This is a genomic window from Streptomyces sp. NPDC048288, assembly GCF_043201555.1.
Classification (GTDB): Bacteria; Actinomycetota; Actinomycetes; order Streptomycetales; family Streptomycetaceae; genus Streptomyces.
Map to the genome: position 1 here is coordinate 1 of NZ_JBICZD010000011.1, position 54,562 is coordinate 54,562.

Sequence of the window (54,562 nt, forward strand, 5' to 3'; positions counted from 1 at the left end):
AGGGAGGCCTGGCCCCAGGTCACGAAGGCGTCCTTGGCGGTCTGCACCGCCGCGTCGACCTCGTCGACCGAGGCGAAGGCGACCTTCGTGGTGACCGCGCCGGTGGCCGGGTCGGTGACCGGCCCGAAGTTGCCCGACGTGCCGTCGACGGACTTGCCGCCGATCCAGTGGTTGACGATCTTCGTCATGACCGGTTACTCCTTCACAGATGGCGGCGTCGGGTCGAGACGTGCCGTTCGTAGAGCTCACGTGCCTTGACCGCGGCGGATCGGGTCGCGGTCTCGGCCACGGGTACATCCCACCAGGCCTGCGCCGGAGGCGGGCCCGACACAGTGTCTGCGGTTTCGGTCTCCACGTAGACACATGTGGGAGTGTCGGCGGCCCGGGCCTCGGCGAGTGCCGAGCCCAGGTCGCGGACGGTCTTCGCGCGCAGCACGCGCATGCCGAGGCTGGCCGCGTTGGCGGCCAGGTCGACGGGGAGCGGGGCACCCGTGAAGGTGCCGTCGCCCGCGGGGAGGCGGTAGGCGGTGCCGAACCGCTCGCCGCCCACCGACTCGGACAGGCCGCCGATGGAGGCGTAGCCGTGGTTCTGCACCAGCAGCACCTTGATGGCTATCCCCTCCTGTACGGCGGTGACGATCTCGGTCGGCATCATCAGATACGTGCCGTCACCGACCAGTGCCCACACGTTGCGCTCCGGCGCGGCCAGCTTCACCCCGATGGCGGCGGGGATCTCGTAGCCCATGCACGAGTAGCCGTACTCCACGTGGTACTGGTCGTGCGACCGGGCCCGCCACATCCGGTGCAGGTCGCCGGGGAGGGAGCCGGCCGCGTTGATGACGATGTCCGACTCGTCGGCGAGGGCGTCCAGGGCGCCGAGGACCTGGGGCTGGGTGGGCCGGATGTCGGGCTCGTCGGCCTCGTAGCAGGCGTCGACGCGCTGCTCCCAGCGCTCCTTGTCCTCGGTGTACTCGGTGACGTACGAGTCGGCGACCGTGTGGTCGTGCATCACCAGCGCCTCGGTCAGTTCGGCGAGGCCGCTGCGGGCGTCGGCGATCAGGGGCAGGCCGGCGAGCTTGTGGCCGTCATAGGGCGCGATGTTGAGGTTGAGGAAGCGGACGTCCGGGTTCTCGAAGAGGGTGCCGGAGGCGGTGGTGAAGTCGGTGTAGCGGGTGCCGACGCCGATCACCAGGTCGGCGGTGCGGGCGAGTTCGTCGGCGGTGGCGGTGCCGGTGTGGCCGACGCCGCCGACGTCCTGCGGGTGGTCCCAGCGCAGCGAGCCCTTGCCGGCCTGGGTGGAGGCGACCGGGATGCGGGTGGCCTCGGCGAACTCGGCGAGCCCGGCCTCGGCGCGGCTGTGGTGGACCCCGCCGCCGGCGACGACCACGGGGCGGCGCGCCTCCCTGATCGCCCTGACGGCCGCGGCGAGTTCGACGGGATCGGCACCGGGCCGTCGTACGGTCCACACCCGGTCGGTGAAGAACTCCTCCGGCCAGTCGTACGCCTCGGCCTGCACGTCCTGCGGGAGCGCGAGGGTCACGGCGCCGGTCTCGACGGGGTCGGTGAGGACCCGCATGGCGGCGAGCGCGGAGGGGATCAGCTGCTCGGGGCGGGTGATCCGGTCGAAGAACTTCGACACCGGGCGCAGGGTGTCGTTCACCGACACGTCGGCGGCGTGCGGGAGTTCGAGCTGCTGGAGGACCGGGTCGGCGGGGCGGGTGGCGAAGGCGTCGCCGGGCAGGAGCAGGACCGGGAGGTGGTTGACGGTGGCGAGGGCGGCGCCGGTGACCAGGTTGGTGGCGCCGGGGCCGATGGAGGTGGTGACGGCGTGCGTGGCGAGACGGTTCGATTGACGCGCGTAGCCGACGGCCGCGTGCACCATGGCCTGCTCGTTGCGGCCCTGGTGGTACGGCATGTCGTCCGCGTACTCCAGGAGCGCCTGGCCGAGGCCGGCCACGTTGCCGTGGCCGAAGATGCCCCAGGTGGCGCCGATGAGACGGCGGCGCTCACCGTCCCGCTCGGTGTACTGGGCGGCCAGGAAGCGGACAAGCGCTTGCGCGACGGTCGACCGAATCGTCATCGGTAACCCTCCAGATGGTCCGGGTGGAAGCAGATCCGCCACTCCCGCGTCGCGCCCGGCCCCGCCATGACGTTCAGGTAGTACATGTCGTGCCCGGGCTGCGCGATCGACGGGCCGTGCCATCCGTCGGGAACGAGCACGGCGTCGCCGGAGCGGACCTCGGCGAGGACGTCCGTACCGCCCTCACGGGAGGGGATTACGCGCTGATACCCGATACCGTTCGGTCCGTCGATCTCGAAGTAGTAGATCTCCTCCAGCTCCGACTCCTCGCCGGGCCGGTGCTCGTCGTGCTTGTGCGGCGGGTACGAGGACCAGTTGCCGCCGGGAGTGATCACTTCTACGGCGATGAGCTTGTCGCAGTCGAAGGAGTCCGCGGAGGCGAAGTTGCGCACCCGGCGGGCGCTGGTGCCGCTGCCGCGGTCTTCGACGGGGACCTCCGGCGCGGGGCCGTAGCGGGCGGGGAGTTGTCGCTCGCACTTCGCTCCTGCCAGGGCGAAGCGGCCTCCCGCGCCGGAGGCGATCTGGACCTGGGCGTCCCGGGGCACGTACACGAAGTCCGAGACTCCGCTGAACACGCTCTCCCGGCCCAGGATCTGGAACTCGTTTCCCTCTGTTTGCACCGTACAACCGCCCTGCAGCGGAAGCACGATCCACTCGCTGTCCCCGGTGGTGAACAAATGCGTTCCACCAGGGGTCAGTTCGACGATCCGGAGGCTGCTGTGCGCCCAACCGGCCCGCTTGGGGTCGATGTCGAGCGTGTACTGGGCGTTCGCGGTCGAACCCTTGCTCAGGTGCAGCTCGTTGGTCGTCATCATCGCCTCACAGCAGTCCGACGGCGGTGTCCACGGCGGCGGCCACGTCGCCGTCCGCCGGGTAGAGCAGCGAGCGGCCGACCACCAGGCCGCGCACGGTGGGGAGTCGCAGGGCGCTGCGCCACTTCTCGTAGGCGCCGTCCTGATCGTCCCCGACCTCCCCGCCCAGAAGAACGGCGGGCAGCGTCGACGTCTCCATGACCTGGGCCATGTCGTCGGGGTTGTCCGTCACCGGGACCTTGAGCCAGGTGTAGGCGGAACTCCCGCCCAGGCCCGAGGCGATGGCGATGGACCGGGTGACCGCCTCCGGGGACAGGTCGTTCTTGACCTTGCCCTCCGGGGTGCGGCGGCTGATGAACGGCTCCACGAAGACCGGCAGCCGGCGGGCGGCCATGTCGTCGATCGCGCGGGCCGTGGACTCCAGGGTGGTCAGGGACCCCGGGTCGGCGTAGTCGATACGCAGGAGCAGCTTGCCGGCGTCGAACCCGAGGCGCTGGATGTCCTCGGCGCGGTGGCCGGTGAACCGGTCGTCGAGCTCGAACGAGGCGCCCTGCAGGCCGCCGCGGTTCATCGAGCCCATGACGACCTTGCCGTCGAGGACGCCGAGCAGCAGCAGGTCGTCCAGGATGTCGGCGGTGGCGAGGACGCCGTCGACGCCGGGCCGGGACAGGGCCAGGCACAGCCGCTCCAGCAGCTCCGCCCGGTTGGCCATGGCGAGCTTGTCGCCGCCGACGCCGAGGGCGCCGCGGGCCGGGTGGTCGGCGGCGACGATCATCAGCTTGCCGTCCTCGTTGAGGAGCGGACGGCGGGTTCTTCGGGCGGCCGCCTCGGCGATGGCCTCGGGGTGGTGGGTGCGGGTGTGGACGAGGGCCGAGATGTCCACGGTCGTCTCCTTGGCGGGAGCGGAGGCTCCGCCGTCGTGGTGCGCGCCCGTGACGCGGCCGGCCCTCACAGCACCGCTCCGGCGGCGAGCGCGGCGTCGATCTCGTCCGGGGTCGGCATCGCGGAGGAGCACTCCAGGCGGGAGGCGACGATGGCACCGGCCGCGTTGGCGTGCCGCATGATCTTCTCCAGGTCCCAGCCTTCGAGGAGGCCGTGGCAGAGGGAGCCGCCGAAGGCGTCTCCGGCGCCGAGTCCGTTGAGGACGGTGACGGGCAGCGGCGGGACCTCGGCGGAGTCACCGGCCCGGTTGACGGCGAGGACGCCCTTGGGGCCCTGCTTCACGACCGCGATCTCGACGCCCGCGTCCAGCAGCGCCTGGGCGGCGGCCTGCGGCTCGCGCACGCCGGTGGCGACCTCGACCTCGTCGAGATTGCCGACGGCGACGGTGGCGTGCCTGAGCGCCTCCACGTAGAACGGGCGGGCCGCCTCCGGGTCCTTCCAGAACATCGGCCGCCAGTCCAGGTCGAAGACCGTGGTGCCCGCCTTGGCGCGGTGGGCGAGGGCCGCGAGGGTCGCCGTACGGCTGGGCTCCTCGCTCAGGCCGGTGCCGGTGATCCAGAAGATCCGGGCGTCCCGGACGGCGTCGAGGTCCAGCTCGTGGGCGTCGATCTCCAGGTCCGGGGCCTTGGGCTGCCGGTAGAAGTACAGCGGGAAGTCGTCCGGCGGGAAGATCTCGCAGAACGTCACCGGGGTGTTCAGGCCGGGCACGGAGCTGACCCAGCGGTCGTCGACCCCGAAGCCCCGGAGAGCCTCGTGCAGGTAGGCGCCGAAGGCGTCCTCCCCGGTACGGGTGATGACGGCGGTGCTCCGGCCCAGGCGGGCCGCGGCCACGGCCACGTTCGTCGCCGAACCGCCGAGGAACTTGCCGAAGGACGACACCTGGGCGAGCGGTACCCCCGTCTGGAGCGGATACAGGTCCACTCCGATCCGCCCCATGGTGATCAGGTCGTACGCCATCGGCTTCCCTTCGTCACGGCTCTCCCCCGGTTTGTAGCCCCGCACACCGAGCCCTGTCAATGTTTTGTCCAGACATTCGGACCACCCTTGACAGGGCTTTCTTCCGAGCCGCACGCTGGCGGCCATGACTACGTTGTCACCGCGGTCCCCGCAATCCTCCCTGTCCCGTATCCGGATCGGTTCCGCGCCCGACTCCTGGGGCGTCTGGTTCCCCGACGACCCGGCTCAGGTGCCGTGGCAGCGCTTTCTGGACGAGGTCGCCGACTCCGGCTACGAGTGGATCGAGCTGGGGCCGTACGGCTACCTCCCGACCGACCCCGCGGTGCTCGCCGAGGAGACGGCACGGCGCGGCCTGAAGGTGTCCGCCGGCACGGTCTTCACCGGGCTGCACCACGGCGAGGCGGTGTGGGACAAGACCTGGGCGCACGTCGCCGACAACGCGGTGCTCGCCCAGGCGATGGGCGCCGAGCACCTGGTCGTCATCCCGTCCTTCTGGCGGGACGACAAGACCGGTGAGGTGCTGGAGTCCGCCGAGCTGACCGCCGACCAGTGGCGGAACCTCACCTCGCTGACCGAGCGGCTCGGCCGGGAGGTGCGGGAGCGGTACGGGCTGAAGATCGTCGTGCACCCGCACGCCGACACCCACATCGACAGCGAGGAGAACGTCGTCCGGTTCCTGGACGGGACGGACTCCGACGACGTGTCGCTGTGCCTGGACACCGGGCACTACGCGTACTGCGGCGGGGACAGCGTGAAGCTCATCGAGACCTACGGGGAGCGGATCGGGTACCTGCACCTCAAGCAGGTGGACCCGGCCGTGCTGGCCGACGTCCGGGCGAAGGGGACGCCGTTCGGGCCGGCCGTCGCCCAGGGTGTGATGTGCGAACCCCCCAAGGGTGTGCCGGAGTTGGCTCCCGTGCTGACCGCCGCGCAGAAGCTGGGCGTGGAGCTGTTCGCGATCGTGGAACAGGACATGTACCCGTGCGAGCCGGATGTTCCGGGGCCGGTGGCTCGGCGGACGCGGGCGTTTTTGAGGTCGTGCGGGGCGTAGGGGCGCCTGGTGGGGGGCAGAACCTGTGATTCGCGCGTGCGGGTTGTGTGTGGCTGGTCGCGCAGTTCCCCGCGCCCCTGGGGGGTTCGAGGTGACGCTCGTAGCATGGGGCCGTGGCTTCGGGAAGCCTGCAGGTTCGTCAGGGGCAAGGGGTTGGTGGGAGCTGGGAGTTCGCCACTGCCCTGCCCCACCCCCGGCTGCGGCCGGGGGTGATGAGTTATCGCGGGATACGGCTGGCGCTCGCCGGGCCGCGGCGGCGGCTGGAGACCCCGATCGGTGCGGTCACCCTGCTGCTGGGCTTCGACGCCCCGATACGGATCTCCCGGGCCGGCCGCCCGCCCGCGGACCTCGTCTCCCTCTACAACGGGCTGACGACCACCCCCGCCCTCGGCGAGCACAGCGGGCGGTTCGCGGGGGTCGAGGTGCTGCTGGCGCCCTGGGCCGCGTTCGCACTCTTCGGCACCCCTCAGTACGAGTTGACGAACCGGTCGGTGGATCCGGACGAGTTGCCGCACCTGCTCGGTCGCGGGGTGGGTGAACTCGCCGCCGCGCTGGGCTCGTTGCCCGGATGGGCGGAGCGGTTCGGGCTGCTCGACGACGTGCTGTCGCGCCGGATACGGGCGGGCGGCGTCGCCTCGGAGCGGGTGGCCCGCGCCTGGTCGGCACTGCGGCGCAGCGGGGGCGCGATGCCGGTGCCCCGGCTCGCCGACGAAGTCGGCTGGAGCGTACGGCAGTTGGAGAACCGTTTCCGGGAGCAGATCGGGCTGGGGCCGAAGGCGGCGGGGCGGGTGCTGCGGTTGCAGCGGGCGCGGCGGATGCTGGCGCAGGGGCGGAGCAAGGCCGAGACGGCGGCCCTCTGCGGTTTCTACGACCAGGCCCATCTCAGCGGCGAGTTCAAGGCCATGACCGGCTACGCGCCCGGGGAGTTCATGGCGGCCCGGGCCGCCTCGGCCGCGTCACCGGCGACGGCCGACCGGGTGTCGGGGGCGGCGACGAGTCTCGTGCTGGGAGCGAACGGCCGGAGTGCGGTTTTCTCCAAGACCGGCCGGGGCGGGGTTGTGCAGGCTGATCGCACGGCCGTTTGACGGGGGAAGCAGGCGGGCCGGACCTGGCGCAGCGGGTCCGGCCCGTCCCCGCGCCCCCCCGGTGCCCCTGTGGCCCCGGCGCAACTCATGCCACTGGTGCCCCGGTTTCCCGGTGTCCCCGTTGTTCGCCGTGTCAACGTGCCCCGCCGGTGAACCGGCGTACGCCTTTGCTCCGGCTGTGTCACAAACGCCCCTCTTGTGTCACACATGTCGCGCCTACGCGGGTTCTCGGTCACACCCGGCACACAGCCGCTTGCTCATGGTCACGCTCCGTCGTTCACCGGGCACAGGCTTTGTGATCGCCAGCGCAGCGCCCGGCTCCCCCGACGACCGCCCCCGGTCGCCGCCGCGGCGCGCGCAGGGAGGTGCCTCTCATGACCGACCGAAGGCTCTGGTCCTACAAGGACATCGCGGCACACATCCGGGTCCAGCCCGACACCGTCCGCTCCTACCGCAAGCACGGACTCCTCCCCCCGCCCGACCACGTCGAGGGCGGCAAGCCCTACTGGTACGCCGACACCGTCCGTGCCTGGGTGGCCTCCCGGCCCGGCAACAGGGGCCGCAGAGACGTCTGAGGGGACCGGCTCAGGCCCACGGTTCGATGACGGTCACCCCCGCCCCCGGTGCCGTGCCCATCGCCGCCAGCGCCCGCGGTGCCGCGTCCAGAGTGATCGTCGAGGTCACCAGGAGGTCGGGGCGGAGAGTGCCCGCGCGGACCAGTTCGAGCAGGGCGGGGTAGGCGTGGGCCGCCATGCCGTGGCTGCCGAGGAGTTCGAGTTCCAGGGCGATCGCGCGGGCCATCGGCAGCGGGGTGGTGCCGTCCGGGGACGGCAGCAGGCCCACCTGGACGTGCCGGCCGCGGCGGCGGAGGGAGTTGACCGAGGCCGCGGCGGTGGCCGGTGAGCCGAGGGCGTCCAGGGAGAGGTGGGCGCCGCCGCCGGTGAGGTCGCGGACCGCGGCCGCCGGGTCGGCGGTGTCCGCCGCGTTCACACAGTGGACCGCGCCGAACTTCCGTGCCAGGTCAAGGGCCTGGGGTGACACGTCGACCGCCACCACCCGGGCCCCCGACGCGGCGGCGATCATCACCGCCGACAGTCCCACGCCCCCGCAGCCGTACACCGCGGCCCACTCCCCGGCCGCGGCCCGGCCCTGCTGCACCACCGCCCGGAATGCGGTGGCGAAGCGGCAGCCCAGGGAGGCCGCCGTCGCGTACGCCATGTCGTCCGGGATCGCGACCAGGTTCACGTCGGCGTGGTCCAGGGCCACGTACTGGGCGAAGGAACCCCAGTGGGTGAAGCCGGGCTGCGTCTGGCGTTCGCAGACCTGCTGGTCGCCGGCCGCGCAGGAGGGGCAGCCGCCGCAGGCGCAGACGAAGGGGACGGTGACCCGGTCGCCGGGGCGCCAGGCGGTCACCCCGGGGCCGGCCGCCTCGACCACGCCGGCGAGTTCGTGGCCGGGGACGTGCGGGAGCGTGATGTCCGGGTCGTGGCCCATCCAGCCGTGCCAGTCGCTGCGGCAGAGGCCGGTGGCTTCCACGCGGACGACCACGCCGTGGGGGGCGGGGTCGGGGTCGGGCAGGTCCCGTACCGCGGGGGTGGCGCCGAAGTGGTCGAAGACTGCGGCTCGCATGCGCGTGGCTCCTTTCGGGGGCTGGGCGAAGGCTATGCGCCGCGGGGGCCGTCTTGTAGGGCCGGTTCCGGTGCGTTGTGGCTGGTCGCGCAGTTCCCCGCGCCCCTTTGGGGCGCTTCCAGCCCGGGCGCGTCCGGCTCGCCCTCGCTCAAGCCGAACCGTTCGTGGAAACGGCGCAGCGGAGCCGGGGCCCACCAGGTCGCCTTGCCGGTGAGGCGCATGATCGCGGGTACCAGGAGGCTGCGGACGACCATGGCGTCCATGAGGACGGCGAGGGCGATGCCGAGGCCGAGCATCTTGGTGTTGGTGACGCGGGAGGTGCCGATCGCCACCATCACGACCGCCAGGATGATCGCCGCCGCGGTGATGAGGCCGCCCGTGCGCTGCAGGCCGAGGCGGACCGAGCGCTCGTGGTCGCCGGTCCTGTCGTACTCCTCCTTGATGCGGGAGAGCAGGAACACGCCGTAGTCCATGGAGAGGCCGAAGGCCACGCAGAACATGAGGACCGGGAGGGTGGTCTCTATGGAGCCGGGGCTGGTGAAGTCGAGCAGGCCGGAGAGGTGGCCGTCCTGGAAGACCCAGACCACGGCGCCGAACATGGCCGTGAGGCTGAGGGCGTTCAGCAGGACCGCCTGGAGCGGGATCAGGACGCTGCCGGTGAGGAGGAAGACCAGGAACAGGGTGACGATCGCGATGAAGGCCGCCGCCCAGGGCAGGCGGTCCGCTATCGCGTGCTTGGAGTCGACCAGGACGGCCGCGGTTCCGGTGACCTCGGTGGCGAAGGGCGTCTTCAGGGCGCGCAGGTCGCCCACCAGGCGCTGGGCGTCCTCGTCCACCGACTCGCCCTTCGGCTGCACCGCGAAGTACGCGGAGTCGCCCTTGACCAGGGGGCCGGAGACCGAGGCCACCTCGGGCAGGGCGGCCACCCGCTCCTTGTAGGCCGCGTACTGGGCGCGGGTCGCCCGGCCCTCGGCCAGGACCTCCAGGTCACCGCCGGGGTTGCCCGGGAAGCCCTCCCTGATGTGCTGCTGGACGACATGGGACTCGGCCGTGGACGGCAGCTGGCGGTCGTCCGCCGTGCCGAACTTGACGCCCGCGAAGGGGAGTCCGAGGGTGATCAGGAAGGCCGTGGTGACGACGGCGAAGAGCGGTGCCCGGCGCATCACCAGGGTCGCGGTGCGCGCCCAGGCCGTGCCCTCGGCGCCGGAGGGCCGGGACCGCGTGCCCCGGCGGAACAGCCTGCGCAGGTCGAGCGAGTTGACCCGGTGGCCCAGCAGGACGAGCGCCGCCGGGAGCAGGATCAGCGCGGCCGCCGCGGCGAGCAGGACCACCGCTATGCCCGCGTAGGCGAAGGAGCGGAGGAAGTACTGGGGGAAGACGAGCATCGCCGCCAGCGAGACCGCGACGGTCAGCGCCGAGAACAGGACCGTGCGGCCGGCCGTGCGCAGGGTGGTGCCGACCGCCGTCAACGGGTCGGCGCCGGAGTCGAGTTCCTCGCGGAAGCGGCGGACGATGAAGAGGGCGTAGTCGATGGCGAGGCCCAGGCCGAGGGCCGTGGTCAGGTTCATCGCGAAGACCGAGACGTCCGTGACGGAGGTCAGGGCGCGCAGCACCGCGTTGGTGCCGAGGATGGCGACGATGCCGATGCCCAGCGGGAGCAGGGCGGCGATCGCGCTGCCGAAGACCATCACCAGCAGGATCAGCGTGATGGGCAGGGCGATCAGCTCGGCGCGGGCCAGGTCCTCCTTGATGATGGTCTGCATGTCGTGGCGGACCGCGACCATGCCGCCGACCTTGACCGTCACCGGTCCGTGTGCGCCCCGGTAGTGCGGGGCGATGCGGTCCAGGGTGTCGGCCGCCGCCTTCTCGTCACCGGTGATCCGGGCCGCGATCAGCGCCTCGTGGCCGTCCTCGGCGCGCAGGGACGGTGACCCGGTCTGCCAGTACGAGCCGACGCCGGTGACGCCCTTCTCCCCGGACAGCCGGGCGGCCAGCGACTTCGCCTCGGCGGCCACCGCCGGGGTGTCCACGGAGGCGCCGCGCGCGTCCACCAGGAGCAGCAGGTTCGGCTGGGAGTCCGGGAACTCGCGCTCCAGCGCCTTCGTCGCGTACGTCGACTCGGCGGCCGGGTCCTCCCAGCCGCCGCTGCCCAGCCGGTCGGCGACCCCGCTGCCGGCCAGCACGGCGAGCGCGGTGATCACCAGGGCGAGCAGCAGGGAGAGCCGGGGCCGGGCGGTCACGAACCTGGTCCAGCCGCCCGCTCGGGCCCCGCCCCCGGGCTCCGAGGGCTTGTTGACTTCGGTCATTTCGCGGTGTCCCCTTCACCGTGACCCCTGCTCACCGGGTACGCGTCGGTACGCATCCGCTCCGCACACGGCAGCATGGGTCGGCCATTGCCGTCTAGACTGAAAAACACGAGAGATCGCTCGCGTTTCACCAGAATGCGAGCGACCGCTCGTGTTTGTCAATCGCGCACCGAGAGCTGGGGACAACGCGTGCCCGACAAGCCCGAGAACCCGGAGAGCCCCGAGCAGCCGGAAAGCCCCGCGAAGCCCGGGAACCCGGAGACGCCCGGGACCCCGGGCAAGGAGCAGCCGCGCCGCCGCCAGGCCCGTGGCGAGCGGCGCATCCAGCAACTGCTGGACGCCGCCGCCTCGGTCTTCTGCGCCACGGGCTACACGGCCGCCAGCACCAACGCCATCGCCCGGGAGGCCGGCGTCTCCCCCGGCACGCTCTACCAGTTCTTCCCGAACAAGGAGGCGATCGCGATCGAGATGGGCGACCGTCTCGTGCACGAGATGCGGGAGACCTACGGCGAGGCGCTCGCGCCGGTCGACCCCGCCACCCCGCTCGCGGACGCGATCGGGGCCGCCGTGGACCGCTTCATGACCTTCAACACCGAACACCCCGTGTTCTTCGCGCTGATGCACGGCCCGGACATGCCCGGCGGGATCACCGAGGCGCACGACGCCCTGCACGCGACCCTGGTCGGCCGGATCGAGGACCTGCTCGCCTCGCTCCTCCCGCCCGGCACCGACCAGGCCCACGTCCGGCGCACCGCGCACGTCTGCCTCGGCGTCTACAAGGTGGGGCTGGAACTGGTCCTCGGCCACGAGGGCGCCGAGCGCGAGGCGTACGTCCAGGAGACCAAGGACGTGCTCGTCCGCTACCTGGACCCCCTGGTCGGCGACCGCCTGGGACGGCCCGCGCGCTGACCCCGGCCGCCCCGGCGACTGCCGTCCCCGAACTGCGACATACAACGCATCTGCCTAGAGTGCGGGTAAATCACACCAGTTCGCCGTCGCAGGCGCCGCAGGAGCACCGAGCACCAAGGGGACCCGCCGTGATCCACTCTCCGCAGCCCGGCCGGCCGCAGGCCCGCATCCCCGGTCCGCAGCAGCCGCCACCGCCGTACCCCCGGATCCGCGCGGGCCTGTGGAAGCGCTGCCTCGGCGGCGGGCTCACCCTGTGGGCGCTGACCGCGGTGGTGACGTACGCGACGCGGAACACCACGCTGCTGCCGACGCTGATCCTGCTCGGCGGCTTTCTGGTGCCGGTGGTCTTCGTGCTGTGGGCGTACGAGCGGCACGGCCGCGACCTCGGGGTCAGCGCGATCCTCGGCTGTTTCCTGACCGGCGGCACGCTCGGGGTGCTGGGCGCCTCGGTGATGGAGTTCTACCTGGTCCACCCCTCCTGGGGGATGTTCGTCTCCGTCGGCCTGATCGAGGAGGCGGTGAAGCTCGGCGCGCTGGTGTTCGTGCTGCGCCGGCTGCCCGGGATCCGGGGCCTGCGGGCCGGTCTGGTGCTCGGCGCCGCCGTCGGCTTCGGCTTCGCCGCGCTGGAGAGCGCGGGATACGCGTTCAACGCGGCCGTCTCCACCGAGGGCATCGACCTGCGGGCGCTGATCGAGACCGAGATCCTGCGCGGGGTACTGACCCCCTTCGGGCACGGCCTGTGGACGGCGATCGCGGGTGCCGCGCTGCTCTCCTTCCGCCGCCCGAACGGCCGCTTCCGCCTCACCGCCCCGGTCGTCACCGCCTACCTGGGCGTCTCCCTGCTGCACGCCCTGTGGGACTCCACGCACGGCATCGCGATCTGGCTGGTGGCCCGGCTGGCCGGCACCGGCCTGGACCGGCAGCTGTTCGCCGAGGGGTACATCCCGCGCCCCACTGTGCAGCAGGAGCACCTCTTCACCCTCTTCTCGGTCGGTCTGCTGGTCCTCGTCTCGCTGCTCGGCATCGCCTGGGTGCGTTCGCTGGCGCGCCGCGACCCCTCTTGGAGAAATACCCCCTAGGGGTATACTGTGACAACAGTGGGGATCCCTCGTGGGCCCCATCGGCCCCACACGCCTCGACGAGGAGAACGACATGACCGTCCAGACCGACACCACGGGCTCCGTGACCGCCGTCTACCAGGTGACCGGCATGAGCTGCGGACACTGCGAGGGATCCGTCTCCGCCGAGATCTCCCGGCTCCCCGGCGTCAGCTCGGTGACGGCCGTCGCGGCCAGCGGCGAGGTCACGGTCGTCTCCGGGGCCGCTCTCGACGAGGAGGCGGTCCGCGCCGCCGTCGACGAGGCGGGCTTCGAGCTCGCCGTCCGCGCCTGACAGCCGGAAGGCACGCACAGCACCACGAACGTCACGAGCAGTACGAGCAGTACGTACGACGGAAACGTATCTCTCCGCCGGGCCGCGCCGACCAGCTGATACTGGATCCGTACGGCCCGGTCCGTTGTCTGGAGTCCGGACATGACCAGCACCACCACCGCACAGACACCGATAGCTCCGCCGGCGGCCCCCGACACCGCCGAGGTCGAGCTGCTCATCGGCGGGATGACCTGCGCCTCCTGCGCCGCCCGGGTCGAGAAGAAGCTCAACCGCATGGACGGCGTCACCGCCACCGTGAACTACGCGACCGAGAAGGCCAAGGTCAGCTACCCCCAGGGGGTACAGGTCGCCGATCTGATCGCCACGGTCGAGAAGACCGGCTACACGGCCGAGGAGCCCGCGCCCCCGGCGCCGCAGGAGACTCCCGAGGAAGCTCCCGACGCCGAACTCGCCGCCCTCCGCCAACGCCTCCTGGTCTCCGCGCTGCTCGCCGCCCCGGTCGTGCTGCTCGCCATGGTTCCGGCGCTGCAGTTCGACAACTGGCAGTGGCTGTCGCTGACGCTCGCCGCTCCCGTCGTCGTCTGGGGCGGCCTGCCGTTCCACCGCGCCGCCTGGACCAACGCCCGGCACGGCGCGGCCACCATGGACACCCTGGTCTCGGTCGGCACGCTCGCCGCGTTCGGCTGGTCGCTGTGGGCGCTGTTCCTCGGCGACGCGGGCATGGCCGGGATGCACGACGAGTTCCGGTTCACCGTCTCGCGGATGGACAGCGCGTCCACGATCTATCTGGAGGTGGCCTCCGGGGTCGTCGCGCTGATCCTGCTCGGCCGCTATCTGGAGGCGCGCTCCAAGCGGCGCGCGGGCGCGGCCCTCAGGGCGCTGATGGAGCTGGGCGCCAAGGACGTGGCGGTGCTGCGCGGTGGCCGTGAGGTGCGGGTTCCGGTGGCGTCCCTGGCGGTCGGCGACCGGTTCGTCGTACGGCCCGGGGAGAAGATCGCCACCGACGGGACCGTGGTGGAGGGCGCGTCGGCGGTGGACGCGTCGATGCTGACCGGCGAGTCCGTGCCGGTGGACGTGACGGTCGGCGACGCCGTCACGGGCGCGACCGTCAACGCGGGCGGGCGGCTGGTCGTCGAGGCGACCCGGGTCGGCGCCGACACCCAGCTCGCGCGGATGGCGCGGCTGGTGGAGGACGCGCAGAACGGCAAGGCCGAGGTGCAGCGGCTCGCCGACCGGATCTCCGCCGTCTTCGTGCCCGCCGTCATCCTGATCGCGCTCGCCACCTTCGGGGTCTGGCTGGGCGTCACCGGCGACACGGCCGCCGCGTTCACGGCCGCCGTCGCCGTGCTGATCATCGCCTGCCCGTGCGCGCTGGGCCTGGCCACGCCGACCGCGCTGATGGTCGGCACCGGGCGCGGCGCGCAGCTCGGCATCCTCATCAAGGGTCCCGAGGTGCTGGAGTCCACGCGCCGGGTCGACACCGTCGTACTCGACAAGACCGGGACGGTGACCACCGGGCGGATGAGCCTTCAGGAGGTGTACGTCGCCGAGGGCGCCGACGCGGACGAGGTGCTGCGGCTCGCCGGTGCGCTCGAACACGCCTCCGAGCATCCGGTCGCGCGGGCGATCGCCGCGGGGGCCGTGGAACGGGTGGGGGAACTGCCCGCGGTCGAGCACTTCGAGAACGTCCCCGGCCGGGGCGTACGCGGGCGGGTGGCGGGCCACGAGGTGACCGTGGGACGGCTGCTCGCCGGGACCGGCGCCGAGGTGCCCGAGGTGCCCGAGGAGCTGGCCCGGGCGCGTTCCCGGGCCGAGCGGGAGGGTCGTACGGCCGTCCTGGTCGGGTGGGACGGCGAGGTCCGGGGCGTGCTCGGCGTCGCCGACACGGTCAAGGAGACCAGCGCCGAGGCGGTCCGCGACCTGCGCGCGCTCGGGCTCACGCCGGTGCTGCTGACCGGGGACAACCGGGCGGTGGCCGAGGCGGTCGCCCGGACGGTGGGGATCGACGAGGTCGTCGCCGAGGTGCTGCCCGAGGACAAGGTGGCGGTCGTACGACGGCTGCAGGGCGAGGGGCGGACGGTCGCCATGGTCGGCGACGGCGTCAACGACGCGGCGGCGCTGGCCACGGCCGACCTGGGGCTCGCGATGGGCACGGGGACGGACGCGGCGATCGAGGCCGGCGACCTGACCCTGGTCCGCGGCGACCTGCGGGTGGCGGCGGACGCGATCCGGCTCTCCCGGCGGACCCTCGCCACCATCAAGGGCAACCTCGTGTGGGCCTTCGGCTACAACGTGGCCGCGCTCCCGCTGGCCGCCGCCGGACTGCTGAACCCGATGATCGCGGGGGCCGCGATGGCCTTCTCCTCGGTGTTCGTGGTGACCAACAGCCTGCGGCTGCGCACCTTCCGGTGAAAGTTACCGCCGGTTCGCCGCACTGGATGTCACGGTCCCCCTAGAGTCCAACGCGCACCTCACATAAGCTCTTCACAAGGCTCGTGCATCATCCTTACGCTTGAGCTCCGATCGCTGTATCGGGGCTCTTGCGCATCTAACGGACATATGCAAGAGACGCAGATCACAGTGATGTGAACGTAACCATCGAAGGGGTTCGAAGGTCTAAGTTGGCGATGTCAGAGATGCGTCTTGGGGGGCGCTGACCTGGCATCTGGGGATGTCTTGGGGGACTTCCTCAGAGATGCGTTGCCGGGGCACGTACGACGGGAAGCTTTGAGCGGCCCTCCCGTGCCGTGCGCGTCCCGGCAGATCGCACCGCATCACTGGAGCACGACAAGTAGTACGACGAGTTCTGCTCGTTGTGCTCAAAGCAGCGTTTCAGGCGCTGCCGTACCGAGCGCCCGGCCGGATCCCGTGGGGGGAATCCGCACCGGGACACGGGAAGGCGCCCTGGTCGCCGGCCCGTGGGGGGACCGGCGCTCCAGGGCGCCTTCTGCTATGCCCGGGTGCCTAGCGGCGCGTTCAGCGCTCCTCGACCGGCACGAAGTCGCGCTCGACGACGCCCGTGTAGATCTGGCGCGGACGGCCGATGCGGGAACCCGGCTCCTTGATCATTTCCTGCCACTGGGCGATCCAGCCCGGCAGGCGGCCGAGGGCGAACAGGACCGTGAACATCTCGGTCGGGAAGCCCATGGCGCGGTAGATCAGGCCGGTGTAGAAGTCGACGTTCGGGTAGAGGTTGCGCGAGACGAAGTAGTCGTCGGAGAGCGCGTGCTCCTCCAGCTTCAGCGCGATGTCCAGCAGCTCGTCGGACTTGCCGAGAGCGGAGAGGACGTCGTGCGCGGCCGACTTGATGATCTTGGCGCGCGGGTCGAAGGACTTGTAGACCCGGTGGCCGAAGCCCATCAGGCGGACGCCGTCCTCCTTGTTCTTCACCTTGCGGATGAAGGAGTCGACATCGCCGCCGTTGGCCTGGATGCCCTCCAGCATCTCCAGGACGGACTGGTTGGCGCCGCCGTGCAGCGGGCCCCAGAGCGCGGAGATACCGGCGGAGATCGACGCGAACATGTTCGCCTGCGAGGAGCCGACCAGGCGGACCGTCGACGTCGAACAGTTCTGCTCGTGGTCCGCGTGCAGGATCAGCAGCTTGTCCAGGGCCGAGACGACGACCGGGTCCAGCTCGTAGTCCTGCGCCGGCACCGAGAACGTCATGCGCAGGAAGTTCTCCACGTAGGAGAGGTCGTTGCGCGGGTAGACGAACGGGTGGCCGACCGACTTCTTGTACGCGTACGCGGCGATCGTCGGCAGCTTGGCGAGCAGCCGGATGGTGGAGAGGTCGCGCTGCTTCTCGTCGAACGGGTTGTGGCTGTCCTGGTAGAAGGTGGACAGCGCCGAGACCACCGACGACAGCATGGCCATCGGGTGCGCGTCGCGCGGGAAGCCCCGGTAGAAGTTCTTGACGTCCTCGTGCAGCAGCGTGTGCCGCGTGATCTCGTTCTTGAACGTGGTGAGCTCGTCCACGGTCGGCAGCTCACCGTTGATCAGCAGGTAGGCCACCTCCAGGAAGGTGGAGCGCTCGGCCAGCTGCTCGATGGGGTATCCGCGGTACCGGAGGATGCCCGCCTCGCCGTCGAGGTAGGTGACGGCGGATTTGTAGGCAGCGGTGTTCCCGTAGCCGCTGTCCAAGGTCACAAGGCCGGTCTGCGCCCGGAGCTTCCCGATGTCGAAGCCCTTGTCGCCGACGGTGCTGTCGACCACCGGGTAGGTGTACTCGCCGTCGCCGTACCGCAGTACTACAGAGTTGTCGCTCACGTCTTCCCTCACCGACGTAGTGCCTCATCTTCGAGGTGCCCTGACTGTCTCTACCATCCCCCATTTGGCTCAGGAGAGTGCACTCGGGGTCGACCATTGGGCCTATCGGCGGCACTCAGTGCCGCCAACCTGCTCATCCTGCCCCCTTGTTTCCCCATCTGGAAGAGCCTTGTGACCTTCACGACTCATTTGATCGATCATTTTTTGTGATGCGTGGCGTCGAGAGCCTGAAGTCGAGCGCCGTACAGCGCCGGCCTGCGGACACCGTGCGCACCGCCTGCCCGATCGCCTTCCGCGAACCGACGAGGACGACCAGCTGCTTGGCCCGCGTGACGGCCGTGTAGAGCAGATTCCGCTGGAGCATCATCCACGCTCCGGTGGTGACCGGGATCACCACGGCGGGATATTCACTTCCCTGGGAGCGATGGATGGTCACCGCGTAGGCATGGGCCAGTTCGTCCAGTTCGTCGAAGTCGTACGGCACTTCCTCGTCCTCGTCCGTCAGCACGGTGAGGCGCTGGTCGACCGGGTCGAGCGAGGTGACCACGCCCACGGTGCCGTTGAAGACGCCGTTCTCGCCCTTCTCGTAGTTGTTGCGGATCTGGGTGACCTTGTCGCCGACCCGGAAGACCCGCCCGCCGAACCGCTTCTCGGGCAGGTCGGGGCGGGCGGGGGTGATGGCCTGCTGGAGGAGTCCGTTGAGCGTGCCCGCCCCGGCCGGCCCGCGGTGCATGGGCGCGAGCACCTGCACGTCCCGCCGCGGATCGAGCCCGAACTTGGCCGGAATCCGCCGGGCGGCGACGTCCACCGTCAACTTCCCCGCCTCCTCCGTCTCGTCCTCCACGAAGAGGAAGAAGTCCTTCATGCCGTCGGTGACGGGCTGCTGTCCCGCGTTGATCCGGTGCGCGTTGGTCACCACGCCGGACTGCTGCGCCTGCCGGAAGACCCGGGTGAGCCGGACGGCGGGGACGGGGCTCTCCTCGGCGAGCAGGTCCCGCAGCACCTCACCGGCCCCCACGCTGGGCAACTGGTCGACATCGCCCACGAAGAGCAGGTGCGCGCCGGGCGGCACGGCCTTGACGAGCTTGTTGGCGAGCAACAGGTCCAGCATCGACGCCTCGTCCACCACCACCAGGTCGGCGTCGAGCGGCCGGTCCCGGTCGTAGGCCGCGTCACCGCCGGGCTTCAGTTCCAGCAGCCGGTGCACGGTCGACGCCTCCGCGCCGGTCAGCTCGGCGAGCCGCTTGGCGGCCCGGCCGGTGGGCGCGGCCAGCACCACCTTGGCCCGCTTCGCCCGCGCCAGCTCCACGATCGACCGCACGGTGAACGACTTGCCGCAGCCCGGCCCGCCGGTGAGCACAGCCACCTTCTCGGTCAGCGCGAGCCGGACGGCGGCCTCCTGCTCGGGGGCGAGATCCACGCCCGTACGGTCCTTCAGCCAGGCGAGCGCCTTGTCCCAGGCGACGTCCCGGAACACCGGCATCCGGTCGTCGCCGGTGCGCAGCAGCCGCAACAGCTGGGCGGCGAGGGCGACTTCGGCCCGGTGGAAGGGGACGAGGTAGACGGCGGTGACGGGTTCGGCGTCGGGGGTGGGGCCGGGGAGTTTCTCGCGTACCACCCCCGGGTCCTCGCCGTCCTGCGGCAGTGCGGCCAGCTCCGCGAGGCAGTCGATGACGAGACCGGTGTCGACCTGCAGCAGCTTGACCGCGTCCGCGATGAGCCGCTCCTCCGGGAGGTAGCAGTGCCCCTGGTCGGCGGACTGCGACAGCGCGTACTGCAGCCCCGCCTTCACCCGCTCCGGACTGTCGTGCGGGATCCCGACGGACTGGGCGATCTTGTCGGCGGTCAGGAACCCGATGCCCCACACATCGGCGGCGAGCCGGTAAGGCTGGTTCTTCACCACGGAGATCGACGCGTCGCCGTACTTCTTGTAGATCCGCACCGCGATCGACGTCGACACCTCGACGGTCTGCAGGAAGAGCATGACCTCCTTGATCGCCTTCTGCTCCTCCCAGGCGTCGGCGATCTTCCTCGTCCGCTTCGGCCCGAGCCCCGGCACCTCGACCAGCCGCTTCGGCTCCTCCTCGATGATCCGCAGGGTGTCGGTCCCGAAGTGCTGGGTGATCCGGTCGGCGAACACCGGCCCGATGCCCTTGACCAGCCCCGACCCCAGATAACGCCGCATCCCCTGCACGGTGGCCGGCAGCACGGTCGTGTAGTTCTCGACGGTGAACTGCTTCCCGTACTGCGGATGCGACCCCCACCGCCCCTCCATCCGCAGCGACTCCCCCACCTGCGCGCCGAGCAGCGCCCCGACCACCGTGAGCAGATCACCGGCACCTCTGCCCGTGTCGACCCGGGCCACCGTGTAGCCGTTCTCCTCATTGGCATACGTGATGCGTTCGAGCACGCCTTCGACGGTGGCGAGTCGTCGTTCGCCTGTGGGGGTCCCCGCCTGGTCAGCCATGAACCGACGGTACCGGTGGGGTCTGACAGCGGCGCCCGTTTGACCCTGCCACCGACGGCAGGGTTGAACGATGACCGGCATGGACAGCAGCACCGCACCCCTGACCAGCACGATCGTCGCCGTCGCCGTCACCGGGGCCGGCACCGGGATCGGCCGGGCCACCGCCCGCGCCTTCGCCGCCGGGGGCGCCCACGTCCTCGCCGTCGGCCGACGGGCCGAACCGCTGCACGAGACCGCCGCCGGGCACGACCGCATCACCCCGCTGGCCGCCGACATCACCGACGACGACGGCCCCGAGCTGATCGTCCGGACCGCGCTGGAGAGGTACGGCCGGCTGGACGTGCTGGTCAACAACGCCGGCATCGTGCGCGGCGGCGCCCTCGGCACGCTCACGCCAGAACTGATCGCGCCGCAGATCGCCACCAACCTGATCGCGCCCGTCCTGCTGACCCAGGCCGCGCTGCCCTCCCTGGAGGCGTCCGGCGGGGTGATCGTCAACGTGAGTACGTCGGTGGGGCAGCGGGCCTGGCCGGGCAACTCCGTCTACGCGGCGACCAAGACCGCGCTGGAGCTGCTGACCCGCAGCTGGGCGGTCGAGCTGGCACCTCGCGGGGTCCGGGTGGTGGCGGTCGCGCCCGGGGCGATCGCCACCCCGATCGGCGAGCACCAGGGGCTGACGCCCGAACGGCTGGCCGCGCTACGGGACTGGCAGTTGGCGCACACCCCGCTGGGGCGGATCGGCCGACCGGAGGAGGTGGCCTGGGCCATCACCCAACTCGCCGCACCGTCCGCGTCGTTCGTCACCGGGGTCGTGCTCCCGGTCGACGGCGGGGCGGTCGTGGCGTGATAGGAGTCGGGTCCGGGAGGAGGAGCGGATGCGGATCGGCGAACTGGCCGAGGCGACCGGGACGACCGCCCGTGCGCTGCGGCACTACGAGCAGGCGGGGCTGATCTCCGCCGAGCGGGCCTCCAACGGTTACCGCGTCTACGACGAGCGGGCGGTGGTACGCGTCCGCAACATCCGCCACCTCCTGACGGCCGGGCTCACCCTGGCCGACGTACAGGTCTTCCTGCCCTGCCTGGACGGAGACGTGACGGCGGTCCCGCCGTCCGGCGAGGGCATCCGGGTGGCGTCGGAGCGACTGGCGGTCCTCACCGAACGCATCGCCGCCCAGACAGCCGTCCGCGACCGCCTCCGCGCCGCACTGCACCGGGCAACCGGTGACCTTGCCTAGGAGACACCGACCGGACAGACCAAGGAGAAGGCGCCCTTCGGCCTGGATCAGGCCGAAGGGCGCCTTCATTACGGGTCGAGCCCTTTATTCTGGCCAGGCAGAATCATGACGTTTTTGCCAGGTTGCGATGTCCGGCGAACGCGTCACAGGGAATGCTCGAAAGTTCCCCCATCAAGCCGACGAGGTGACGGTGTGGCAGTAACGGTCGCCCTCCGCCGCGTTGTTCAGGCACACCTTAAGCGTGACCGTCGTCCCTTCGGCCAAGTTCCAACCACTCGGAGACCAGGTACAGTCCCCGTTCGACTTGGCGTAGAGAGTGGTCGAGCCACCGGACCAACTCACAGTGCCCTTGGCGGCGTAGCCGTCAGCCTGCTCGTCACAGACGACCCACTTCTCCACACTGCCCGAGTATGCGCCATACCAGTCCAGGGAGCCGCCAGGATTGCCATCCGTCGTATAAAGCAGATAAGCGGACCCCGCCGCGTAGGCATTGTTGCCCGCGAGAGCGAGCGCCAGCGCGCCGGTTGCCAATCCAGCCACCGTGAAGGCCTTGCGAATACCGAGCATAGCTTATTCCTTTGATTTCGGTCTCTACATGAGCACCTGGCGCCCGTTTGCACCGCGTCGCGTCTCATATCGTTGACGGCGCGACGCCCTTAGGTGGCAGCCGTAGCAACAGGCCAGGCCAGGGGCGTGACATGTGCCACGCGAGGACTTTCATCGTTGCCCCCCGGTAGCGATGCTTCACAGTAAGTGAACAGCAAAATAAGGCCCAAGGTCAAGAAGAAAGATCACGCGAATCGGAGAGTTGACAGAATAAACAGGTACAACCAAGGACATCATTCACTTCTGCGAAAGATCAGAACAATTTCAGGTCGGCTACCGTGATTTCCCGCGGAGACAGTGGCCTCGCGTCACGCTTTTCAGCACCGCGCAGACCCTTGACTTCTCGTCTGCGAGATCGCCTGCCCCGTGGGTAGCCTGCTTTACCTCGCCGTGGGCGGACCTTTACGCGAGTGGCGAAGTACACCGTGCCGCCGCCCACGGAAGTCGAGGGTGCCGTCGATGGTGGTTCCGGAAAAAGCCATCGATGCCTGTTTGCGGACGTTCGGCCGGCAGCTTGGTCCGGTTCTTCGACCGGCACTTCGGCCGGGCGGTCACTTCACCATGGGACGCGGACCCGGAACCGCCAGAGCCCCCCGTGCCGTTGCAGCGGCTCGGGGAACTGGAGGAGGGGCGGGGACTGAGCCGGCGGCGGCGTAGGGCTCGAGCCGGTTACTGGGCGCTCGCGGTGGGGCGTACGACGATCTCGTTGACGTCGACCTGCGGTGGCTGGGAGACGGCGTGGGCGATGGCCGCGGCGACGGCGGAGGCGGGGAGCGCCACCGCGCGGTAGGTCTTCATGGCCTCGCGGGCGGCGGGGTCGGAGATGCCGTCGGCGAGTTCGGACTCGGTCACGCCCGGGGAGACGAGGGTGACCCGGATGTCCCCGGTGGACTCCTGGCGCAGCCCCTCGGAGATCGCGCGGACCGCGAACTTGGTGGCGCAGTAGACGGCAGCGGTGGGCGAGACCTCGTACGCCCCGACAGAGGCGATGTTCACGAAGTGCCCGCCGCCCTGGGCACGCATCACGGGCAGCGCGGCGGCGATTCCGTGCAGGACACCCCGCACGTTGACGTCGATCATCCGGTCCCACTCGTCGGTCCTCAACGCTTCCAGCGGCGAGAGCGGCATCACGCCGGCGTTGTTGACGACCACGTCCACACGGCCGTAGCGCTCGCGGGCGGCGGAGACGAAGGACCGGACGTCGGCGGCGTCCGTGACGTCCAGGCGCCGGAACGCCGCGGTGCCGCCCGCGGCGGTGATCTCCTCGGTCAGCGTTTCGAGACGGTCGGTGCGCCGCGCTCCGAGGAACACGAGGTGGCCGTCGGCGGCGAGCCGGCGGGCGGTCGCCTCGCCGATCCCACTGCTCGCTCCGGTGACCGCCACGACCTTGGCTGCGTCTGTCATGCCTGCTGTTCCTCTCGGTAGAGCACGAGGTGCTCGTGGTGGAGCACCCCGTCGCGGATGTCGCCCGTCGCGGTGAAACCGGAATCGTCGACGTAGTCGATATGGCGGCCGGTGACCGTGTAGCGGCCGGTGTAGGCGCTGCGCCGGCTGCCCCGGGCCTCGTCGTAGCGGCCGTCCGCCCGCAGCTCCTGGCGGATGTGACCGTCGGCGGTCACCCACATTCCGACCACGTCGTCGGCACGGTCCTCGTCCGTCGTGTTCTCGGTCATGACGGCCTCTCCTCGTCCACAGGTGCGGATCTGTCTGCCCGGCCGAGTCTGGGCAGGTCGGAGGCGGTCGACCAGGGCGTCCGCCGCCTGGGTGCGGTACACCCAGGCAGCGCCCCGGCCGCGCGGCCTAGCCTGGGGACATGCCCGACAACCACCTGGGAGAGTTCCTGCGCGCCCGCCGGGCGGGCCTGCGCCCTGAGGACGTCGACATGGCGAGCCACGGCGTGCGCAGGGTCGCCGGTCTGCGCCGTGAGGAGGTCGCGGTGCTGGCGGGCGTGAACGTGGACTACTACACCCGCCTGGAACAGGGACGTGAACGTCGTCCCTCGGCCGCCGTCCTCGACGCGCTCGGCCGCGCCCTGCGGCTGGACGCCGACGCCCACGCACACCTGCACCGGCTGGCCGGGACGGTGCCGAGTGATCTGTTCGCCCACACCACGGACCGTGTCGACCCCGCCCTGCGCCAGCTGATGGACGGCTACCCGGGCGCCCCCGCGTTCGTCATCAACCGGACCCTGGACATCCTGGCGGGCAACGCCTTGGCCGAGGCCCTGCACTCACCCTTCGAGCAGGCGGACAACCTCGCCCGCATGGTCTTCCTCGACCCGGCGGGCCGGCAGTTCCACACCCGGTGGGGCCAGACGGCCCGGACCACCGTGGGCCACCTGCGGCAGGCGGCCGGCCTCGATCCGGACCACCCACGGCTGCGCGAACTCGTCCGCGTGCTCACCGCACACAGCGCGGACTTCACCCGCTGGTGGAACACCCACACCGTCCACGGCAAGACCCAGGACGCCAAACACCTCCTCCACCCGGACGTCGGTCCCCTGACCCTCACCTACCAGGCGTTCGACGTACGGGACGCTCCGGGCCAGCAACTCGTCATCTACCAGGCCGAACCCGGCAGCCCGAGCGCCCAGGCCCTGGCCCTGCTCGGCTCCCTGCACGCCACCACCGCGCTGTAGCCCGACGGCCCCGGTACAGCCTGCTGTACCGGGATTCGGGGCGTGCGCGGCAATGTCCGGCGAGGGCCGCGCTGGTGTGCTGGGGGCATGACGATCACTGGTATTCCGCAGGTGCGGAGCATGTCCGCGCCGCTGCGTTCGCGTATCCGCCGCGCTCCGCTGACCTGGTTCTTCTCGCTGGCGATGGGGCTGAGCTGGCTGGCGTGGACGCCGTACATCCTGGGCGGGAACGGGGTGGGGGTGTGGGGCTGGAGCTTTCCCGGTGGGGCCGCCGGGAGTCAGTTGCTGGGGGTGCTGCCGGGTGCGTATCTCGGGCCGATCGGGTCGGCGCTGTTCGTCATCGGGATGACGGAGGGGCGGGCCGGGCTGCGGGCGTGGCGGGGGCGGATGACGCGGCTGCGGGTGCGGTGGCGGTGGTTCCTGGTCGTGGCGGTGTCCGTGCCCGCCGCGCTGACCGTCGCCTCGGCCGCGCTGACCGACCAGGACCCGGTGCTGCCGCGGGCCGCCGTGCTCGCCGCGTACCTGCCGGGGCTGATCATCCAGATGGTCACCACCGGGCTCGCGGAGGAGCCGGGCTGGCGCGAGTTCGCGATGCCGCACATGCAGCGCCGGTACGGTCCGCCGGTCGCCACCCTCGTCGTCGGGCTGCTGTGGGGCGCCTGGCACCTGCCGCTGTTCCTCACGGAGTGGGGCGGCGGGCCGCATGTGAGCCCGACGCGGCCGCTGGAGTTCATGGCCACCACGCTCGCCTTCAGCTACGTGATGACCTGGGTCTTCAACCGCTCCCGCGAGAGCATGCCGCTGGTCATGCTGCTGCACACCAGCGTCAACAACTACTTCTCCCTGGCCTGGACGGACATGTTCCCGCACGCCACGGTCGAGGACACCGGCCACGCCTTCCTGCTCGCCTCGGTGCTGGCGGCGGCCGTCGTGCTGGGCGCGACCCGGGGGCGGCTGGGGCTGCCGTCCACGCAGATGTCCACGCAGATGTCCACGCAGCCGTCCACGCGCCCGTCCACACGCCCGTCCGTACGACGGTGACCCGACCCCGTCACAACCCGCTCCCCTCGGGTGGCGGAATCCGCCGCGGGCGGTGATGGTGGGCGGCGGGGGACTTCACCGCGCGCAGGGGAGACCTGGACATGCCCGAGATCACTGCTCCGTACCCGACCGGCACCCCGTGCTGGGTCGATCTGATGGCGAAGGACCAGCAGGCGGCGCTGGACTTCTACCGTGACCTGTTCGGCTGGGAGGGCTCGGTCGGCGAGGCCGAGTTCGGCGGCTACGCCGTCTGCACGCTGCACGGCAAGCCGGTGGCCGGCATCGGCGCGGCCATGGCCCCCGAGGGGCAGCCGGAGCCGCCGACCGTGTGGACCACCTACCTGGCCAGCACCGACGCACAGGCCACCCAGGACACGATCGTCTCGGCCGGCGGCACCCTGCTGGCCCCGGTGATGGACGTCGGCGCCCTCGGCCGGATGCTGATCGCCGCCGACCCGCAGGGCGCGGTGTTCGGGGTGTGGCAGCCGGGTGACTTCCACGGCGCGGGGCTGGTCAACGAGCCGGGCGCGCTGATCTGGAACGAGCTGAACACCAGCGACGTACTCGCCGCCACCGGCTTCTACGGCGAGGCCTTCGGCATCGAGATCCAGCCGATGGAGGGCGCCGGCGGGAACTACTGGTCGCTGAACGTCGGCGACCGGGGCGTCGGCGGTGCCGCCCGCCTCGGCGACGACCGGCCCGGCACCCCGCCGCACTGGCTGACCTACTTCGCCGTCGACGACGTCGACTCCACCGTGGACGCGCTGGTCAAGCGGAACGGCACCGTGTTCGCCCCGCCGTTCGAGATGATGGCCGGCCGCATGTCCGTGGTCGCCGACCCGCAGGGCGCCGTCTTCGCGGTCTTCAAGCCGAAGCCGATGTAGGCCGCCGCCCGGCAGAGCAGCCCCCTGCCGTAAGCACCAGGTCCTGACCCCCTTCCGCTTTCCGTACCGCCCGGGCTACCCCTGAGGTGACCGCCGGTATGGAAAGCGGCGCGGGCAGCGGAAGGGGACGGACCCACCATGGGAAACGAACAGGTCGGACACGGCTGGCAGGTGGACGGGCGCTGCACGAACTGCGATGTGGCGCGGCAGCTCGCACCGGGGTTGATCGGTGAGGCAGGCGGACGCTCGGTCGTACTGCGCCAGCCGCGCGACGCCACGGAGGCCGGGCTCTTACACGCGGCCGCGCACGCCTGCCCCTCCCGGTCCGTCCGTCCCCCGGGCGGCCGGCTGGACGCGGCCCGGGACCCCTTTCCGCTCGCCCTGGACGACACCGTGCGGCTGTGCGGGCACAACTCCCCGCACACGGCCGGCGCCAACTCATACCTCCTCCACCGCCCCGACGGCACGTCGATGATGGTGGACACCCCGCGCTGGAGCCCCGCCCTCGCCACCCGCTACGAGGCGCCCGGCCCGGTCACCGACGTCCTGCTCACCCACCGCGACCACGCCGCGCACGGCCGCCGGTACGCCGACCGCTTCCACGCCCGGCTCTGGGTCCACGAGGGCGACCTCGACGCCGCCCCGGACGCCGACCGGGTGCTGCGCGGCACCGAACCGGCCGAGATCGCGGACGGCGTCCTCGCCCTCCCCTTCCCCGGTCACACCCGGGGCAGCGTGCTCTACCTCGCCGACGACCGGTACTGCTTCAGCGGCGACAGCTTCTACTGGTCCCGTACGACGGCGGACCTGGAGGTGGCCGACAGCGTCACCTGGTTCTCCGTCCGCGAACTGGCCGCGTCCCTGACCCGGGCCGCCGGCCGGCTGCGCTTCGAGTGGCTGCTGCCGGGGCACGGGGACCGGCGCCGTCTGCCCCACGAGGAGATGACCGCGCGGCTACGGCAGTTGGCGGTCCGTACCGGTCGACTCCGGCCCCGGCCGGTCGACTTCGGGGCGGTGCGCTGGTGAGGGTCGTACACCGAACCACTGCTCGGCGCCGAACTCCTCGAACCGTGCCGCCTCGGTGAAGCCCAGCTTCAACGCGAGGCGCATGGCACGGTCATTGGCGGTCTGGGTGCAGAGCACCACCGGCTCGCCGGGGAGTTCACCCGCGCACCAGTCGAGCACCGCCGCACACGCCTCGGCGGCGTAGCCGTGGCCCCATGCCCCGGGCAGGAACAGATAGCCGAGTTCGGCCTCCCCGGCACCCGGACGCGCGGCATCGCGCCGGTCCAGCGTGACCATGCCGATCATCGCCCCGTCGAGATCGACCACGAAACAGCCGGGGCGCCGCCCGGGCACCTCGGGCACCGCCCGTTCGAGCTCCTCGCGCGGCCGGGGGCCGCCTGTGTAGGCGCCCACCTCCGGCGAGGCGAACAGCTCGACGAACGCCGCCCGGTCCCGGGCGGCGGACTCGCGAAGCACGAGCCGGTCCGTCCTGATCGGGACGGGCGGCCAGGCGACGGGTCCGAGTCCGGTCATGGCGGGCAAGCTATCGCACGCCGTCACCCGCCGGGCGGCCGGACGACCGGACCCTGGCGTCAGCTCTCGTCAGCTCTTCGTCTCCCAGTACTTCCACCCCGTCGCCGTGGTCGGCAGGATCGCCGTGCCGTGCGAGGTGTGGGTCGAGCAGTAGCCGTAACCGTTGTAGCTGACCTTCTTCTTGGTGAAGGCGACCTTGTAACCCCAGGAGCCGTACTGGGCGTTGCCGTACTTGCCCTTGGTGATGTCGTGCGAGAACTGGTGGCCGACGGTCACGCTCACGCTCGCCGTGACCGACGCGCTGACCGACACCTTCGCCTTCGCGACGATCGCCTTGACGCTGACGTCGGTGCTGGCGGAGGCGGTCGCAGAGAGCGTGCCGGACTTGGTGACGCTCACCGTGATGGTGCCGCCCGGGCCGTCCTTGAGGTGGGTGCCGTTCCACCAGGACTTGATGAAGTAGTTCTTCTTGCTGTCGATCGTGTACGTCGTGGAAGGGCACTTCGTGCTCTTCGCGGTGGCGGCGTCGGCCGGGACGGCGGACAGACACGCGACGACGACACCAGCCGCGACGACACCAGCGGTGCGCCGGGCAACCCCGTTGTGCTGCATAGGTTGTGCGGTTCCTTTCACGGCCTCCCCCGTTGGAAGACCGAATGGCGAGCCTAGGCGCGCTCGCGACGGCAAACGATCTTCCTTGGTCGTGTAAACAGCATGTAATGATCAACTCTTTGCGCGGCGGCGGACGAGACCGCGCACGTAGGCCGCCAGGAAGACCAGGTAGAGGGCGGACACCGTGATCGCCCAGGCCGGGGGAAGCTTCCCGTCGGCGATCAGGGAGCCCTCCATGAGGGCGACGAGGAGCAGGAGCGCGCCGTCGCGTATCTCGGCGCGCGTCATGTCCGGGCGTCGAGGAAGTCGACCGCCCGCCGGGTGAGGAGCTTGGCGGCGTCCGGGTCGTGGTCCGGCAGCGAGCTGTCCGCGAAGAGGTGCCGGTCGCCGGGGTACAGGAACAGCTCCGCGTCGGCGTGGCCGGCGACGAGGGCGTGGGCGGCGTCGGCGTCCTCGGCGAAGAACGGGTCGGCTTCCATCGCGTGGACCTGCACCGGCACCTCGCCGGGCCAGGCCGCGCCGAACTCCGAGACCGGGACGCAGGAGTGGAACAGGAGCGCGCCCCGTGCGCCCGCCCGCGTCTGCGCCAGCTTCTGGGCGGGCAGCACGCCGAGCGAGAAACCGGCGTAGACGGCGTCCCGTGGCAGCGGTTCGGCCGCGCGGACACCGCGCTCGGTGAGTTCGCCGAAGCCGATCCGCTCGACCTCTTCGAGACCCTCCTCAAGGGAGCCGAAGGTGCGGCCCTCGAAGAGGTCGGGCGTGTGGACGGTGTGGCCGGCCGCCCGGAGTTCGTCGGCGAAAGCGGCGACCCCGGGGGTCAGCCCCTGCGCGTGGTGAAACAGTACGACCTCTGCCATGCCCGGACTCCCTACGTGCGGGTTTGCCTGCGAGGCCACCTGCCGGTGGCGAATGATCCGGAAGTCTAGAATAATCGAGGAGTGTCGAACAATACCCGTCTCCCCGATTACGACCTCGCCGACCTCACGGTCGTGACCGCCCCGGCCCAGCTCCGCGCGCTGGCCGGCCCGCTGCGCGACGCCATCCTGGAACTGCTCCTCGAACGCGCCGCCACCGTGACCGAACTGGCCGCCGCGCTCGACCGTCCCAAGAGCACGGTCGCGCACCACGTGAGCGTGCTGATGGACGCCGAGCTGCTGAAGGTGGTGCGGACCCGCCGGGTACGGGCCATCGAGGAGCGCTACTACGGCCGTACCGCGCGCATCTTCCGCGTCGGCAGGGTCAGCCCGGCCGAGGACGGGGCAACGGCGCCCTACTGCGCCAACGATCTCGCCACCGCCGCGGCCGAGTCGGTCGCCGCACACGAGGCGGACCAGCTCTCCTCGATCGTGCGGTACGTACGGATCCCCCGGGAGCAGGCCCTCGAATTCTGGACGCGGGTCCTGGACCTCGCCAACGACTACGCGCAGCTCCCGCGCACCGGCGACCTGGTGTACGGCTTCGCCGCCGGGCTCTATCCGACCGAGCGCCCGGCGCTGCCGGAGGCCGAGCCCGCGGACACGGATGCGGACACCGGCTGACCCTTCGCGAGGGTCACGATTGGATTTCAGCCACTCCCTCCCCCTTGCCGCCCCGCCGTGTAATCGATTCCAATCCTCGTTACGCACATGCGTGTAATCGATTCCACGAGGAGGTGGAACGGCGATGGCGAGCATCAAGGACGTCGCCGCCGAGGCAGGCGTCTCCGTCGCCACGGTGTCCCGGGTCCTGAACGACCATCCGTCGGTCAGCGACGAAGCCCGCGCCCGGGTCCTGGCGGCCGTCGCGGCGCTGGGCTACCGGCCGAACGCCGTCGCCCGTTCCCTGCGCACCGACCAGACCCACACCCTCGGCCTGGTCATCAGCGACGTGCTCAACCCGTACTTCACGGAACTGGCCCGCTCGGTCGAGGAAGAGGCCCGCGCGCACGGCTACAGCGTGATCATCGGCAACGCCGACGAGCGGCCGGAGCTCCAGGACCACCACGTACGGACCCTGCTCGACCGCCGTATCGACGGGCTGCTCCTCTCCCCCACCGACGGCGGCTCGCCGCTGATGCTGGAGGCGGCGCGGGGCGGGACGCCGATGGTGTTCGTCGACCGGTGGATCCCGGGCGTCGAGGTGCCGGTGGTGCGGGCGGACGGGCGGGCCGCCATCCGGGACCTCGTCGCGCATCTGCACCGGCTGGGCCACCGCCGGCTCGCGATCATCGCCGGACCGGCCGCCACGACCACCGGCAGCGAGCGGGTGCGGGCCTTCCGGGAGGCCCTCGCCGAGTACGGCGTCCCCCTCCCGGACGCCTACATAGGGCAGGGCGACTTCCAGGCGGAGAGCGGGCGGCGGGTCACCGAGGGGTTCCTCGACCTGCCCGAGCCGCCCGAGGTGGTGTTCGCCGCCGACAACCTGATGGCGCTGGGCGCGCTGGACGCGGTGCGGGCGCGGGGGCTTCGGGTGCCGTGTGACATAGCACTCGCGGCCTTCGACGACATCCCCTGGTTCGTCCACACCGACCCCCCGGTCACCGCGATCGCCCAGCCCACGGGCGAGCTGGGCCGGGCCGCCGTACGCGCGCTGATCGACCGGATCGAGGGGCGGCCCCCGCAGTCCGTCACCCTCCCCGCCCGGCTGGTCGTACGCCGCTCGTGCGGTGAGCCGGACACCCCTCAAGAGCTGTCCCCGGAGCTGTCCCCAGAGCTGTCCCCCTCCCCAGTGCAAAGGAGCACGACGTGAGCAACCCGGACGAGTTGCTGCGCATCGAGGGCATACGGAAGTCCTTCCCCGGCGTGGTCGCGCTCGACGGCGTCGACTTCGATCTGCGCCGGGGCGAGGTCCATGTGCTCCTCGGTGAGAACGGCGCGGGCAAGAGCACCCTCATCAAGATGCTCTCCGGCGCCTACACGCCCGACGAGGGTCGGATCCTGGCCGGCGGCGAGGAGGTGCGCATCCATGGTGCGCAGGACTCCGAGCGCCTCGGGATCGCCACCATCTACCAGGAGTTCAACCTGGTCCCCGATCTCACGGTCGCCGAGAACATCTTCCTGGGACGGCAGCCGCGCCGCTACGGGATGATCGACCGCAAGCGGATGGAGGCGGACGCCGAAGTCCTGCTGAAGCGGGTCGGCGTGAACGTCTCGCCCCGCGCGCGGGTCCGTGAACTCGGCATCGCCCGGCTCCAGATGGTCGAGATCGCCAAGGCGCTCAGCCTGGACGCCCGCGTGCTGATCATGGACGAGCCGACCGCCGTGCTCACCTCGGAGGAGGTGGAGAAGCTCTTCGCGATCGTGCGGCAGCTGCGGGAGGACGGCGTCGGGATCGTCTTCATCACCCATCACCTGGACGAGATCGCCGCCCTCGGGGACCGGGTGACCGTCATCCGGGACGGGAAGTCGGTCGGGCAGGTGCCGGCCACCACGCCCGAGGACGAGCTGGTACGGCTGATGGTCGGGCGGTCCATCGAGCAGCAGTACCCGAGGGAGCGCACCGAGACCGGTGCCGCGCTGCTGTCCGTGGAGAGGCTGACCCGGGACGGCGTCTTCCACGACGTGAGCTTCGAGGTGCACGCGGGGGAGGTCGTCGGGATCGCGGGGCTGGTGGGTGCGGGTCGTACGGAGGTCGTACGGGCCGTGTTCGGGGCCGATCCGTACGACAAGGGGGCCGTGAAGGTCGCCGGTACGGCGCTGCGGCGGGCCGACGTCAACGCGGCCATGACGGCCGGGATCGGGCTCGTACCGGAGGACCGCAAGGGGCAGGGGCTGGTGCTGGACGCCTCCGTCGAGGAGAACCTCGGGCTGGTGACCCTGCGCAGGGCGACCCGGGCCGGGATCGTCGACCTCGGGGCGCAGCACACGGCCGCCGAACGGATCGCCGCCCAGCTGGGGGTCCGGATGGCAGGGCTCGGACAGCATGTGCGCACGCTGTCCGGCGGCAACCAGCAGAAGGTCGTCATCGGCAAGTGGCTGCTCGCCGACACCAAGGTGCTGATCCTCGACGAGCCGACGCGCGGGATCGACGTCGGCGCGAAGGTCGAGATCTACCAGCTGATCAACGAGCTGACGGCCGCCGGGGCCGCCGTACTGATGATCTCCAGCGATCTGCCGGAGGTCCTCGGGATGAGCGACCGGGTGCTCGTCATGGCCCAGGGGCGGATCGCGGGCGAGCTGTCCGCCGCCGAGGCCACCCAGGACACCGTGATGTCCCTCGCCGTCAGCACACCCACCACCGCAACGACCGGAACGGAGGCCACCCGTGGCCACTGACACGCTCAAGAGCACGACGGGCGCGAGTGGCGCCTCGGGCGGCCTGCGCCGGCTGCTCCTCGACAACGGCGCGCTGACCGCGCTGATCGTCCTGGTCATCGCGCTGTCGGCGCTGTCCGGCAACTTCCTGACCACCGACAACCTCCTCAACATCGGCGTCCAGGCGGCCGTCACCGCCATCCTCGCCTTCGGTGTCACCTTCGTGATCGTCTCGGCGGGCATCGACCTGTCGGTCGGTTCGGTGGCGGCGCTGTCCGCGACCGTGCTGGCGTGGAGCGCGACCAGCCACGGGGTGCCGGTGGCGATAGCGGTGGTGCTGGCCGTGGTCGTCGGCATCGCGGCCGGGCTGGTCAACGGCTTCCTCATCGCCTACGGCAAGCTGCCGCCGTTCATCGCGACGCTCGCCATGCTGTCGGTGGGGCGCGGTCTGTCGCTGGTGATCTCCGGCGGCAACCCGATCCCGTTCCCCGACTCGGTCTCGCACCTCGGCGACACCCTCGGCAACTGGCTTCCGGTGCCGGTGCTCGTCATGGTCCTGATGGGGCTGATCGCGGCCTTCGTGCTCGGCCGGACCTACATCGGCCGGTCCATGTACGCGATCGGCGGCAACGAGGAGGCGGCGCGGCTGTCCGGGCTGCGCGTGCACCGGCAGAAGCTCGCCATCTACGCCCTGTCCGGGCTGTTCGCGGCCGTCGCCGGCATCGTGCTGGCCGCCCGGCTGTCCTCGGCGCAGCCGCAGGCCGCCAACGGCTACGAGCTGGACGCGATCGCGGCGGTCGTGATCGGCGGTGCCTCGCTGGCCGGCGGTACCGGCAAGGCGTCGGGCACGCTGATCGGCGCGCTGATCCTCGCCGTGCTGCGCAACGGCCTCAACCTGCTGAACGTGTCCGCGTTCTGGCAGCAGGTCGTGATCGGCGTCGTCATCGCGCTGGCGGTGCTGCTGGACACGGTGCGGCGGAAGGCGGGGGCCACCACTCCCGTCGGCTTCGGCGGCGGCAACAAGGGCCGGCAGGCGGCGACCTACGGGCTGGCGGGCGTGGTGACCGTGGCCGTCATCGGCGCCACCTCGCTGCTGCACACCGGCTCCTCGTCCAGCACCCCGAAGGTGGGCCTCGCGCTCTCCACCCTCAACAACCCCTTCTACGTCTCCCTCCGCGCCGGCGCCCAGGCCGAGGCGAAGAAGCTGGGCGTCGACCTCACCGTCACGGACGCCCAGAACGACGCCTCCCAGCAGGCCAACCAGCTGCAGAACTTCACCAGTTCGGGGCTGGGCGCGATCATCGTCAACGCCGTCGACTCGGACGCCGTCAGCCCGGCCGCGAAGGCCGTGAACAAGAGCGGCACCCCGCTGATCGCCGTCGACCGCTCGGTGAACAACGCCAGGAGCGCGTCCTTCGTCGCCTCCGACAACATCACCGGCGGCAAGCTGGCCGCGAAGGCCCTCGCCGAGAAGCTGGGCGGCACCGGAAAGATCGTGATCCTGCAGGGGCAGGCCGGCACCTCCGCCGCCCGCGAGCGCGGCGCCGGTTTCACCGAGGGCCTGAAGGCCTACCCGGGCATCAAGGTCATCGCCGAGCAGCCCGCCGACTGGGACCGCACCAAGGGCCTGGACGTGATGACCAACCTGCTCCAGGCGCACCCGGACGTGAACGGCGTCTTCGCCGAGAACGACGAGATGGCGCTCGGCGCGATCAAGGCCCTTGGTTCGAAGGCCGGTTCGTCGGTGACGGTCCTCGGCTTCGACGGGACGGCGGACGGCCTGGCCGCGGTCAAGAACGGCTCGCTGTACGCCTCGGTGGCCCAGCAGCCCACACTGCTCGGGAAGATCGCCGTGGACAACGCGCTCAAGGCGATCCAGGGCAAGTCGGTCGAGTCGGCGGTCAAGGTCCCGGTGAAGGTGATCACCAAGGACAACGTGGCCGGGTTCACGGGCTGAGCCACCGAGGAGGCGGCCGGGCTGTTGAATTGAGGCCCGGCCGCCTCGATTCACGCGCGTCATGCGCATCGTGCGCGTCCTGCGCAGAGGGAGTCATGTGATGTACGACTACGACCTGCTGGTCGTGGGATCGGCCAACGCCGACCTGGTGATCGACGTCGAACGCCGTCCGGCCGCCGGGGAGACGGTGCTCGGCGGCGATCTCGCCACGCACCCCGGCGGCAAGGGCGCCAACCAGGCGGTCGCGGCCGCCCGGCTCGGTGCCCGTACCGCCCTGCTGGCCCGGGTCGGCGACGACGCGCACGGCAGGCTGCTGCTGGACTCGCAGCGGGCGGCCGGGGTGGACACGGTGGGCGTGCTGGTGGGCGGGGCGCCGACGGGCGTCGCGCTGATCACCGTGGACCCCACCGGCGACAACAGCATCGTGGTCTCGCCGGGCGCGAACGCGAGGCTCGCCCCGGCCGACATACGCTCCGCCTCCTGTCTCTTCCATGCCTCCCGGGTGGTCTCCACGCAGTTGGAGATCCCGCTGGAGACGGTGCTGGAGGTCGTACGGAACCTGGCTCCCGACAGCCGTTTCGTCCTCAACCCCTCCCCGCCGCAGCCCCTTTCGGGGGAGATCCTGGCGGCCTGCGACCCGCTGATCGTCAACGAGCACGAGGCGAAGGTGATCCTCGGCGAGGCGTGCGTGAGCGAGGACCCGGTCGACTGGGCGCGGATCCTGCTCGCGAAGGGCCCGAGGTCGGTGGTGGTGACGCTGGGCGCGGAGGGCGCGCTGGTCGCCGACGGCGACGGTGTCGCGCACGTCCCCTCCGTGAAGGTGGACGCCGTCGACACCACGGGTGCCGGGGACGCGTTCACGGCGGCCCTCGCGGTACGGCTCGGGGCGGGCGAGCCGCTCGCCGACGCGGCGGCCTACGCGGCCCGGGTCGGGGCGGCGGCGGTGACGCGGCGGGGCGCGCAGGAGTCGTACCCGACGGCGGCGGAGGTCGGCGCGCTGTGCTGTGCCGACCCGGGGGACAACCCCCGGACCCCCGGCCGGGGGTCGGAGATCTGGCCCGGAGCGGACGAGCGAGGCGGAGCACTGTGAAGAAGGCGGGAATCCTCAACCGTCATCTCTCCGGCGCGCTCGCCGAGTTGGGGCACGGGCACGGGGTGCTGGTGTGCGACGCCGGGATGCCGATCCCGCACGGGCCGCGGGTCGTGGACCTCGCCTTCCGGGCCGGGGTGCCGTCCTTCGCGGAGGTGCTGGAGGGGCTGCTGGCCGAACTCGTCGTCGAGGGCGCGACGGCGGCGACCGAGATCCGCGCGGCCAACCCGGCCGCCGCGCAGCTCCTGCACGGCCACTTCCCCGACCTGTCCCTGGTCCCGCACGAACACCTCAAGGACCTGTCGGAGGACGCGCGGCTGATCGTACGGACCGGTGAGGCCCGGCCGTACGCGAACGTGCTGCTGCGGTGCGGGGTGTTCTTCTAGGACCGGGCCCGAACCGAGCTCAAGGCGGGTGCGGAGCAACGGATTCCCGCTCCGCACCTGGGACTTTTCATCCCGGTGAAACGTGATGGCCCCTCTCTGACCCTGTTGGCAGGATCGCTCACAACCGTTGCAATCGCCCCTTGTGTCCCGAGGAGCGAACTTCGGCAAGCCAACAGCCCGAGAAAGAGGGAATCCCCGATGAGATCCTTCCGCTTAGCCGCGGCGCTCGCCGCCACCGCTCTGGCCGTGTTCCTCGGCCTCTCCCTTCCCGGCAGCGCCGCCGCCGCGGACGCCCACACCGCCCCGGTCGCCAGGCCGGCCGCCGCCGCACCGCAGGCCGCCCAGGCAACCTCCTCCGACGAGGTCTCCCCGCAGGCCATCGGGGACTGCCCGAGCACCTACTTCTGTTTCTGGGTCAACTCCGGCTACGGCGACGGACCGGGCAAGTTCTCCGGCGCGAACGACAACTGGGGCGACTACAGCCACTCCACCTGCGCCAGCGGCACATGGAACAACTGCGCCTCGTCCGGGTACAACCACGGCACCAGCGGCCTGGGCGTCGAGGTGTGGAACGGCACCGGCTACACCGGGCTCTCCGCCTGCCTGCCCAAGGACTGGTCCAACAGCAACTTCGCCAACCTCGTCTGGCCGGACTCGAGCACCAGCTTCAACGACTCGATCAGCAGCAACTACTGGACCTCACTCTGCTGACCGGGAACGCTCCGGCCACCCGATGACGGGCGATCACCCATGACAGAGCTCTCGCGCCGCCGTACCGGGCGCACACCGTCCCGCCTGCTGCCCCTGCTGATCCTCGCCGTGAGCCTGGTCTGTGCCGTCGCGACCGCGTGCACCGGACCGAGCACGGCCGCATCCGCCGAGGCCGCGCCGGCGGCGCGGGAGTCCGGTCACGCCGCCACCGTCCTCACCTCGGACGCCGACGCCCTGCGCCAGCGCTGGCAGCTCTTCGGCGCCCTGCAGATCCTCACCCAGCGCTGCATGCGCGACCGGGGACTGCGCTACCTGGTCACGAGCGCGGGCCCGCGGCCGCCCGCCGGGGCGACCACGGCCGACTCCGTCGGCTCCCGCTCGGCCCCCGGCTACGGCGTCTCCACGGCGCTCGGCCGGATGAACGACGGCCCCACGGCCCAGGACCGCTACGTCCGCTCCCTGTCCACCACCGCGCAGACCCGTTACACGGCCGTCCTCGACGGCCCCGCCGACCAGGTGGCGGCGCTGACCCTGCCCAGCGGGTCGAGCGGGACCTACACCACGGGCGGCTGCCTGGCCCGGGCGCGGGCCGGACTGTACGGCACCGTACGGGCCGCCCTTGAGGACACCCTCGTACCGCAGGACGTCGACCAGCTGCTCGAGCGGTACCTGGCCACCGCCCCCGCCTATCAGAAGGCCCTGAAGCGGTGGCAGCGCTGCATGGCCGGCACCGGCCGGGCCGCGAAGACCCCCGCCGCGCTGATCCAGTCGCTGCAGGCCGAGGCCGTCAAGGGGGCGAGCGCCGCGAAACTGGCGCGTGGGCAGCGCGCCGCCGCGGCGGCCGATCAGCGCTGCGACGCGGCGAGCGGTCTGCGCCGCACGGGCGCCGCACAGCGCGACGTGTTCCTGCGCGACCAGCCCGCGCGTACGCGGGCCCGTCTGGAGGAGGTCTGGCACACCCGGCAGCGGGCGCTGGCCCGGGCGGCGGCCCTGCACCGGGCGTGAGACTCCCCGGACGGTCACGCCCGCGGTCGGAGCAGGGCGGCGCCCAGGGGGGTGAGCGTGTGCAGCACGGTGTTGTGGTGGCGTCGGCTGACGACCAGGCCGGCGTCGCGCAGCACGGTGGTGTGATGGGTGGCCGTCGGCACCGACACCCCCAGGAACCGGGCCAGTTCGGAGGTGGTCGCGCCCAGCGCGAGGGACCGCAGCGCGGCCGCCCGGGTCCGGCCGAGCAGGGCGACGAGCGAGGCGTCGGGCGGGCGGCCGGGGACGGCGCGGCGGTCGCCCTGCACGGGGTAGACCAGGAGCGGCCCGAGGGTCTCGTCGGCCAGGGAGACCGGCGACTGCCAGCAGAAGTACGAGGGGACCAGGCGCAGTCCGCGGCCGGCGAGGTGCAGGTCGCGGTCCTCGACGTAGTCGACGTGCAGGACCGGCGGATGCCAGCGGATCGCGGGCGACAGGCAGCCGAGCAGTCCGTCGAGCCCGGTCGCGAGGGCGTCCCGGCCGCGCAGCGCGCGCTCCGCGGCGACCATGGCGTGAATACGGCTCTCGTGCGGTGCGATGACCGCTTCGTGGTAGGCGCGCAGGAGTCCGGCCAGTTCCTCCCGGGTCTCCCGCTCCATCAGCCGTGGCGCCCAGTCGGGGGCGCCGTGCAGCCGGTCCAGCGTCCGTATCTCGTGGGCGACCCGGGCGGGCGGGGTGTCGACGACCGCCGTGAGCCCGCGGTCCAGGCCGTCGGCGGCCTCGGGCGGGGTGAGGAAGTCGGGCATGTAGCGGGCCCGGGGCAGCACCGGGACCAGCAGCCGGCGTACGGCCACGCCGAGCGGGGAGCCGGCGAGGGTGGCCCGGGTCTCGCGGTACCAGTCGGCGTAGGCCCAGCGGCCCCGTGAGGTCTGCAGGCGGTGCAGGCTGCAGGCGATCTCCCAGAGCGGGTCGGGGGCGCTCGCCACCCGGACCCGGGCCAGATCCTGAGACGTGAAGTGGATACGCAGCACGAGAAGCGCCCCCCGAGTCGAACAGCCGTCCCGCCCAGAGAGCAGCCTGCGCCACCCCGGCTGTCAGGGACAACTCAAGAACCGGTCGCACCGGCGCCCGCACACGTCTCCCGGACATGCTTCGAGGGGGCCCGATCCGTCGATCGAACCCCCTCGGCTTTCCCCTCCGTATCAGAACCCCCGCGATCCCCCCGGATCCCCCTCCGAAAGTCCTGATGCCAAGTACGACCGGCAAGGTGGGGAGAGGGTTGTACACCCATCCAAGATTTTTTCCGCGGCCGCCGGACGCCCCTGCGCGCGCGTCGGCGCGATCGGGTCAATTAACGACAATCTAAGGAAACGGCAAAGACAGGCGGCCCATAGGCTCCCTAAGATCCACGGGGCCTGCCCCACCCCGGATCGGACGGGGTGGGGCAGGCTCTCAGGGCTGCTTCAGCGAACCGTGACGGACACGTTCTTGGAGACGGCGCTGCCGTCCTTGACGCGCAGGACCTCGACGCCCTTCTCGTCGAACTTGTCGTCGAGCTTGTACGCGCCCTTGGCGACCTTCGCCGTCGCGGGCAGGGACACCCACTTCTTGCCGTCCTTCACCTGAAGGGTCACCTTGCTGCCGTCCTTGAGCCCGTCCACCTTGCCGCTGAAGGTGACGACATCGCCCAGCTTGACGGTGGCGGCGCTCGCCTTGACGGTGATCGACGGAGCCGGAGCCGGGGCGGCGACAGCAGCGGTGGCACCGGCGGCGACGAGCGCGGCAGAAGCCACGGCAACAGCGGCGATACGCATGTTCACAGGAAACTCCTTGAATTCGAATTGCCTTTTCCAACCGCAATCTCGGGCCATTTGCTGACCCTTGCGGCTGACTCGAACTCTATAGACACGACCAGGTGGGATGCGGTTCCAGCGAATTGAAGAAATCACCAACTGACAGGTGAGCCACAGCAAATAGCCATGACGGCCGGACCTGAACAGGGAATATAAAAAAGACCTGTGTGAAGAAGTCCTCACACAGGCACCGTCAGTCCTCCAGCCGGACCGGCATCAGGAGCGAGAAGGCACCCTCGTCGCCGGGCCGGCGGATCGCGATCGGCGCCGTGGGCGCGCCGAACTCCAGAACCAGCCGGTCACGGGCCCCGGCGGCCAGCGCGTCCAGCAGGAACTCACGGTTGACGGCGACGCGGGCGGGGTCTTCGTCGACATCGGCGCAGAGGGTCACCGCGCAGCCGTCCGCCACCCTGAGCACGCTGAGGTCGTGCGCTCCGGCCTCTCCGGAACGGACGGGCCCGGTCTCCAGAGCCTGCCGGAAGGCCGCCACCTCGACGACGACGGTGCGTCGTCCGCCGGCCGGGGGCAGCAGACGACGGTAGTCGGGGAAGTCGTGGTCGAGGCACTGACCGGCCACCTGCCTGTCCCCGGCCTCCAAGGTCACGCGGTCGCCGTCGAGGGAAAGTCCCACAGGTCCCTCGCCGTCCAGCAGCGCCCGCATCGCGTCGGCGAGCGACGTGGGCACGATGACCTGTACCCGGGGCCCGTCATGCCCGGTGACACCGACCCTCGCGAGCGCCATTCGGTACCGGTCGGTGGCCACGGCACGAAGGCTCTCGCCCTCGATGTCAAACAGAATCCCGCCGAGCATCGGCAGCTCGGGGTCGGTGCTCGCCGCGAAACGAACCGCGTCCAGCACGGCCGCCAGCTCCGGTGCGGCGACGGACAGCCGTACGGTGGCGTTGCGGAGCGGGGTCATGACATTCTCCCGGTGATCGAGTAGGGCTCGGAGCGCGGAGAACTCGCCGCGGGCATCGGACAGCCCCTGTTCGAGACGGCGCAGATGCGCCCCGAGCAGTTTCCGGACCAGATCGGTGTCCGCACCGGACCAACTGGCCAGTACCAGCCGGATGTCCGCCAGCGGCATCCCGGCCCGGCGCAGGCGGGCCAGCAGCCGCGCCTCCGCGAGCTGGCCGGGTTCGTACCAGCGGTATCCGCTCACCGGATCCACCCAGGCCGGAACCAGCACACCGGCACGGTCGTAGAACCGCAGGGCGCTCACGCCCAGGCCGCTTTCGCGGGCCATCTCCCCGATGCTGCGCATGTCGTTCTCCACACCCCGCACTCTGGGCCCTGTACAAGGTCGAGGGTCAATCCGACAACCGCGCGCCCCTGCTCTCGGCGACACGCTTCACGTCCCGCAGCGATTCGCTCAGCCGCCGCGCGAGAAAACGGAGTTCTTCAACGGTGAGCCTCTGCTCGGCGAGGAGTTCGTCCGCATGGTCGAGCAGGTCGCCCGCCATGCCGAGGTGCGTGCTCTCGATCCGGTCGGCGAGCCGGGAGACGTATCCGGTCCCGTCGCCGATGAGATACCCCGGTTTGCCGTCCGCACCGGTCCACGGAAGCAGGCGCCCGCTCATGCGTAGGTTTCCACGTGGTCGAGATAGGGGCGGCCGACGTACGGGCACGAGTACGGATACGTGTGGCGCCGTCGCCCGCGAGCGGGCAGGAAGAACCGGAGCAACGGCTCGACCAGCCGGGCCAGGAGATACGTCATGCCGACCTGCTTTCCTACCTGCGGCGACTTCGGTGTGTTGCGATTCGCTCACAGAGTGGGGTCGGAGGTGGCTACGCTTCCAGAGGCGGGGACTTGACAGAGCCTTTGTCAGGAACGGGAGTTGGCCGCATGAGCGAGCGCCAGAAGCCTCGGACGCAACGCGAGAAGTACGGGGAGGAGCTGAGGCTGCGGCGGACGGCGGCCGGTCTCACCCAGGAGGAACTGGGCGAGCTGGTCGTGTGCTCGCCCACACTGATCAGCCACTTCGAGGCGGGGAGGCGGCTGCCGAAGCCGGATGACGCGCGGCGGGTCGACCGAGCCCTGAAGACGGACGGGTTCTTCGAGCGGTGGCTGGAGGATCTGGAGTCCAAATACACCGATCACTTCGCCGCAGTTGCCGAACTGGAGCAACAGGCCACAGTGATCCACCAGTTCGCGTTGTCGCTGGTTCCCGGCGTGCTCCAGACCGACGGCTACGCGCGCGCCCTCTTCTGCGCCTACCGGCCGAACTTCACCCCCGAGGAACTTGACGAGTTCGTTGTCATCCGAACAAAACGCCGCCGCATCCTCGACGGACCGTCGCAACCAGTCTTCTGGACGTTGCTCGACGAGGCCGTCCTCCGTCGCCGTGTCGGCGGCCCACAGGCCATGGCGGAACAGCTGCACAAAATCGCCGACCTGGCCGAGGCAGGGCGACTGCGCCTGCACGTACTGCCGTACGGCGTAGGGGCACACGCTCTCATGCAGAGCCTGCTCACCCTCATGACCTTCGAGGACTCCGCGCCGGTCGCCTACGTCGAGGGCTTCATGACCGGCAACCTGATGGATGATCCGGCCCTGGTGAGCGCCTGCCAGACCGCCTACGCTCTGGCGCTGAGCGACGCCTTGTCGCAACAGGAGTCACTTGCCCTCGTCAGAGCGGCAGCGGAGGAACACGCACATGGCCAGCAGTGAGCACGCCCTGACCGGGTGGTACAAGTCCAGCTACAGCGGCGGCGACCAGGGCGAGTGCCTCGAAGTGGCCCGCGGCCACGCCACCGTCCCCGTCCGCGACAGCAAGGCCGGGACCACCGGCCCGGCCCTGGTCTTCTCGGCGGACGGCTGGGCCGCGTTCGTAGGGGCCGTGCGGGACGGGCGTCTCAGCGGTTCAGGTCCATGACCCCGACGCCGAGTCCCTCGTACGGCTCGGGTGCTACGGAGGCGATCAGGCCGCCCATGGGGAGCATCTGGTTCGGCCGCGCGGCGTGCACGGCGGCGGAAACACCGAAGTCGACGCCCGCGCCGCGCAGTTCGGCGACGGTGACCGCCATGGAGTAGTCGTCGTCGACGAGATGGAGTACGTCGACCAGCACGCCCACGTGGTCGACGATCCCGGCGCGTTGACGCTCCGCCTCCAGGAGACACAGGACGGGCACCCACAGACGCATGTCGTCGCTGGCGGCAGCGGCGTGGATCAGACCGGAGACCTGCTTGTCGCCTCCCATCGCGAGGAGGGTAGGGGTGTCGAGGACGAAGTGCTCGGTCCAGCTCAAGGGTTCGGCTCCGTCCCGGCCGAGGTGGCACGGTGCGCGGCGGCGGCCTCCCGCATCTTGCGCCGCATCTCGGCGGATTCCTCGTCCGAGACGTGGTGCCCGAAGCGCTCGGCGAGCAGCGCGCGCGTGCGGTCGGCCCGTTCCCTGATCTGCTCGGGGGTCAGCGTCTGAGCAGCTATGTCCTGCATGAGGGCACGGAGGCTGGTACCTCGCGCCTCGGCCACGGCGGCCAGCTGGTCACGGACTTCGGCGGGCACACGGATCATGACGTCGGACATGCACCGAGTATACGTCACGTATACGTCACCGTGCGGCGGCGGCCGGAGAGCAGGTTCGCTTCTTCGGCCGCCGCGCCGGGCTACGCCGCGTGGGTCAGGAACCGTTCCGCCGTCTCCGTGAGTACCTCGCGGCCGTCCCTCGCCCACAGGGCGTCGTTGAAGAGTTCGACCTCGATGGGGCCGGTGTAGCCGGCGGCCTCCACGTAGGCCTTCCATTCGCGCATGTCGATCGCGCCGTCGCCGATCTGGCCGCGGCCGTTGAGGACGCCCTCGGGCAACGGGGTGGTCCAGTCGGCGAGTTGGAAGGTGTGGATGCGGTTGCCGGCGCCGGCGCGGGCGATCTGCGCGGGGGCCTGGTCGTCCCACCAGATGTGGTACGTGTCGACGGTGACGCCGACCTGGTGGGCGGGGAAGCGTTCCGCGAGGTCCAGGGCCTGGGTGAGGGTGGAGACCACGCAGCGGTCGGCGGCGTACATGGGGTGGAGGGGCTCGATGGCGAGGCGTACGCCGTGCTGCTCGGCGTAGGGGCCCAGTTCGGCGAGGGCGTCCGCGATGCGTTCGCGGGCACCGTGCAGGTCCTTGGAGCCGGCCGGCAGGCCGCCCGAGACCAGGACGAGGGTGTCCGTGCCGAGGGTCGCGGCCTCCTCGATCGCCCGCCGGTTGTCGGCGAGGGCGGCGGCGCGTTCGGCGGGGTCGATCGCCGTGAAGAAGCCGCCCCGGCAGAGGGTGGTGACGGTCAGGCCGGCCTCGCGCAGCAGTTTGGCGGTCGCGTCGACGCCGTAGGACCGGACCGGCTCGCGCCAGAGGCCGACGCCCGGGACGCCCAGGTCCAGGCAGGCGTCGGCCAGTTCGGGCAGGGAGAGCTGCTTGACGGTCATCTGGTTGATCGAGAAGCGGGAGAGGTCGCCGGTCACTGGCTGACTCCGTACAGGGCGAGCAGGGTCTTCATCCGTTCCTCGGCGAGCTTGGGGTCCGGGAACAGGCCCAGACCGTCGGCGAGTTCGTAGGCGCGGGCGAAGTGCGGCAGGGAGCGGGCCGACTGGAGGCCGCCGACCATGGTGAAGTGTGCCTGGTGGCCGGCGAGCCAGGCCAGGAACACCACGCCGGTCTTGTAGAAGCGGGTGGGGGTCTGGAAGAGGTGGCGGGAGAGTTCGACGGTGGGGTCCAGGAGGGCGCGGAAGCCCGCCGTGTCGCCCGTGTCGAGGATCCGGACCGCCTGGGCCGCCAGCGGGCCCAGCGGGTCGAAGATGCCGAGCAGGGCGTGGCTGAAGCCCTGCGCGTCGCCCGCGATCAGCTCGGGGTAGTTGAAGTCGTCGCCGGTGTAGCAGCGGACGCCCTGCGGGAGGCGGCGGCGCAGGTCGATCTCGCGCTGGGCGTCGAGCAGGGAGACCTTGATGCCGTCGACCTTGTCGGGGTGGGCGGCGATGACGTCCAGGAAGACGTCGGTGGCCGCGTCGAGGTCGGTGGAGCCCCAGTAGCCCTCCAGGGCCGGGTCGAACATCGGGCCGAGCCAGTGCAGGACGACCGGTTCGCCGGCCTGGCGGAGCAGGTGGCCGTAGACGTCGAGGTAGTCCTCGGGGCCCGAGGCGGTGGCGGCGAGGGCCCGGGAGGCCATCAGGATGGCCTGGGCGCCGGACTCCTCGACGAGCGCGAGCTGCTCCTCGTAGGCGGCCCGGATCTCGGCGAGGGTGCCGCCGGTGATCTGGTCGGTGCCGACGCCGCAGGCGATCCGGCCGCCGACCGCCTTGGCCTCGGCGGCGCTGCGGCGGATCAGCTCGGCGGCGCCCGCCCAGTCCAGGCCCATGCCGCGCTGGGCGGTGTCCATCGCCTCGGCGACGCCGAGCCCGTGGGACCACAGGTGGCGGCGGAAGGCGAGGGTGGCGTCCCAGTCGACGGCGGCGGGCGAGTCGGGGGACACGTCGGCGAACGGGTCGGCGACGACGTGTGCCGCCGAGAAGACCGTACGGGAGGTGAGGGGGGTGCCGGTGGTGACGGCGAGCGGCTCGGTGCGGGGTTCGTAGGTCCGCAGGGTGCCGCCCGCCGAGGGGAGCTGGATGGTCACAGCGCGATCTCCGGTACGTCGATGCGGCGGCCCTCGGTGGAGGACTTCAGGCCCAGCTCGGCGAGCTGTACGCCGCGGGCGCCGGCCAGCAGGTCCCACTGGTAGGGGGCGTCGGCGTAGACGTGCTTGAGGAACAGCTCCCACTGGGCCTTGAAGCCGTTGTCGAACTCGCCGTTGTCCGGGATCTCCTGCCACTGGTCGCGGAAGGCGTAGGTGGCCGGGATGTCCGGGTTCCAGACCGGCATGGGGGTCGCGCTGCGGTGCTGGACACGGCAGTTGCGCAGGCCGGCGACCGCTGAGCCTTCGGTGCCGTCCACCTGGAACTCGACGAGTTCGTCGCGGTTGACGCGGACCGCCCAGGAGGAGTTGATCTGGGCGATGGCGCCGCCGTCGAGCTCGAAGATGCCGTAGGCGGCGTCGTCGGCGGTGGCGTCGTAGGGCTTGCCGCCCTCGTCCCAGCGCTGCGGGATGTGGGTGGCGGTGAGGGCCTGGACGGACTTCACCCGGCCGAACAGCTCGTGCAGGACGTACTCCCAGTGCGGGAACATGTCGACGACGATGCCGCCGCCGTCCTCCGCGCGGTAGTTCCAGGAGGGGCGCTGGGCGGGCTGCCAGTCGCCCTCGAAGACCCAGTAGCCGAACTCGCCGCGGACGGAGAGGATGCGGCCGAAGAAGCCGCCGTCGATGAGCCGCTTCAGCTTGAGCAGGCCGGGCAGGAAGATCTTGTCCTGGACGACGCCGTGCTTGATGCCCTTGGCGTGCGCGAGCCGGGCCAGCTCCAGGGCGCCGTCGAGGCCGGTCGCGGTGGGCTTCTCGGTGTAGATGTGCTTCCCGGCGGCGATGGCCTGCTGGAGTGCCTCCTCGCGGGCGGAGGTGACCTGGGCGTCGAAGTAGATGTCGATGGTGGGGTCGGCGAGGACCGCCGAGAGGTCGGTGGCGATGTGCTCGCCGGACAGTCCGTGCCGGTCGGCGATCTCGCGGAGCGCGTGCTCGCGGCGGCCGACGAGGACCGGTTCCGGCCACAGCACGGTGCCGTCGCCGAGGTCGAGACCGCCCTGCTCGCGCAGGGCGAGGATCGAGCGGACGAGGTGCTGGCGGTAGCCCATGCGTCCGGTCACACCGTTCATGGCGATCCGCACCGTCTTGCGTGTCACGTGTTTCCCTTCGTCCGCGTGCGTCTCAGCAACGCAGCAAGCGCTTTCTATACAGTCTGAAGCTAGCCTTTCACCACTGGTCTGTACAAGACCGTGATGGGGTCGAGTTGTTCGAGGGGGCGAACAACAGGAGTGAATGGCCTTATGGTCTGCTCGGCAAGGGGGCTTCCTTTGATCAGGCTGTGTACGAAGACGTACGACGAGATGCGCGACCGGAGGACGACGAGATGACGGTGACCCTGGCGGACGTGGCGGCCCGCGCCCAGGTCTCGCCCGCGACGGTGTCGCGCGTACTGAACGGCAACTATCCCGTGGCGGCGACCACGCGGGAACGGGTGCTGCGGGCGGTGGACGAACTGGACTATGTCCTCAACGGCCCCGCGAGCGCGCTCGCGGCGGCGACCTCCGATCTGGTCGGCATCCTCGTCAACGACATCGCCGACCCGTTCTTCGGCATCATGGCAAGCGCCATCCAGGCCGAGATCGGCGGTCCCGGCGGGCGGGCGGGCGGCGAGCGGCTGGCGGTGGTCTGCAACACCGGGGGCTCCCCGGAGCGGGAGCTGACGTATCTGACCCTGCTGCAGCGGCAGCGGGCGGCGGCGGTGATCCTGACCGGCGGGGCCATGGAGAACGCGCCGCACGCGGCGGCGGTGGCGGCGAAGCTGCGCAAGCTGGCGGACGCGGGGACGAGGGTGGTGCTGTGCGGGCGGCCGCCGGCGCCGGACACCGACGCGGTGGCGCTGACCTTCGACAACCGCGGCGGCGGGCGGGAGCTGACCGAGCACCTCATCGGGCTCGGCCACCGGCGGCTCGGCTACATCGCCGGTCCCGAGGAGCGCACGACCACCCGGCACCGGCTGGAGGGCCACCGGGCCGCGCTCGCCGACGCGGGCATCGAGGAGGACCCGCGCTGGACCGTGCACGGCCGCTACGACCGGCGGGCGGGGTACGAGGCCACGCTGGAGCTGCTGCGCCGGGACCCGACGCTCACCGCGGTGGTCGCCGCGAACGACTCCGTCGCGCTGGGCGCCTGCGCCGCGCTCCGGGAGTCGGGCATGCGCATCCCCGCGGACGTGTCCGTGGCCGGCTTCGACGACCTGCCCTTCAGCATCGACGCGGTGCCGTCCCTGACGACGGTGCGGCTGCCGTTGGCGGAGGCGGGGGCGCGGGCGGGCCGCATCGCCATGGGCCGCGAGGAGCCGCCACCGGGAGGCATCGCGACGGTACGCGGCGAGCTGATGGTCCGGGGGTCCTCGGGTGTACCCCGCACCTGACCCCCACGAGCGGTACCGACTCGAACACCGGGGACGCGGCTCAGGTGCCCCCGACCACCCCCTCCGACCCGCACACCCCGTCTACGGCCCGTTCCCGCCGTAGACACACCGACGGCCGCCCACCCGACCCGTTCCCGACGCGGCGGGAGCAAACCGGCACCTGCGCCGCTCCCGCCGCGACGGAAGCCGCCGCCGTCTGCGCCGCTCCCCCTGCGGGCGGGGCAGTCGGCGCCGCCGGTTTCCGCCACAGAGGAAGGCGTCGGCGCCGCCGGTCACCCCCGCGACGGACGCGGTGGCGCCGCCCGGACCGCGCACTCCGCCGCAGCGGAAGAGGCCGGCAGCTGCCCCGCGTCCGCCGCACACGGAACCTGTCGCCGACCGCACCGCTCCCCCGCGGGGGAGGCAGTCCACGCTGCCGATTTCCGCCGCAAGGGAAGACGTCGGGGCCGCCGGTTCCGCAGTGCCGGAAGCGGCGGCGGCAGACCGCGCGCCGCCCGGACCGCGTACTCCGCCGCAGCGGAAAGGGACAGCGACCGCCCCGCTCCCGCCGCAGCGGAAGGCGCCCGCGCGGCCTGGTCCGGCCGGGAGGAAAGGCGTCGGTGGCTGTCACCGGTCCCGGCCGTGCCCGGAACCTGTCGGTGGCTGCCCCCGCCGTGGCGGTACCCGTCGGCGACTGGCCCGGTGCGGCGAAGGCCGTCAGTGACCCGGCTGGGGGGAGTGGGGCAGGAGGGGTAGGGGGGCGGCGCCGCGTTTGCGGTCCTGGTACCAGCGGGTGCCGGTGTCGTAGGCGCGGCGGGCTCGGCGTACGGGTTTGAGCTGGGTGGCGAGGTGGGTCTGGTAGCGCCAGGGGGCCTGGTGGCCCTGGCGGACGGCCATGGCGTAGGCGAAGTCGACGGGGCCGCGGTCGAGGTAGTCGTCGAGCTGCTCGAACCAGGCCATGCTGGTGCGGGCGGCCGCCTGGACGGGGTGGAGTTCGGCGCGGCGGCGCTTGTCGTACTCGCGCAGGGCGATCCGCGGGTCCGGGAAGCCCTTCAGGGCCTCGGCCAGGATGATGCCGTCGATCATGGCGAGCCGGGTGCCGGAGCCGAGCGTGAAGTGGGTGGTGTGGGCGGCGTCGCCGGCGAGGACGACCGGCCGGCCGGGGTCGCTGCCGTCGACCCAGGTCCGGTTGGCGAGGTGGGTGAACCGCTGCCATTTCGCGGGCGCGCCGCGCGACTTGCTGATCAGGGAGTGGCCGTCGAGGGCGCGGTGGAAGATCTTCTCCAGCAGGGGTACGGCGTCCTCCTCGTCGAGCGTGTCGAGGCCGAGGCCCTGCCAGGTCTCCGGGGAGCTCTCCACGATGCAGGTGCTGACCCCCTTGAACGAGGGGTAGGCGTGGAACCAGATCCAGCCCGCCTCGGTCTGCTCGAAGGCGAAGACGAAGCTGTCGAACTGCCGGTCGGTGGCGAGCCAGATGAAGGGGTTGCGGCCGGTCTGCGTGTGCGGCCCGAACCGCTCGGCGCGGCTCTGCCGGATCCGGCTGTTCGCGCCGTCGGCCGCCAGGATCAGGTCGGCGTCCGGCAGGTCGGCGGGGTCGGCGAGCCGTTCCCCGTGCCGTACGTCCACGCCGAGGGAGCGGGCGCGCCGGGTGAGGATGTCGAGGAGGGCCGCGCGGCCCATGCTGTAGCCGAAGCCGCCGAAGTAGGCGGTGCCGTCGTGGCGGTTGCCGTGCAGCCGGATCTCCTGCTGCTGCCAGAGCACCGAGCCGGCGCTCACCGCGCGTGCGCTCTCGGGGTCGTTGCGGTGCAGGATGTCGAGCAGGTCGCTCCAGTAGACGACGCCCCAGCCGTAGGTGGCCTCGGGCGGGTCGGCCTCCAGCACGATGATCTCGTGTCCGGCGTCCCGCAGCTTCGCCGAGATCGAGAAGTACAGTCCGGCCGGGCCGCCGCCCACGCACACGATCCTCATCCGGTCACCGCCTCCACGAGGGGTTCTGATGCATGCGTCCGGGTGCCCGAGGGGTCGGGCACCCGGATCCACCTTCTGCTGTCAGGGAGCGTCACACGCTGTGGCCTGGCTCAGTCTCCCCAGCCACCTCCGCCCCAGCCACCGCCGTCGCCGCCGCCCCAGCCGCCGCCACCGTAGTGACCGCCGCCCCAGCCGTAATCGTCGCCCCAGCCGCCGTAGCCGCCGCCTCCCCAGCCGCCGCCTCCCCAGCCGCCGTGACCGCCGCCGTAGCCGCCGCCACCGTGACCGCCGCCGTAGCCGCCGCCACCGTGACCGCCGCCACCGCCGTGACCGCCGCCACCGCCACCGCCGTGGCCACCGCCGCCGCCACCGTTGTCCTGGTAGGAGACGACGTGGTCGGGCGCAGACTGGTTGGCCGCGCTGGCGACTCCGGCCCCGGCAGCGAGTGCCAGGATGGGTGCCGAAATCGCAGCGATGGCAACCCTCTTCATCCGTGTGGTGTGCGCGCGCATTTTTTCGCCCCTCTCCGAGGGTGTGGTTGAGTTACGGCGGCCGCGCAGTGGCCGCTCTGCGTGCGCTCCAGAGCCTGCGCGCAGCTCTGAGCGCGTCCGCCGCCCTCGATGCCGGTTCTCCGCACCGCACGGGTTTTCTCCGGCGGACCACGTCACATCCGAAGTTGAAACGGACATAAGTGACGTTCGTGTATAAACCTACGGCGCTGGCGCGACGAAGTCAAAAGCAGGACCAGGCCCAGGCAAAAAAGAACAAGTAAAGCCTGCGGAGCCGCTGTTCGGGCCGATGACTTCCGGCCGGACGGGGTGCCGGGATAGCCTCGGAGCCACGGTATCTCTGACTCAGTCAACCATCGGGGCCCAGCCATGACCGTCCAGGACATCCGCGCCTTCAACCGCTTCTACACCAACCTCATCGGCGCCCTCGACTACGGCCGCCACCTCTACGCCCCGTACACCCTCACCGAGGCCCGGGTGCTGTACGAGCTCGCGCACTCCGCGGAGACCGACGCGGCCGACCTGCGGGCCGATCTCGCGCTGGACGCCGGGTACTTGAGCCGGATCCTCAACAAGTTCGAGGAGGCCGGACTGATCGAGCGCTCGGCCTCGGAGAAGGACCCCCGGCGCCGGCGCGTCTCCCTCACCCCGGACGGCCGGACCGCCGCCGAGCTGCTCGACGCGCGGGCCCGGGACTCGGTCGGCACGCTGCTGGGCGCCGTCGACCCCGGCGAGCGGCCCCGCCTCGCCGAGGCCATGCGCACCATCCGCACCCTCCTCGGCGACGGACACGCCCCCGGCGACGCCGGCGAGGTCGTGCTGCGCGAGCCGCGCCCCGGCGACCTGGGCTGGATCGTGCAGCGCAACGCCGCCCTGTACACCTCCGAGTACGGCTGGAACGCCGACTACGAGGGCCTGGTCGCCCGGATCGTCGCCGACTACGCCGAGGACCACGACCCGCACCTGGAGCGCACCTGGATCGCCGAGTGGGCGGGGCGGCCGGTGGGCTGCGTGATGTGCGTACGGGACGACGCCCCCGGCACCGCGCGGCTGCGGCTGCTGCTCGTCGAACCGGAGGCCCGCGGGCTCGGCATCGGCGACCGGCTGGTCTCCGCCGTGATCGCGTTCGCGCGCGGGGTCGGCTACCGCGACCTGGTCCTGTGGACCAACGACATCCTGTCCTCCGCCCGCCACATCTACCAGCGGCACGGTTTCGTCCTCACCGCCGAGAAACCGCACCGCTCCTTCGGCAAGGACCTGGTCGGCCAGGACTGGCGGCTGGACCTGCACGGAACCGGTGAGTGAGAAGTAGGTTGGTGGGCATGAGGTTCGCCTTCTCCACCCTCGGGGTTCCCGGTCTGCCGGTGCCGGACGTGCTGGCGCTCGCCACCGTCCACGGCTACCACGGCGTCGAGCTGCGCGCCCATCCCGAAGAGCCCGTCCATCCCGGCCTCGGCCCGGCCGCGCGGGCCGACGTGGCCGCCGAGTTCAAGGCGGCCGGGGTGGAGGTGCTGGGCGTCGCCGGGTACGCGCGCCTCGCGGCCCCCGGCGAGGACGGCCCGGTGCTCGACGAGACGCGCGGGCTCCTCCAGCTCGCGCACGACCTGGGCGCCTCCTTCGTCCGCGTCTTCCCCGGCGCCGACCCGGCGCTGCCCGTCGCCGAGTCCGACGCGATCGCCGCCCGGCGGCTCGGCACCGTCGCCGAGGACGCCTCCGCCCTCGGCGTACGGGTCCTGCTGGAGACCCACGATTCGCACCGCACCGGCGCCGACGCGATCCGCGTCCTCGGCCCGGTCGGCCACCGCATGGTCGGCTCGCTCTGGGACGTCATGCACACCTGGCTGGGCGGCGAGCAGCCCGCCGAGACCTACGCGGCCCTCGCACCGCACCTCGGCTACGTCCAGGTCAAGGACATCGCCTCGGCCGACGACACCACCCCGCTCCCCCTCGGCGCCGGCATCCTGCCGCTCTCCGACTGCGTCGAGATCCTCTCCCGCCACGGCTGGGACGGCTGGCTGTGCTGGGAGTACGAGAAACGCTGGTACGAGACGGCCGCCCCGCTCCCCGGACTACTGGCAGCGGGCCGCGACCACCTGGCCCGACTGCTCAACGAGTCGGCGTAGCCGCGCCGGCCAGGCTCAGCGAGCGCGGCGGCTCACCACGCGCACCGGCCCCGCGCGCAGACCAGCTCAGCGCCCGCACGAGGCACCGTACGAACCGGATCACCGTGCAGGCCGGCCCTTGCAAGGGACAGGGCACGCCCGGAGTCTCGCCGACCCGCTCACCCGCCGTCGAGCGGGATGCCCCACCCGGCGGTGAGCTCCCCGAACGCCTCGTGGAAGCCCGGGAAGGTCTTCTTCACGCATCCAGGGTCGTCGAAGGAGATGCCCGGTGCGCGGAGGGCGGTCACCGCGAAGGACATGACGATGCGGTGGTCGCCGAAGGTCTTGATCTCGGCGGGGGCGGGGGTGCCGGGGCGGATCTCGATCCAGTCGTCGCCCGTGCTGACCCCGACGCCCAGCCGGCGCAGGTTCTCCGCGCAGGCGTCGAGCCGGTCGCACTCCTTCACCCGGGTGTTGGCGACGTCCTCGATCCGGACGGGTCCGTCGGCGAAGGGGGCGATGGCCGCGAGGGTGGGCATGGTGTCGGAGACGTCCCGCATGTTGACGGTCAGGCCCCGCAGGCCGCCGGTGCCGCGGACGGTCGTCCGGTCCGCCCCGACCGCCACCTCCGCGCCCATCCGCCGCAGCACGTCCACGAACCGCACGTCGCCCTGGAGCGCGCCCTGTCCGAGCCCCGGGACGGTGACCTCACGGCCCGTCACGGCCGCCGCGGCGAAGAAGTAGCTCGCGGTGGAGGCGTCGGGTTCGATCGCGTAGGTCGTCGCCCGGTAGCCGCCGGGCGGGACGACGAAGGTGTCCCCCTCCCGGGCCACCTCCACCCCGAACGACCGCATCATCGCGAGCGTGATCTCCACGTACGGCGCGGAGACCAGGTCCGTCACCCGGATCCGCAGGCCCCTGCGGGTGAGCGGGCCGAGCAGCAGCAGCGCGGTGAGGTACTGCGAGGACTGCCCGGCGTCGAGGGTGACGGCACCGCCCTCGACGCCGGCCGCCTCGATCCGCAGCGGGTGGTGTCCCTCCGCGCCCTCGTGGCGCAGGTCGACCCCGAGGTCGCGCAGGGCGCGGGTGAGCGGGGCGAGGGGGCGGCGGCGCATCTGCTCGGAGGCGTCGAAGCGGTAGCTGCCGTGTCCGGCCGCGGCGAGGGTGGGCAGGAAGCGGGCGGTGGTGGCGCCGTCGCGGCAGTAGACGTCGGCGGCGGGCAGGGCGGGGCCCTGCGGGCGGCCGTCCACCTGCCAGGTGTCCGGGGTGCGGCCGACGCGGTAGCCGAGCCGGACCAGGCCCTCGGCGAAGCCCTCGGTGTCGTCGGAGCGGAGGGGGCGCAGGAGGGTGGTGACGCCGTCGGCGGCGGCCGCGAGGAAGAGGGCGCGGGCGGTGACGGACTTGGAGCCGGGGATGTCGACGAGGGGCATCCGCCCATGATCGCCGGTTGGGGGTTTCCGGTGCGGGAGGTTTCACAAGGTGGAACGGGTCGTTCGTCGGGTGTGGGTCGGTGGGGGCCGGTCGCGCCCACGCGGCGGAGCCGCACATCGATACAGCCCCGCGCCCCTACGGGCCCGTTGCCCCTGACGCAACTTCCAGCTCACGCCTCCCGAATTACGGAAATGCGCCGGCCACCGGGAACCCCGTCCCCCCTCCGTCCGTCCAACTCGCAGGCTGTCGGAAGAGTCTCCGTGGTGTGGTGTCGGCCCTCGCTGCTGGCTGCGATCGTCGACCTACCCTCTCCGCCGCACCACGGCCGCCGGCCCGCCGCCATCGACGTGCCCCCCTCCAATGCGCCGATGGCGGCCCCTTTCCGGTTACCGTGCAGTCCCTTGACGGAAAGAAACTTCCCGGATAGTGGTGCTTCACGGAAGTTTCCTTCAGCGGTACTCCACCGGAAGGAGCGCACGTGCCCTCCAGACGCACCCTCCTGGCCGCGACCGCGGGTGTCACCGCGGGACTGGCCGTCGGCGCCAGTGCGTATGCCCTCGGCTCCGACGACAAGAAGCTCCGCTCGCTGATCTCCCGGATGACTCTCGAGGAGAAGGTCGGGCAGCTGTTCGTGATGCGGGTCTACGGTCATTCGGCGACCGATCCGGACCAGGTGGACATCGACGCCAATGTCGAGGAGATCGGGGTCAGGACCGCCGCCGAGCTGGTCGCGAAGTACCGGGTCGGCGGGATCATCTACTTCACATGGACGCACAACACCCGGGATCCGCGGCAGGTCGCCGAGTTGTCGAACGGGATCCAGCGGGCCTCGCTGGCGCAGCCGCGGGGTCTGCCGGTGCTCATCGCCACCGACCAGGAGCACGGCGCCGTCTGCCGGATCGGCAGGCCCGCC

The 54,562-nt window shown here is 71.4% G+C and carries 56 protein-coding genes (1 of these 56 cut by a window edge); 27 read left to right on the forward strand and 29 right to left on the reverse strand.

What is annotated here, in order from left to right:
- The 5 genes from ACGFZS_RS34270 to iolC form a co-directional block, all read right to left on the reverse strand.
- Positions 1–188 (reverse strand): aldehyde dehydrogenase family protein (locus ACGFZS_RS34270; protein WP_393798363.1); only part of this gene is annotated, 188 nt, incomplete at its 3' end.
- A gap of 14 nt (positions 189–202) precedes the next feature.
- Entirely contained in the window at positions 203–2,080 is a 1,878-nt protein-coding gene (gene iolD, locus ACGFZS_RS34275) for a 3D-(3,5/4)-trihydroxycyclohexane-1,2-dione acylhydrolase (decyclizing) (RefSeq protein ID WP_393798364.1), read from the reverse strand.
- Entirely contained in the window at positions 2,077–2,892 is an 816-nt protein-coding gene (gene iolB / locus ACGFZS_RS34280; RefSeq protein WP_393798365.1) for a 5-deoxy-glucuronate isomerase, read from the reverse strand. The genes iolD and iolB overlap by 4 nt, the downstream gene beginning before the upstream one ends.
- Before the next feature lie 7 nt (positions 2,893–2,899).
- Positions 2,900–3,844, reverse strand: a complete 945-nt coding sequence (locus tag ACGFZS_RS34285; protein WP_393798366.1) for a deoxyribose-phosphate aldolase — start codon at positions 3,842–3,844, stop codon at positions 2,900–2,902.
- On the reverse strand, positions 3,841–4,791 hold the full coding sequence (iolC, locus tag ACGFZS_RS34290) for a 5-dehydro-2-deoxygluconokinase (RefSeq protein WP_393798367.1): 951 nt from the start codon (positions 4,789–4,791) through the stop codon (positions 3,841–3,843). The genes ACGFZS_RS34285 and iolC overlap by 4 nt, the downstream gene beginning before the upstream one ends.
- A 124-nt stretch (positions 4,792–4,915) precedes the next feature.
- Between iolC and ACGFZS_RS34295 the strand changes: the two genes are divergently transcribed.
- The 3 genes from ACGFZS_RS34295 (at position 4,916) to ACGFZS_RS34305 (ending at position 7,502) form a co-directional block, all read left to right on the forward strand.
- Positions 4,916–5,842, forward strand: coding sequence for a sugar phosphate isomerase/epimerase family protein (locus tag ACGFZS_RS34295; protein WP_393798368.1), 927 nt, complete (start codon positions 4,916–4,918; stop codon positions 5,840–5,842).
- Between the two features lie 212 nt (positions 5,843–6,054).
- A complete protein-coding gene (locus ACGFZS_RS34300; protein WP_393798633.1) occupies positions 6,055–6,927 on the forward strand; it encodes a helix-turn-helix domain-containing protein in 873 nt (290 codons plus the stop codon).
- A 374-nt stretch (positions 6,928–7,301) separates the two neighbouring features.
- Complete coding sequence (locus ACGFZS_RS34305; protein ID WP_355710446.1) at positions 7,302–7,502, forward strand: MerR family transcriptional regulator; 201 nt, start codon at positions 7,302–7,304, stop codon at positions 7,500–7,502.
- Between the two features lie 10 nt (positions 7,503–7,512).
- Here ACGFZS_RS34305 and ACGFZS_RS34310 read toward each other — a convergent pair whose 3' ends face one another.
- Both ACGFZS_RS34310 and ACGFZS_RS34315 read right to left on the reverse strand, forming a co-directional pair.
- Positions 7,513–8,556, reverse strand: coding sequence for a zinc-dependent alcohol dehydrogenase family protein (locus ACGFZS_RS34310; RefSeq protein WP_393798369.1), 1,044 nt, complete (start codon positions 8,554–8,556; stop codon positions 7,513–7,515).
- Positions 8,557–8,588: 32 nt separating this feature from the next.
- Entirely contained in the window at positions 8,589–10,862 is a 2,274-nt protein-coding gene (locus ACGFZS_RS34315; protein ID WP_393798370.1) for an MMPL family transporter, read from the reverse strand.
- A gap of 321 nt (positions 10,863–11,183) precedes the next feature.
- Here ACGFZS_RS34315 and ACGFZS_RS34320 point away from each other — a divergent pair, with 321 nt between their 5' ends.
- The 4 genes from ACGFZS_RS34320 (at position 11,184) to ACGFZS_RS34335 (ending at position 15,575) form a co-directional block, all read left to right on the forward strand.
- Entirely contained in the window at positions 11,184–11,771 is a 588-nt protein-coding gene (locus ACGFZS_RS34320) for a TetR family transcriptional regulator (protein WP_393798634.1), read from the forward strand.
- A 128-nt stretch (positions 11,772–11,899) separates the two neighbouring features.
- Entirely contained in the window at positions 11,900–12,850 is a 951-nt protein-coding gene (locus ACGFZS_RS34325; RefSeq protein WP_393533389.1) for a PrsW family intramembrane metalloprotease, read from the forward strand.
- Positions 12,851–12,923: 73 nt separating this feature from the next.
- A complete protein-coding gene (locus ACGFZS_RS34330) occupies positions 12,924–13,163 on the forward strand; it encodes a heavy-metal-associated domain-containing protein (RefSeq protein ID WP_393798371.1) in 240 nt (79 codons plus the stop codon).
- A 141-nt stretch (positions 13,164–13,304) separates the two neighbouring features.
- A complete protein-coding gene (locus ACGFZS_RS34335) occupies positions 13,305–15,575 on the forward strand; it encodes a heavy metal translocating P-type ATPase (protein WP_393798372.1) in 2,271 nt (756 codons plus the stop codon).
- A gap of 564 nt (positions 15,576–16,139) precedes the next feature.
- Here ACGFZS_RS34335 and ACGFZS_RS34340 read toward each other — a convergent pair.
- Together ACGFZS_RS34340 and ACGFZS_RS34345 are read right to left on the reverse strand one after the other, a co-directional pair.
- On the reverse strand, positions 16,140–17,429 hold the full coding sequence (locus tag ACGFZS_RS34340; protein ID WP_365682336.1) for a citrate synthase: 1,290 nt from the start codon (positions 17,427–17,429) through the stop codon (positions 16,140–16,142).
- 178 nt (positions 17,430–17,607) lie between these two features.
- Positions 17,608–19,896 carry an ATP-dependent RecD-like DNA helicase gene (locus tag ACGFZS_RS34345; RefSeq protein WP_393798373.1) on the reverse strand — a complete coding sequence of 763 codons (2,289 nt, stop codon included), beginning with the start codon at positions 19,894–19,896 and terminating at the stop codon, positions 17,608–17,610.
- A 70-nt stretch (positions 19,897–19,966) separates the two neighbouring features.
- Here ACGFZS_RS34345 and ACGFZS_RS34350 point away from each other — a divergent pair, with 70 nt between their 5' ends.
- On the forward strand, positions 19,967–20,743 hold the full coding sequence (locus ACGFZS_RS34350) for an SDR family NAD(P)-dependent oxidoreductase (protein WP_393798374.1): 777 nt from the start codon (positions 19,967–19,969) through the stop codon (positions 20,741–20,743).
- 28 nt (positions 20,744–20,771) lie between these two features.
- The gene (locus ACGFZS_RS34355; protein WP_393798375.1) at positions 20,772–21,131 is read left to right on the forward strand and encodes a MerR family transcriptional regulator; all 360 of its coding nucleotides are present in this window, start codon (positions 20,772–20,774) and stop codon (positions 21,129–21,131) included.
- 171 nt (positions 21,132–21,302) lie between these two features.
- Here ACGFZS_RS34355 and ACGFZS_RS34360 read toward each other — a convergent pair whose 3' ends face one another.
- From ACGFZS_RS34360 to ACGFZS_RS34370, 3 genes are all read right to left on the reverse strand, one after another.
- Entirely contained in the window at positions 21,303–21,698 is a 396-nt protein-coding gene (locus ACGFZS_RS34360; protein WP_393798376.1) for a hypothetical protein, read from the reverse strand.
- Positions 21,699–22,406: 708 nt separating this feature from the next.
- Positions 22,407–23,141 (reverse strand): SDR family oxidoreductase, encoded by a 735-nt coding sequence (locus ACGFZS_RS34365; protein WP_393798377.1) that lies wholly within the window; start codon positions 23,139–23,141, stop codon positions 22,407–22,409.
- Positions 23,138–23,410, reverse strand: coding sequence for an Atu4866 domain-containing protein (locus ACGFZS_RS34370; RefSeq protein WP_393798378.1), 273 nt, complete (start codon positions 23,408–23,410; stop codon positions 23,138–23,140). The genes ACGFZS_RS34365 and ACGFZS_RS34370 overlap by 4 nt, the downstream gene beginning before the upstream one ends.
- Positions 23,411–23,550: 140 nt before the next feature.
- Between ACGFZS_RS34370 and ACGFZS_RS34375 the strand changes: the two genes are divergently transcribed.
- The 4 genes from ACGFZS_RS34375 to ACGFZS_RS34390 all read left to right on the forward strand — a co-directional run bounded on the left by ACGFZS_RS34375 (position 23,551) and on the right by ACGFZS_RS34390 (position 27,326).
- The gene (locus tag ACGFZS_RS34375) at positions 23,551–24,375 is read left to right on the forward strand and encodes a helix-turn-helix transcriptional regulator (protein WP_393798379.1); all 825 of its coding nucleotides are present in this window, start codon (positions 23,551–23,553) and stop codon (positions 24,373–24,375) included.
- An 87-nt stretch (positions 24,376–24,462) separates the two neighbouring features.
- Entirely contained in the window at positions 24,463–25,416 is a 954-nt protein-coding gene (locus ACGFZS_RS34380; RefSeq protein ID WP_393798380.1) for a CPBP family intramembrane glutamic endopeptidase, read from the forward strand.
- 101 nt (positions 25,417–25,517) lie between these two features.
- Complete coding sequence (locus ACGFZS_RS34385) at positions 25,518–26,300, forward strand: VOC family protein (RefSeq protein WP_393798381.1); 783 nt, start codon at positions 25,518–25,520, stop codon at positions 26,298–26,300.
- Between the two features lie 138 nt (positions 26,301–26,438).
- On the forward strand, positions 26,439–27,326 hold the full coding sequence (locus tag ACGFZS_RS34390) for an MBL fold metallo-hydrolase (protein ID WP_393798382.1): 888 nt from the start codon (positions 26,439–26,441) through the stop codon (positions 27,324–27,326).
- Here the strand turns inward: ACGFZS_RS34390 and ACGFZS_RS34395 are convergent.
- The 4 genes from ACGFZS_RS34395 to ACGFZS_RS34410 form a co-directional block, all read right to left on the reverse strand.
- Positions 27,255–27,839, reverse strand: a complete 585-nt coding sequence (locus ACGFZS_RS34395) for a GNAT family N-acetyltransferase (protein WP_393798383.1) — start codon at positions 27,837–27,839, stop codon at positions 27,255–27,257. The two genes, ACGFZS_RS34390 and ACGFZS_RS34395, sit on opposite strands and share 72 nt — an antisense overlap.
- Before the next feature lie 69 nt (positions 27,840–27,908).
- On the reverse strand, positions 27,909–28,451 hold the full coding sequence (locus ACGFZS_RS34400) for a hypothetical protein (RefSeq protein ID WP_393798384.1): 543 nt from the start codon (positions 28,449–28,451) through the stop codon (positions 27,909–27,911).
- Between the two features lie 111 nt (positions 28,452–28,562).
- The gene (locus ACGFZS_RS34405; RefSeq protein WP_393798385.1) at positions 28,563–28,739 is read right to left on the reverse strand and encodes a hypothetical protein; all 177 of its coding nucleotides are present in this window, start codon (positions 28,737–28,739) and stop codon (positions 28,563–28,565) included.
- Positions 28,736–29,308, reverse strand: coding sequence for a dienelactone hydrolase family protein (locus ACGFZS_RS34410; RefSeq protein WP_393798386.1), 573 nt, complete (start codon positions 29,306–29,308; stop codon positions 28,736–28,738). The genes ACGFZS_RS34405 and ACGFZS_RS34410 overlap by 4 nt, the downstream gene beginning before the upstream one ends.
- An 81-nt stretch (positions 29,309–29,389) precedes the next feature.
- On the opposite strand from ACGFZS_RS34410, the gene ACGFZS_RS34415 reads away from it, so the two are divergent.
- The 8 genes from ACGFZS_RS34415 (at position 29,390) to ACGFZS_RS34450 (ending at position 37,832) form a co-directional block, all read left to right on the forward strand.
- A complete protein-coding gene (locus tag ACGFZS_RS34415; RefSeq protein WP_393798387.1) occupies positions 29,390–29,989 on the forward strand; it encodes an ArsR/SmtB family transcription factor in 600 nt (199 codons plus the stop codon).
- Between the two features lie 124 nt (positions 29,990–30,113).
- Positions 30,114–31,178, forward strand: coding sequence for a LacI family DNA-binding transcriptional regulator (locus ACGFZS_RS34420; protein WP_393660388.1), 1,065 nt, complete (start codon positions 30,114–30,116; stop codon positions 31,176–31,178).
- Positions 31,175–32,704 (forward strand): sugar ABC transporter ATP-binding protein, encoded by a 1,530-nt coding sequence (locus ACGFZS_RS34425; RefSeq protein WP_393798388.1) that lies wholly within the window; start codon positions 31,175–31,177, stop codon positions 32,702–32,704. Before ACGFZS_RS34420 ends, ACGFZS_RS34425 begins: the two co-directional genes overlap by 4 nt.
- Entirely contained in the window at positions 32,694–34,640 is a 1,947-nt protein-coding gene (locus tag ACGFZS_RS34430) for a substrate-binding domain-containing protein (RefSeq protein ID WP_393798389.1), read from the forward strand. Before ACGFZS_RS34425 ends, ACGFZS_RS34430 begins: the two co-directional genes overlap by 11 nt.
- 100 nt (positions 34,641–34,740) lie before the next feature.
- Positions 34,741–35,730, forward strand: coding sequence for a ribokinase (locus ACGFZS_RS34435; RefSeq protein ID WP_393798635.1), 990 nt, complete (start codon positions 34,741–34,743; stop codon positions 35,728–35,730).
- Positions 35,727–36,116: a D-ribose pyranase gene (gene rbsD / locus ACGFZS_RS34440; RefSeq protein WP_393798390.1), complete on the forward strand. Its 390-nt coding sequence runs from the start codon at positions 35,727–35,729 to the stop codon at positions 36,114–36,116. The genes ACGFZS_RS34435 and rbsD overlap by 4 nt, the downstream gene beginning before the upstream one ends.
- 198 nt (positions 36,117–36,314) lie before the next feature.
- The gene (locus tag ACGFZS_RS34445) at positions 36,315–36,827 is read left to right on the forward strand and encodes a peptidase inhibitor family I36 protein (RefSeq protein WP_393660392.1); all 513 of its coding nucleotides are present in this window, start codon (positions 36,315–36,317) and stop codon (positions 36,825–36,827) included.
- Positions 36,828–36,866: 39 nt separating this feature from the next.
- Positions 36,867–37,832, forward strand: coding sequence for a hypothetical protein (locus ACGFZS_RS34450; RefSeq protein WP_393798391.1), 966 nt, complete (start codon positions 36,867–36,869; stop codon positions 37,830–37,832).
- 14 nt (positions 37,833–37,846) lie between these two features.
- Here ACGFZS_RS34450 and ACGFZS_RS34455 read toward each other — a convergent pair whose 3' ends face one another.
- From ACGFZS_RS34455 to ACGFZS_RS34475, 5 genes are all read right to left on the reverse strand, one after another.
- Positions 37,847–38,821, reverse strand: a complete 975-nt coding sequence (locus ACGFZS_RS34455; RefSeq protein ID WP_393798392.1) for a helix-turn-helix domain-containing protein — start codon at positions 38,819–38,821, stop codon at positions 37,847–37,849.
- A gap of 432 nt (positions 38,822–39,253) precedes the next feature.
- Positions 39,254–39,604 carry a hypothetical protein gene (locus ACGFZS_RS34460; protein WP_393798636.1) on the reverse strand — a complete coding sequence of 117 codons (351 nt, stop codon included), beginning with the start codon at positions 39,602–39,604 and terminating at the stop codon, positions 39,254–39,256.
- Between the two features lie 232 nt (positions 39,605–39,836).
- Positions 39,837–40,907, reverse strand: a complete 1,071-nt coding sequence (locus ACGFZS_RS34465; protein WP_393798393.1) for a MerR family transcriptional regulator — start codon at positions 40,905–40,907, stop codon at positions 39,837–39,839.
- A 46-nt stretch (positions 40,908–40,953) separates the two neighbouring features.
- Positions 40,954–41,223: a hypothetical protein gene (locus ACGFZS_RS34470; protein ID WP_393798394.1), complete on the reverse strand. Its 270-nt coding sequence runs from the start codon at positions 41,221–41,223 to the stop codon at positions 40,954–40,956.
- Complete coding sequence (locus ACGFZS_RS34475) at positions 41,220–41,360, reverse strand: hypothetical protein (protein ID WP_393798395.1); 141 nt, start codon at positions 41,358–41,360, stop codon at positions 41,220–41,222. Before ACGFZS_RS34475 ends, ACGFZS_RS34470 begins: the two co-directional genes overlap by 4 nt.
- 129 nt (positions 41,361–41,489) lie before the next feature.
- Between ACGFZS_RS34475 and ACGFZS_RS34480 the strand changes: the two genes are divergently transcribed.
- Positions 41,490–42,314 carry a Scr1 family TA system antitoxin-like transcriptional regulator gene (locus tag ACGFZS_RS34480; RefSeq protein ID WP_393798396.1) on the forward strand — a complete coding sequence of 275 codons (825 nt, stop codon included), beginning with the start codon at positions 41,490–41,492 and terminating at the stop codon, positions 42,312–42,314.
- Positions 42,301–42,519 (forward strand): DUF397 domain-containing protein, encoded by a 219-nt coding sequence (locus tag ACGFZS_RS34485; RefSeq protein ID WP_393798397.1) that lies wholly within the window; start codon positions 42,301–42,303, stop codon positions 42,517–42,519. The genes ACGFZS_RS34480 and ACGFZS_RS34485 overlap by 14 nt, the downstream gene beginning before the upstream one ends.
- Here the strand turns inward: ACGFZS_RS34485 and ACGFZS_RS34490 are convergent.
- The 5 genes from ACGFZS_RS34490 to ACGFZS_RS34510 all read right to left on the reverse strand — a co-directional run bounded on the left by ACGFZS_RS34490 (position 42,500) and on the right by ACGFZS_RS34510 (position 46,386).
- Complete coding sequence (locus ACGFZS_RS34490) at positions 42,500–42,892, reverse strand: hypothetical protein (RefSeq protein WP_393798398.1); 393 nt, start codon at positions 42,890–42,892, stop codon at positions 42,500–42,502. The genes ACGFZS_RS34485 and ACGFZS_RS34490 overlap by 20 nt on opposite strands.
- Complete coding sequence (locus tag ACGFZS_RS34495; RefSeq protein WP_393798399.1) at positions 42,889–43,170, reverse strand: Arc family DNA-binding protein; 282 nt, start codon at positions 43,168–43,170, stop codon at positions 42,889–42,891. Before ACGFZS_RS34495 ends, ACGFZS_RS34490 begins: the two co-directional genes overlap by 4 nt.
- Positions 43,171–43,250: 80 nt before the next feature.
- The gene (locus ACGFZS_RS34500) at positions 43,251–44,048 is read right to left on the reverse strand and encodes a sugar phosphate isomerase/epimerase family protein (RefSeq protein WP_393798637.1); all 798 of its coding nucleotides are present in this window, start codon (positions 44,046–44,048) and stop codon (positions 43,251–43,253) included.
- A gap of 32 nt (positions 44,049–44,080) precedes the next feature.
- A complete protein-coding gene (locus tag ACGFZS_RS34505) occupies positions 44,081–45,232 on the reverse strand; it encodes a dihydrodipicolinate synthase family protein (protein ID WP_393798400.1) in 1,152 nt (383 codons plus the stop codon).
- Entirely contained in the window at positions 45,229–46,386 is a 1,158-nt protein-coding gene (locus ACGFZS_RS34510; protein WP_393660402.1) for a Gfo/Idh/MocA family protein, read from the reverse strand. Before ACGFZS_RS34510 ends, ACGFZS_RS34505 begins: the two co-directional genes overlap by 4 nt.
- Before the next feature lie 227 nt (positions 46,387–46,613).
- Between ACGFZS_RS34510 and ACGFZS_RS34515 the strand changes: the two genes are divergently transcribed.
- The gene (locus ACGFZS_RS34515; RefSeq protein WP_393798401.1) at positions 46,614–47,660 is read left to right on the forward strand and encodes a LacI family DNA-binding transcriptional regulator; all 1,047 of its coding nucleotides are present in this window, start codon (positions 46,614–46,616) and stop codon (positions 47,658–47,660) included.
- 696 nt (positions 47,661–48,356) lie between these two features.
- Here the strand turns inward: ACGFZS_RS34515 and ACGFZS_RS34520 are convergent.
- Positions 48,357–49,607, reverse strand: coding sequence for an FAD-dependent monooxygenase (locus ACGFZS_RS34520; RefSeq protein ID WP_393798402.1), 1,251 nt, complete (start codon positions 49,605–49,607; stop codon positions 48,357–48,359).
- Between the two features lie 110 nt (positions 49,608–49,717).
- On the reverse strand, positions 49,718–50,098 hold the full coding sequence (locus ACGFZS_RS34525; protein ID WP_393798403.1) for a hypothetical protein: 381 nt from the start codon (positions 50,096–50,098) through the stop codon (positions 49,718–49,720).
- A 387-nt stretch (positions 50,099–50,485) separates the two neighbouring features.
- Between ACGFZS_RS34525 and ACGFZS_RS34530 the strand changes: the two genes are divergently transcribed.
- Both ACGFZS_RS34530 and ACGFZS_RS34535 read left to right on the forward strand, forming a co-directional pair.
- Complete coding sequence (locus ACGFZS_RS34530) at positions 50,486–51,421, forward strand: GNAT family N-acetyltransferase (protein WP_393798404.1); 936 nt, start codon at positions 50,486–50,488, stop codon at positions 51,419–51,421.
- Positions 51,422–51,438: 17 nt separating this feature from the next.
- Positions 51,439–52,239 (forward strand): sugar phosphate isomerase/epimerase family protein, encoded by an 801-nt coding sequence (locus tag ACGFZS_RS34535; protein ID WP_393533497.1) that lies wholly within the window; start codon positions 51,439–51,441, stop codon positions 52,237–52,239.
- Between the two features lie 158 nt (positions 52,240–52,397).
- Here ACGFZS_RS34535 and aroA read toward each other — a convergent pair whose 3' ends face one another.
- The gene (gene aroA / locus ACGFZS_RS34540) at positions 52,398–53,648 is read right to left on the reverse strand and encodes a 3-phosphoshikimate 1-carboxyvinyltransferase (RefSeq protein WP_393798405.1); all 1,251 of its coding nucleotides are present in this window, start codon (positions 53,646–53,648) and stop codon (positions 52,398–52,400) included.
- A 479-nt stretch (positions 53,649–54,127) separates the two neighbouring features.
- On the opposite strand from aroA, the gene ACGFZS_RS34545 reads away from it, so the two are divergent.
- Positions 54,128–54,562, forward strand: the 5' portion of a protein-coding gene (locus ACGFZS_RS34545; protein WP_393798406.1) for a glycoside hydrolase family 3 protein. 1,359 nt of this gene lie beyond the right edge of the window; the window shows 435 of its 1,794 coding nt (coding positions 1–435); it begins with the start codon at positions 54,128–54,130; the stop codon falls past the right edge of the window.

Excerpts from the sequence above, each read along its gene's own strand:
- ACGFZS_RS34365 (WP_393798377.1), bottom strand. The coding sequence starts at position 23,141 with ATGACAGACGCAGCCAAGGTCGTGGCGGTCACCGGAGCGAGCAGTGGG.
- ACGFZS_RS34300 (WP_393798633.1), top strand. The coding sequence starts at position 6,055 with ATGAGTTATCGCGGGATACGGCTGGCGCTCGCCGGGCCGCGGCGGCGG.
- ACGFZS_RS34345 (WP_393798373.1), bottom strand. The coding sequence starts at position 19,896 with ATGGCTGACCAGGCGGGGACCCCCACAGGCGAACGACGACTCGCCACC.
- ACGFZS_RS34355 (WP_393798375.1), top strand. The coding sequence starts at position 20,772 with ATGCGGATCGGCGAACTGGCCGAGGCGACCGGGACGACCGCCCGTGCG.
- ACGFZS_RS34410 (WP_393798386.1), bottom strand. The coding sequence starts at position 29,308 with ATGGCAGAGGTCGTACTGTTTCACCACGCGCAGGGGCTGACCCCCGGG.
- ACGFZS_RS34450 (WP_393798391.1), top strand. The coding sequence starts at position 36,867 with ATGACAGAGCTCTCGCGCCGCCGTACCGGGCGCACACCGTCCCGCCTG.
- ACGFZS_RS34420 (WP_393660388.1), top strand. The coding sequence starts at position 30,114 with ATGGCGAGCATCAAGGACGTCGCCGCCGAGGCAGGCGTCTCCGTCGCC.
- ACGFZS_RS34480 (WP_393798396.1), top strand. The coding sequence starts at position 41,490 with ATGAGCGAGCGCCAGAAGCCTCGGACGCAACGCGAGAAGTACGGGGAG.
- ACGFZS_RS34465 (WP_393798393.1), bottom strand. The coding sequence starts at position 40,907 with ATGCGCAGCATCGGGGAGATGGCCCGCGAAAGCGGCCTGGGCGTGAGC.
- ACGFZS_RS34375 (WP_393798379.1), top strand. The coding sequence starts at position 23,551 with ATGCCCGACAACCACCTGGGAGAGTTCCTGCGCGCCCGCCGGGCGGGC.
- ACGFZS_RS34495 (WP_393798399.1), bottom strand. The coding sequence starts at position 43,170 with ATGTCCGACGTCATGATCCGTGTGCCCGCCGAAGTCCGTGACCAGCTG.
- ACGFZS_RS34460 (WP_393798636.1), bottom strand. The coding sequence starts at position 39,604 with ATGCGTATCGCCGCTGTTGCCGTGGCTTCTGCCGCGCTCGTCGCCGCC.
- ACGFZS_RS34485 (WP_393798397.1), top strand. The coding sequence starts at position 42,301 with ATGGCCAGCAGTGAGCACGCCCTGACCGGGTGGTACAAGTCCAGCTAC.
- ACGFZS_RS34360 (WP_393798376.1), bottom strand. The coding sequence starts at position 21,698 with ATGCTCGGTATTCGCAAGGCCTTCACGGTGGCTGGATTGGCAACCGGC.
- ACGFZS_RS34335 (WP_393798372.1), top strand. The coding sequence starts at position 13,305 with ATGACCAGCACCACCACCGCACAGACACCGATAGCTCCGCCGGCGGCC.
- ACGFZS_RS34525 (WP_393798403.1), bottom strand. The coding sequence starts at position 50,098 with ATGAAGAGGGTTGCCATCGCTGCGATTTCGGCACCCATCCTGGCACTC.
- iolD (WP_393798364.1), bottom strand. The coding sequence starts at position 2,080 with ATGACGATTCGGTCGACCGTCGCGCAAGCGCTTGTCCGCTTCCTGGCC.
- ACGFZS_RS34520 (WP_393798402.1), bottom strand. The coding sequence starts at position 49,607 with ATGAGGATCGTGTGCGTGGGCGGCGGCCCGGCCGGACTGTACTTCTCG.
- ACGFZS_RS34445 (WP_393660392.1), top strand. The coding sequence starts at position 36,315 with ATGAGATCCTTCCGCTTAGCCGCGGCGCTCGCCGCCACCGCTCTGGCC.
- ACGFZS_RS34380 (WP_393798380.1), top strand. The coding sequence starts at position 24,463 with ATGACGATCACTGGTATTCCGCAGGTGCGGAGCATGTCCGCGCCGCTG.
- ACGFZS_RS34475 (WP_393798395.1), bottom strand. The coding sequence starts at position 41,360 with ATGACGTATCTCCTGGCCCGGCTGGTCGAGCCGTTGCTCCGGTTCTTC.
- ACGFZS_RS34535 (WP_393533497.1), top strand. The coding sequence starts at position 51,439 with ATGAGGTTCGCCTTCTCCACCCTCGGGGTTCCCGGTCTGCCGGTGCCG.
- ACGFZS_RS34315 (WP_393798370.1), bottom strand. The coding sequence starts at position 10,862 with ATGACCGAAGTCAACAAGCCCTCGGAGCCCGGGGGCGGGGCCCGAGCG.
- ACGFZS_RS34330 (WP_393798371.1), top strand. The coding sequence starts at position 12,924 with ATGACCGTCCAGACCGACACCACGGGCTCCGTGACCGCCGTCTACCAG.
- ACGFZS_RS34370 (WP_393798378.1), bottom strand. The coding sequence starts at position 23,410 with ATGACCGAGAACACGACGGACGAGGACCGTGCCGACGACGTGGTCGGA.
- ACGFZS_RS34530 (WP_393798404.1), top strand. The coding sequence starts at position 50,486 with ATGACCGTCCAGGACATCCGCGCCTTCAACCGCTTCTACACCAACCTC.
- ACGFZS_RS34500 (WP_393798637.1), bottom strand. The coding sequence starts at position 44,048 with ATGACCGTCAAGCAGCTCTCCCTGCCCGAACTGGCCGACGCCTGCCTG.
- ACGFZS_RS34350 (WP_393798374.1), top strand. The coding sequence starts at position 19,967 with ATGACCGGCATGGACAGCAGCACCGCACCCCTGACCAGCACGATCGTC.
- ACGFZS_RS34515 (WP_393798401.1), top strand. The coding sequence starts at position 46,614 with ATGACGGTGACCCTGGCGGACGTGGCGGCCCGCGCCCAGGTCTCGCCC.
- ACGFZS_RS34470 (WP_393798394.1), bottom strand. The coding sequence starts at position 41,223 with ATGAGCGGGCGCCTGCTTCCGTGGACCGGTGCGGACGGCAAACCGGGG.
- ACGFZS_RS34310 (WP_393798369.1), bottom strand. The coding sequence starts at position 8,556 with ATGCGAGCCGCAGTCTTCGACCACTTCGGCGCCACCCCCGCGGTACGG.
- aroA (WP_393798405.1), bottom strand. The coding sequence starts at position 53,648 with ATGCCCCTCGTCGACATCCCCGGCTCCAAGTCCGTCACCGCCCGCGCC.
- iolB (WP_393798365.1), bottom strand. The coding sequence starts at position 2,892 with ATGACGACCAACGAGCTGCACCTGAGCAAGGGTTCGACCGCGAACGCC.
- ACGFZS_RS34435 (WP_393798635.1), top strand. The coding sequence starts at position 34,741 with ATGTACGACTACGACCTGCTGGTCGTGGGATCGGCCAACGCCGACCTG.
- ACGFZS_RS34390 (WP_393798382.1), top strand. The coding sequence starts at position 26,439 with ATGGGAAACGAACAGGTCGGACACGGCTGGCAGGTGGACGGGCGCTGC.
- ACGFZS_RS34395 (WP_393798383.1), bottom strand. The coding sequence starts at position 27,839 with ATGACCGGACTCGGACCCGTCGCCTGGCCGCCCGTCCCGATCAGGACG.
- ACGFZS_RS34400 (WP_393798384.1), bottom strand. The coding sequence starts at position 28,451 with ATGCAGCACAACGGGGTTGCCCGGCGCACCGCTGGTGTCGTCGCGGCT.
- iolC (WP_393798367.1), bottom strand. The coding sequence starts at position 4,791 with ATGGCGTACGACCTGATCACCATGGGGCGGATCGGAGTGGACCTGTAT.
- ACGFZS_RS34305 (WP_355710446.1), top strand. The coding sequence starts at position 7,302 with ATGACCGACCGAAGGCTCTGGTCCTACAAGGACATCGCGGCACACATC.
- ACGFZS_RS34385 (WP_393798381.1), top strand. The coding sequence starts at position 25,518 with ATGCCCGAGATCACTGCTCCGTACCCGACCGGCACCCCGTGCTGGGTC.
- ACGFZS_RS34295 (WP_393798368.1), top strand. The coding sequence starts at position 4,916 with ATGACTACGTTGTCACCGCGGTCCCCGCAATCCTCCCTGTCCCGTATC.
- ACGFZS_RS34405 (WP_393798385.1), bottom strand. The coding sequence starts at position 28,739 with ATGACGCGCGCCGAGATACGCGACGGCGCGCTCCTGCTCCTCGTCGCC.